Raw genomic sequence first — 56,538 nt, 5'->3', positions numbered from 1 at the left:
GTCTTCACGAGGATGTGACGAGCATGCACCTCGTTGACCGGCGGCGTGTTGGCGATTTCCTGGTCGTAGCGGGCGCGGATCTCGGCGTCGGTGACCTTGTCGACGACACCCTTCTCGACCATCTCGCCATGCAGCGCGCGCTGCTGCAGGAACGCCATGCGGCGCTGGAAGTCGGGATCCTTGTCGAGGCCGTCGGTAACGGCCTTGGCGGCCATGACGCGGATCTCGATGGCCGCCGAAAGGGCGGCGGCACGACGCTGCTCGGGCGGCAACTGCGCGAATTGCTGCGACAGTTCGCCTTCGGCAAGCACCAGATCGGCTTCAGTCAAGGGCTGGCCGTTGACCGTGGCGACCACGGCGTTCGGATCGACGGGCGCTGCCGCCGGTGCCGCAGCAGCATCGGCCGGAGCAGCAGGAGCGGTCTCCTGCGCCATGACAGGCGACAGGCAAAGAGCCGACAGGCCGAAGGCCAGACCAAGGCTGGCGAGCGACGCACGGCGAAACAATAAGGACATGAAAATGACTCCGGGGAAGGATTGTAAGAAGGGGTGGCTTCCAGATCAGCCAGATTGTGGCGGAATTTGGCGCGACCGGCAGGGCCAGCGCGGCGTTGACATCAGTTGAGCCCCCTCTTATCTGTCCAACGACTTTGCGTCCAGAACCGTTTTCCGGGCGCTTTTTGTGTTTGCCCGTATTCAGGCGGTGCGTTCACGCGGATTTGATGGGGCCGGCCGGCGCTCATCTTAAAGATTGAGAATTCTATCGAAAGGACCATTGTATGGTCAGTCTCGGCGGTCTCGCCCGTAAGGTTTTCGGTTCCTCCAACGACCGTCGGGTCAAATCGACCCGGCCCCGTGTCGAGGCGATCAACGCCATGGAAAACGAGATGCGGGCGCTCTCCGACGCCGAACTCGCGGGGCGTACGGAAAAATTCCGCCAGGATATCGCCAACGGCGCCAGCCTTGACGACCTTCTGGTCCCGGCCTTCGCCACCGCCCGTGAGGCGGCGCGCCGCGTGCTCGGCATGCGCCCCTTCGACGTCCAGCTGATCGGCGGCATGGTGCTGCACAATGGCGGCATCGCCGAGATGCGCACCGGCGAGGGCAAGACCCTGGTCGCGACGCTGCCGGTCTACCTCAACGCGCTTGCCGGCAAGGGCGTCCACGTCGTCACCGTCAACGACTACCTCGCCACGCGCGACTCTGAATGGATGGGCCGCGTCTACAAATTCCTCGGCCTGTCGGTCGGCGTCATCGTCCACGGCCTGTCCGACGAGGAACGCAGCACCGCCTACGCCGCCGACGTCACCTACGCCACCAACAACGAGCTCGGCTTCGACTATCTGCGCGACAACATGAAGTATGAGCGCGCCCAGATGGTGCAGCGCGGCCACAATTATGCGATCGTCGACGAAGTCGATTCCATCCTCGTCGACGAGGCGCGCACGCCGCTGATCATTTCCGGTCCGCTTGAGGACCGTTCGGAAATGTACAACACCATCGACACCTTCATCATCCAGTTGCAGCCGCAGGATTATGAGATCGACGAGAAGCAGAAGACCTCGATCTTCACCGAGGAGGGCACCGAGAAGCTGGAGAACCTGCTGCGCGACGCCGACCTGTTGAAGGGCGAGTCGCTCTATGACGTCGAGAACGTCGCCATCGTCCATCACGTCAACAACGCCCTGAAAGCGCACCGGCTGTTCCAGAAGGACAAGGACTATATCGTGCGCAACGGCGAGATCGTCATCATCGACGAGTTCACCGGCCGCATGATGCCCGGCCGCCGCTATTCGGAAGGCCTGCACCAGGCGCTGGAAGCCAAGGAGCATGTGGCGATCCAGCCGGAGAACCAGACGCTCGCCTCCGTCACCTTCCAGAACTACTTCCGCCTCTACAAGAAGCTGTCTGGCATGACCGGCACGGCGCTGACCGAGGCCGAGGAGTTCGGCAACATCTACGGTCTCGAAGTCACCGAGATCCCGACCAATTTGCCGGTCATCCGCAAGGACGAGGACGACGAGGTCTACCGGACGGTCGAGGAGAAATACAAGGCGATCGTCAAGGAGATCCGCGAGGCCAGCGCCAAGGGCCAGCCAACGCTGGTCGGCACGACCTCGATCGAGAAGTCCGAGCAGCTGGCCGAGCGCCTGCGCAAGGAAGGCTTCAAGGATTTCGAGGTGCTGAACGCCCGCCACCACGAGCGCGAGGCGGCTATCGTCGCCCAGGCCGGCAAGCCCGGCGCCATCACCATCGCCACCAACATGGCCGGCCGCGGCACCGACATCAAGCTCGGCGGCAATGCCGAGATGCGCATCGAGGACGAACTGGGCGACATGCCCGCCGGCCCTGAGCGTGAGGCGCGCGAGAAGGAAATCCACGCCGACGTCGAGCGCCTGAAGGAAAAGGCGCTGGCCGCCGGCGGCCTCTACGTGCTCGCCACCGAACGCCACGAATCGCGCCGCATCGACAACCAGTTGCGCGGCCGCTCCGGCCGCCAGGGCGACCCCGGCCGCTCGAAATTCTTCCTGTCGCTGCAGGACGATTTGATGCGCATCTTCGGCTCCGAGCGCATGGACGGCATGCTGCAGAAGCTCGGCCTCAAGGAAGACGAGGCGATCATCCATCCGTGGATCAACAAGGCGCTGGAAAAGGCGCAGAAGAAGGTCGAGGCGCGCAACTTCGACATCCGCAAGAACCTGCTGAAGTATGACGACGTCTCCAACGACCAGCGCAAGGTGGTGTTCGAGCAGCGTATCGAGCTGATGGACGGCGAAGGCCTGTCGGAAACCATTGCCGAGATGCGCGAGGGCGTCATCGACGAGATCGTCGCCAAGGCCATTCCCGAGAACGCCTATGCCGAGCAGTGGGATGTCGCCGGCCTGAAGGCCGAGGTCGCCGAATTCCTCAATCTCGATTTGCCGATCGAGGACTGGGCCAAGGAAGAGGGCATCGCCGAGGACGACATCCGCGAGCGCATCACGCAAGCCGCCGACGTCGCCGCCAAGGAGCGTTCCGAACGCTTCGGCCCCGAGGTGATGACCTATGTCGAGCGCTCGGTGGTGCTGCAGTCACTCGACCATCTGTGGCGCGAGCACATCGTCAATCTCGACCATCTGCGTTCGGTCGTCGGCTTCCGCGGCTACGCCCAGCGCGATCCGCTGCAGGAATACAAAGGCGAGGCGTTCGAGCTGTTCCAGGCGATGCTGGGCAATCTGCGCCAGGCCGTCACCGCGCAGCTGATGCGCGTAGAACTCGTCCGCCAGGCCGCCGAAGCCCCGCCCCCGGAGGCGCCCGACATGTTCGGCACGCATATTGACGGCAGCACCGGCGAGAATGATTTCGAAGGCGGCGAAACCGCCCTCCTGGTGCGCCAGGAGCAAAACGCCATCGTCGCCCCCGAAGACCGCGACCCCAACAACCAGGCCACCTGGGGCAAAGTCGGCCGCAACGAAGCCTGCCCCTGCGGATCGGGGAAGAAGTACAAGCATTGTCATGGGGCGTTTGCGTAAGGGCGCCCTCTTCCTTCTCCCCGTTCACGGGGAGAAGCTACCCATAGGGCGGATGAGGGGCGGCGCTGAGTTCCTCGAAAAGCGGATTCTGAGCTTCGCCGCACACCGGCGGCCTGCCGGCCCTCCGCTTTGGCTCCCTGCCCTTCGGGCGTTCAGCCCCTTCAAAAGGTCCACTGGACCTTTTGATCCGCCCGAAGGCGGACCGGGTCTTCACCGTTCGTCGCTCGAAAAGCCAAATCGTTGGCTTTCGTCCGCCACGCCAACCACCCCTCACCCAACCGTTTCTTAATGTGTCTCCGCTACACCAAAGCCTGAAAAAGAGGCGGAAAATGGAGAGAGATCGGGGTGCGCTTTTCCGCGGCCACGACTGCCGGGCGGTTCTTGCCGCAGCGTTTGGCGCTGCGCGTGAGGCCATTGCTTGGCCGCATCGACGCCGTGCTGTTCACCGCCGATGAACGCGGCGAGGCCGGCCGCATGTCGGTCATCGCCTTCTCCATCCGCATCGTCAGCGCCGTCATCGCCTTCATCAGCCAGGTGCTGATGGCGCGCTGGATGGGCTCGTTCGAATACGGCATCTTCGTGCTTGTCTGGGTGACGATGGTCATCGTCGGGAACCTCGCCTGCCTCGGCTTCCACACCTCGGTCATCCGCTTCATCCCCGAATACCGCGAGCGCGGAATGATGGACGAACTGCGCGGCATCGTCGTGGCCAGCCGCCTGTTCGTGCTGATCGCCTCCACCATCATCGCCGGGCTTGGCGCGCTCGGCGTCTGGCTGGCGGCGCCCTGGATCGAAAACTACTACGTGATACCGTTCATCCTCGGCGTCATTTGCCTGCCGATGATCGCGGTGTCGGATCTGCTGCAAGGCCAGGCCAGGGCGAACAGCTGGGCGCTGTTCGCTTTGTCGCCGACCTATCTGATACGGCCGGTGCTGATCCTGCTGTTCATGGCGCTGATGCTCTATGTCGGCTACGCCGCCGATGCCAGGACGGCGATCTTCGCCTCGATCGCCGCCACCTACGTCACCACGCTCGCTCAGCTGATCGGCATCACGCACCGCATGGAAAGGCAGATTCCGGCTGGACCGATGAAGGTGCATTTCGCGCAATGGTTCATCGTTTCGCTGCCGATCTTCCTAGTCGAAAGCTTCTTCTTCCTGCTCACCAATGCCGACGTGCTGATGGTTGGCGCCTATATGAACCCCAATGACGTCGCCGTCTATTTCGCCACGGTCAAGACGCTGGCGCTGGTGCATTTCGTCTATTTCGCCGTCAAGGCCGGCGTTGCCCAACGCTATGCGCAGTTCACCCATGGCGATCCGGAAAAGCTTGCCGCCTTCGCCCGCGAAACGGTGTCGTGGACCTTCTGGCCGTCACTCGTGATGGCGCTGCTGGTGCTGGCGCTTGGCGAACCGATGCTGGTGCTGTTCGGCCCCGAATTCACCTCAGGCTATCCGCTTCTGTTCCTGCTCGTCTTCGGCGTCGTGGCGCGCGCCGCCGTCGGCCCATGCGAAAGCCTGCTCACCATGAGCGGCAACCAGAACATCTGCGCCGCCGTCTATGCCATGACACTGGCCTTTAACATCGGCCTCAACGTGGTGCTGATCCCGCATTTCGGCCTGTGGGGCGCGGCCATGGCCACCGCCTTTGCCATGATCTTCGAGGCTAGCGCGCTGTCCTTCACGGTGTGGCGCAAGCTCGGCATCGTCATGGTGATCTTCGTGCCTGCCAAAGGAGCCGCCTGATGGCCGCCATCCCGTTGCTCGAGGAAACCAGCGGCGGCACCGCCGGCGCCATGGTGTCGGGCCTTGCCGGCCTGGCGCGCGACGCCGACCCGGCCCATATCGAAATCCTCGCCAACAACCGGCCCGAGCGCAAGCTTGCCATCTATCCGGCATCGGCCGGCTTCGACCTTGTCGAGGAGCTGGATTATCTCTGCGCCCGCACGATCGAGCCGAACGTCTTCTTCAATCCGCGTTTTCTGGCGCCGGCCATGCCCCGGCTGGAGGATCGCGAAGTCCGGCTGGCGGTGATCCGCGACGGCGACGAATACCGCAACCGGCTGCGCCTTCTGGTGCCGATCTCGGTGGAACGGCCCGTGGTGCCGCTCGGCGTTCCGGTGATGCGCACCTGGTCTAGCCCCTTCGGTCCGCTCGGCACGCCGCTGATCGACCGCGACGATCCGATCGGCGTCGTCGAGGATTTCTTCTCGATGCTGTCGCGCCCGCATCTCAAGATGCCGAAAGTCCTCGTGCTGCCCGACATGAGGCTCGACGGCCCGGTGGCGAGCGTGCTTGGCACCGTGGCCGAGACGCGCGGCCTGACGCTGGTCACCACCGGCCAGACGGCGCGCCCCGTGCTGGAGAGCGAGCTCGACGGCGACGACTATCTGAAGGCTTCGCTACGCGCGCACCATTACCGCGAGTTCCGCCGCCTGAAGCGGCGCCTTGCCGACCTCGGCAGTCTGGAGCATGTGGTGGCGCGCGGCCCCGAAGAGATCCGCCACGCCATCGAAAGCTTCCTGACGCTGGAAGCGTCCGGCTGGAAGGGCCGCGAGCGCACCGCCATGGCGATCGACCGCTTCCGCGCCGCCTTCGCCCGCGAGGCCGTGCACCGGCTCGCCGAACAGGACATGTGCCGCATCCATTCGCTGACGCTCGATGGCCGCACCATCGCCTGCCTGATCGTCTTCGTCGAAGCCGGCGTCGCCTACACCTGGAAGACGGCCTATGACGAGACGCTATCCGCCTATTCGCCCGGCACGCTGCTGATGATCGAGGTCACAAGGCAGCATCTCGACGATCCCAACATCATGATGACCGATTCCTGCGCGGTGCCGGACCATCCGGTGATGAGCAGGCTGTGGACCGAGCGCAGGCCGATCGGCACGCTGGTGATCGGGCTGACGCCGGACGCCGATCGCCTCGCGCGCCAGGCAGCCTCGCAGTTGCATCTCTATCGCGAGACCCGCAACATGGCCCGCCTGCTGCGCAACCGCATGAAGAGCCTGCTGAGACGGCGCTAGACCCATGATCTCTACCTTCCGTGGCTGCCGCCTTGCCGAGCCCCCTGCTCCCTACATAAAGGCTGCAACGATCGCGCGGTTCGCGGGCATCGTCGTCGGCCTTTGGTTTCTGTCAGGCCTTGCCTCAGTGGCGCACGCTGCCAACGCGTCGGTTTTCCTCGAGGACCAGACCTGGACCGAACTGCGCGACCGGATCGCCGCCGGGGCCACGACGATCATTGTCCCTATAGGCGGCACCGAACAAAGCGGCCCCGCCATGGCGCTGGGCAAGCACAATGTGCGGGTCAAGTTCCTGGCTGAAAAGATAGCCGGCCAACTCGGCAACGCGTTGGTCGCGCCCGTGATCTCCTATGTTCCGGAAGGGACCATCGATCCGCCGACCGCCCATATGCGGTTTCCCGGCACGATCACCGTCAGCGACAAGACTTTCGAGGAGTTGCTCGAATCCGCGGCCCGCAGCTTCAAGCTGCATGGCTTCAAGACCATCGTGCTGATCGGCGACCACGGCGGCTATCAGGCCGACGAACGCCATGTCGCCGATCGCCTCAATGCCGAATGGCGCAAAACCCCGGTCCGGATCTTTGCGGCGCTCGAATATTATCAGATCACCCAGGGCGCCTATGTCGACAAGCTCCTGTCTGCCGGCGCCACGCAACCGGAGATCGGAACCCACGCCGGATTGGCCGACACATCGCTCATGCTCGCCATCGAACCGTCCATGGTGCGCGAGGATCGCCTTGCGGCGGCGCCGAAACTCGATGCCGGCGACGGTGTCTATGGTGGCGATCCGACACGATCGTCAGCCGCGTTTGGCCAACTCGGCGTAGACTTGATCGTCAACGGAACGACCGAAGCGATCCGTGAATTCGAAAAACAGCAGCCCAAATGATCAAACCATATCCGCAGTCCACGAGCATTCCGGCGCTGCTCGTCTTGTTGCTTGCCCTGTCTTCGGCATCGGCTTCGGCCGGCTCGTGCCCGGAGGATTGCAGCGAGCCGGCGCCTTCGCGGTCGCCGATCAATATCTACGACCTGACAAGCTCCGATCATTTGAGCCCGGCGACGGCAGGCGCGCTGCCCCGTGTCTATGTTCCGAACCGCTCGTCCAACAGCGTATCGGTGATCGACCCCCTGACCCTCAAGGAAGTCGACAGGTTCCCTGTCGGGCGCAAACCGCAGCACGTCGTTCCGTCCTGGGATCTGAAGACGCTCTGGGTCGCCAACAACGCCAGCGGCACCAGCAAGGGCAGCGTGACGCCCATCGACCCCAGGACCGCCAAGCCGGGTCACGAAATTCCGGTCGATGACCCCTACAACATGTATTTCATGCCGGACGGAAGTTCGGCCGTCATCGTCGATGAAGCCTATCAGCGGCTCGACTTTCGCGATCCGGAGACCATGGCGCTGAAGTCGACGCTCCCGACGCCAACCTGCCCCGGCATCAATCACGCCGATTTTTCCGTCGACAGCGCCTACGCCATCTTCACCTGCGAATATGGCGAAGGCGGCCTGTTGAAGGTGGACTTGAAAAACCAGAAGGTGCTCGGCCACCTTGCCCTGTCGAAAATGGGCATGCCGCAGGACGTCAGGCTCTCCCCCGACGGCAAGGTCTTCTATGTTGCCGACATGATGAATGATGGCGTGTTCCTGATCAATGGAGACAGCTTTTCCGAGATCGGCTTCATCGCCACCGGCATCGGCACGCACGGTTTTGTCGTCAGCCGTGACGGGACAAAGCTCTACGTTTCAAATCGCGGCTCGCACAAGATGGAGCAAGGCCGCGCAAAGGGGCCGGGCAGCGTGACCGTCATCGATTTCGCCACCCGCTCGGTCGTCGCGCAATGGCCGATACCGGACGGCGGCAGCCCCGACATGGGCAATGTCAGCGTCGATGGCAAGCAATTGTGGCTGTCCGGACGCTTCGACAGCGAGGTCTACATGATCGACACGACCTCGGGCGCCGTGACGAAAATCCGGGTCGGCGTCGAGCCTCACGGCCTGACGGTCTGGCCGCAGCCCGGCAGATACTCGCAGGGCCACACCGGCAACATGCGCTGAGTGTCGACGGCCCGATAAAATGGAATGGTGCCCCTAGCCGGGATCGAACCAGCACTCCTTGCGGAACTCGATTTTGAGTCGAGCGCGTCTACCAATTCCGCCATAGGGGCTCAGGCCGGGCGGCCTGGATGGGCGCGGACTATACGGTTGGAGGCCTGTTCGTCAACAGGCCAATTCTCGGGATCACCGAGATGCGACCAATCTTCGCCTTTTGATTTCGTGGCGGTGCTGCCATTGTGCAGCGCGGAAAATCTTTCTAGACAGGCGGCGCATGAAGCGTGGCGCGTCTGAAGGGACCGACGCGCAAGCTTGGGCCCTTGTTTTCATCCCTGCCTTTGCCACCGGGGCATCTGCGCACTTTTGGGCGACACGCATTAGGAGAGCCGATGCTTCGCGGACTGTACGACTGGACCCTGTCGCTGGCGGCGCGCAAATCCGCCGAATGGTGGCTGGCCTTCATCGCTTTCGTCGAGAGCTCGGTGTTCTTCATTCCGGCGGACGTACTGTTCCTGCCCATGGCGTTGGCGCGGCCCGAACGCGCCTATCGCTACGCGCTGACCGCAACTGTTGCGTCCGTGCTGGGCGGCATTGCCGGCTGGCTGATCGGCTACTATGCCTACGACACGATAGCCCGGCCGATCCTGGAGCATTTCGGCGGCCTTGCCGCGTTCGAGCAATGGCAGTCGTCCGGCACCGGGCTCATGCTGGTGCTGCTCGTCACGTCCGGCGTTGCGCACCTGCCGCCGATCAAGGTGGTCACTATTCTGGCCGGGGCGCTTCACATCAATCTTGTTGTCTTCATCATCTCGGCCATCTTGGCACGAGGCGCTCGTTTCCTGCTGCTTGCCTGGTTGCTGCGCCGCTACGGTGAGTCGATCAAGGAGTTCATCGAGAAGCGCCTGGGATTGATTGTTGGCGCCGGCGCGGCTGCCCTGATTTTGCTCTATATCCTGATCAAATACGCGTTCTGATCCTTGTCGCCCAAAAGTGCCCTGCGGTTTTGGGACAACGACATGGACAAGAAGCCAAGCGGGCGGCGAACACAACGGACGAAAGACCTCATGACAGCGACCATGAATGCCGATATCGGACGCCAGCGGACGCGGACCGCCCTGTTTCTCGCCGTCGCCATGGCCGCGACCGTCGGCTCGGCGCTCTGCTTCCAGTACATTGGCGGCTATATCCCCTGCCACCTCTGCCTGGAACAACGCACCCCCTACTATGTCGGCGCGCCGCTGATGGTGCTGGCGGTGATTGCCTCGATGCTGCACGCGCCGGCCTGGCTGACGCGCGGCCTGCTGGGCATTGGCGGCCTGCTGATGCTCTACGGCCTCTATCTCGGCGTCTACCATTCCGGCGTCGAGTGGCAGTGGTGGGCCGGCCCGACCGACTGCACGGCGGGCGCCGGCCCGGTCGACACCGGCGGCAAGGGCGTTCTCGACGCGCTCGACAAATTCGTGCCGCCCTCCTGCGACAAGGCCGCACTGCGCATCCTGGGACTGTCGCTGGCCGGCTGGAACGCCATCGCCAGCCTTGTGCTTGCAGCGGTCGCCTTCCGAGGTGCGCTGGCCCGCGATTAACCAGCGCGACGCAGAGTTCGTCCAGAAATTCGGCGGGCTGAGTCGGATGGCGCGGCTTTCGGGGTCGACGCAGTCGACGAGCGGAGCGTACTTAAGTACGTGAGCTCAGTTCTACTGCGCCGCAGCAGACCGGGGAAGCGCGGAAAGCTGCGTCAGGCGGCCAGCATGGCGGATTTCTGCCGAACTCTATGGCTCGAGTTCGACATCCCAGTAGAGATAATCCATCCAGCTTTCGTGCAGATGGTTCGGCGGGAACAAACGGCCGTTGTTGTGCAGATCATGCACCGTCGGCTGGTAGGGCTTCTGCAGCGGAAACATCTTGGCATGGGCCGGCATCATGCCGCCCTTCCTCAAATTGCAGGGCGAGCAGGCGGCAACGACATTTTCCCAGGTCGTGGCGCCGCCGCGATGGCGGGGGATGACATGGTCGAAGGTCAGGTCGTCAGGCGTGCCGCAATACTGGCATTGGAAGCGGTCGCGCAGGAAGACGTTGAAGCGGGTGAAGGCCGGGTGCCTGGACGGCTTCACATAGGCCTTCAGGCTGACCACGCTCGGCAGCTTCATCGAGAAGGTCGGCGAGGACACCGCATGCTCGTATTCGGCGACGATGTTCACCCGGTCGAGGAACACCGCCTTGATGGCGTCCTGCCAGGACCAGAGCGACAAGGGGTAATAGCTGAGCGGACGGTAATCCGCATTCAGCACCAGTGCTGGAAGCCCATCCGGAGATACGGCAACCGTCACGTGTTTACCTCCTTGGTTCTAGACCCGAACGGCGCGGATACTGTAAGCCCGACATGACAGGGATGTGAAGCGGATTGTCGCTCGCCCGAAGCGCCAAAAAAGCATGATTTCTATGCTTTTTTGCGGATTCAGGCCGGGGGTGCTGCGTCCCTGCCCCTGGTTTCGCGATAGTAGGACCAGAAAAGCCGCGATGCGACACCTCGCCACGGGCTCCATGATTCGGCGAGTTGGATCAGTATTTTCTCCGGCGGACGCGGGTCGATGCCGAGCGCATGGCCGACCGCGCTCTGCAGCGCAACGTCGCGCGCAGGGAAGATGTCGGGGTGCCCGGCGGCAAACAGCAGGTACACTTCCGCCGTCCACGGACCGATGCCGGACACCGCCGTCATCGCCGTGATCGCCTCCTCGGCCTCAAGCGAACACAGGTGATTGAGGTCGAGGCCGTCGGCCACCGCCTGGGCAACCGCGATCAGGCCGCGCTGCTTGGGCCGCGACAGGCCGGCCTCGCGAAACATGTCCTCGCCGGCGGCCAGGATCGCCTGCGGCGTCAGCGGATCGACAAGCCTGGTCAGCCGGCCGAAGATGGCGTCGGCGCTCGCCCGGGAGACCTGCTGCGAGACGATGATCGACGCCAGGCTTCTGAAGCCGGGCTCGGAGAGCCTGAGCGGCACCTCGCCGGCCATGCCGCGCACCTTTTCCAGGCGCGGGTCGATGATGCAAAGCGCATCCAGCCCGCGGGCAATGTCGTCCAGTGTCGCGATGCGTTGCATTGTATCCTTGTCCGCCAATGTGCCGCAAAGTAGCAACCGCCAAAACCGCAGCACAACCCGATTGCCGATCGAGACATGACGCTCCTGACATTCCGCTTCGCACCCAGCCCCAACGGCGAATTGCATCTCGGCCATGCCTATTCGGCGCTGCTCAATCAGAAGCTGGCAAGCGCCTCGGGCGGCCGTCTGTTGCTGCGCATCGAGGATATCGACACCACGCGCTGTACGCCGCAATTCGAGGCGGGCGTGCTAGCCGATCTGAAATGGCTGGGGCTTGGCTGGGAAGAGCCGGTGCGCCGCCAGTCCGAGCATTTCGCCGAGTATCAGGCGGTGCTTGACCGGCTGATCCGCGAGGAGCTGGTCTATCCCGCCTTCATGAGCCGTGGCGAAATCCGCGCTTTCATCGCCGACAGCGAAAAGCGCGGGCGTGACTGGCCGCGCGATCCCGACGGCGTGCCACTCTACCCCCCGGCCGACAAGGCGCTGCCCGTGAAAGAACGCCAGCGGCGCATCGCCGAAAATGCGCCCTTCGCCTGGCGGCTGGATGTCGATGCCGCTGTTGCGCGCGTCGGCAAGGACCTCGCATGGGCCGAATTCACGAATGAAACGCTATCCACGACGCATTCGGTCGAAGCTCGACCGCAGGATTGGGGCGACGTGATCGTGGCACGCCGCGACATCCCGACCAGCTACCACCTCGCCGTGATTGTCGACGATGCCCTGCAAGGCGCCAGCCACGTCGTGCGCGGACAAGACCTGTTTTCCGCCACCGGCATGCAGCGCCTGCTGCAGGAATTGCTCGGGCTGCCGCAGCCGGCCTATTTCCACCATCGGATCGTCCTCGGGCCGGACGGGCGAAAGCTGTCGAAGAGCCTTGGCGATACCGGCCTTGCCAAGCTGCGCGATGCCGGCGCATCGCCTGACGATATCAGGCGGATGGTCGGGCTCTGAGCCCGGCAGAACTCTGGCAACGCGTGACGAATTCGCCACCAATTGAATTCCGGTGATGCATGGATCAATCGTTTCGTTTTGCGCGCCGGGTTGAACCGCATTAGAGCATCGCCAGGTCAATTCTCACCAGCGCGGCGGCCTCCGGAAAATGCACAGCATCAAGCGGTTCATCCCCGCCACCTTCGTTGTCCTGTGGGCAACCGGCTTCATCGGAGCGCGCTACGCCATGCCATGGGCGGAGCCGTTCACCTTCCTTGCCGCGCGTTTCGTCATCGCCGCCATCCTGCTGGCCGTCCTGATGCCGGTGCTGGGTTCGAAACGAGCCACCCGCAAGGAAGCGCTGCACGCCACCGGCGCCGGCATCCTGATGCATGGTGTCTATCTCGGCGCCGTCTTCTGGGCCATCCACAGGGGTATGCCGGCCGGGTTTTCGGCGCTGATCGTCGGCCTGCAGCCGCTGATCACCGCGGTGCTTGCCGGCAAGTTCCTCGGCGAGGCTATCCTGCCGCGCCACTGGCTTGGCCTCGGCATCGGCCTGGTCGGCATCGTCATCGTACTGTGGCCAAAGCTCGGCGCGCTCGGCGGCGGCGTAACCGCGGCGACGCTGACCGCCTCGCTGGTCTCGGTGCTCGGCATGAGCGCCGGCACCATCTGGCAGAAGCGCTTTGCGTCCGGCGGCGACCTCGTGGCGGCCACCATGTGGCAATATGTCGGCGGCGCCTCGCTGATGATCCTCGCCGCCCTTGCCTTCGAGACGCACACGGTCGTCATCAATGGCGAACTGATCTTCGCCATGGCCTGGCTGGTGCTGGTGCTGTCGCTCGGCGCCATCTTCCTGTTGATGGTGATGATCCGCGACGGCGAAATGTCGAAAGTCGCCTCGCTGTTCTACCTGGTGCCGGCGGTGACGGCGATCATCGCCTGGGCTCTCTTCAACGAACAGCTCAACGCGCTGCAGATTGTCGGCATGGCGATCACGACGTTCGGCGTCGGCCTGGCGACGGCGCGGCAGACCAAGGGAACTCATCCGACCCGGGCGCGCGCCTCCAGATAGCGGCTGATTGCGGCATTGAGCTCGCCGCCGAGGATGAAGATCGCCGAGACGATGTAGAGGAAAACCACGGCGATCATGATCGAGGCCAAGCCGGCATAGGTCGTCACATAGGACGAGAAATGGTCGAGATAGGTGGCGAACATCGTCGAGCCGATGAGCCATGCGGCCAGTGTGAAGATGATGCCCGGCACCAGCGAGACGAAGCGGCGCTTGCCGGCCGGCAGCCAGTAGTGCACCGAAAACAGCCCGCCGATGATAACGGTTGAGGCAATGACGTAGCGCCACAGCGTGATCGTGCCGGTATAGGGTTTGATCCACTCGAAATGGGCTTCGGCAAGCCGCGCCAGCAAGGGCGCGAAGACCAGCAGCACGCTGATCGCCAGGAACCCGGCCGTCGCGATCAGCACGAAGAACAGGCTCTGCACGCGGCGATGGATGATGCCGCGCGTCTCCGTGACGCGATAGGCGCGGTTGAGCGACGTGCGCAGCGCCTCGATACCGTTCGAGGCAAAATAGGCGGCAAGCAGCACGCCATAGGTCAACAGGTCGGTGCGCCGGACAGTCAGCACGTTCAGCACCTCATGTGCGATCGGCTTGGCGATCTGATCCGGCCAGGTGTCGAAGACCAGGTGCACGGCCGTGTCGGCAAAGGCCTGGGCGCCGAGGAAGCTGCCCAGCGTCGTGGCGAAGATCAGGAACGGAAACAGCGCCATCAGCGAGGTGATCGCCAGATGGCTGGCCATCGCCCAGCCGTCATCGGTGTTGAAATGACCAAGCGCGTCGTAGAGCACGCGGCGCAGGGCGACAATATTCCGCAGCAAGGACGCGCGCTCCCTTCGATTGTCTCGACGCCGCGAATATGGGAAGTGAATGCGGCAAATGGCAACCCTGAGTCAAACCACGAATTCTCCAGCGACCGCGTTGCGCACCATCATCATCACCGGTGCGTCCTCAGGCATAGGCGCCTATTGCGCGCGAGCGCTGAAGGCGGAAGGCTGGCTGGTGTTCGCCACGGCGCGCAAGCCGGAAGACATCGCCGCACTGGAAACAGACGGCATCGAGGCGTTCTACCTCGACTACAGCGACCCGGACTCGATCGCCGCTCTGGTGACTTCAGTGCTCGAGCGCACGGGCGGAAGGCTCGACGCGCTCTTCAACAACGGCGCCTACGCCCAGGCCGGCGCGGTCGAAGACCTGTCGGTGGCAGCGCTGAAAGAGCAGTTCGAGGTCAATTTCTTCGGTTGGCATGATTTGACCAGCCGTCTCGTGCCGGTCATGCGCCGCCAGGGCCATGGCCGCCTCGTCCATTGCTCATCGATCCTTGGCCTCGTGCCGGTGCGCTTTCGCGGTGCCTATTCGGCGTCCAAACATGCACTCGAGGCGCTGATGCTCTGTCAGCGCCAGGAACTGGAAGGCAGCGGCGTCCATGTTTCGCTGATCGAACCAGGGCCGGTGAAATCGAAGATCGCCAGCAACGGCTTGCCCTGGTTCCTGAAAAACATCGACATCGAGAATTCCGTGCACAGCGCCGACTATGCCGCGCAACTGCAGCGGCTGCGGGCCGGCGGCAGCCAGTCGGCGCTGAAACCTGGACCCGAAGTGGTCCATAAGGTTCTGCGTCATGCACTTCTGTCGCGGCGCCCGCGCCCGCACTATGTGGTAACGGTGCCGGCCAGGATCGGCGCTGCGCTCAAACGCATTCTGCCGGCATCGATACTCTACCGCCTGATGGCCAAACGTGCCTGAACGCGAAAACAACTGGAAACGCAACAATGGCAACCGTCTTCAACATCCTCGCCATTCTGGTCATGGCCGCCGTGGTGATCGTGCTGATCCGAGGCCTCATCAACATGATGCGTGGCGGCTCCGGCGTCACCTCGAACAAGCTGATGCAGGCACGTGTCATGCTGCAGGCCGTGGCGCTGGTGCTGATTCTGCTCGCGGTGTATTTCACCCGCAAGTGAGGATAGCGACCGTTCGGGAGGCGACGTGGTCAAGCTCAACAAGATCTACACCCGCACCGGCGACGATGGCACCACGGGTCTCGGCACCGGCGAGCGGCGGCTGAAATCCGACCTGCGCGTGGACGCCTACGGCACGGTCGACGAGGCCAATGCCTGTATCGGCATCGCCCGCGTCCATACGGCAACCAGCCATCCGGCGATCGATGCCATGCTTTCCCGTATCCAGAACGATCTCTTCGACCTCGGCGCCGATCTTGCGGTGCCCGACGACGGCAAGCCGCTTGGCTATGAACCGCTGCGCATCATCGCCACGCAGACCGACCGTGTGGAAAAGGACATCGATCTTCTCAACAAGGATCTCCAGCCGCTCAAATCCTTCGTGCTCAACGGCGGCACGCCGGCTGCGGCGGCCTTGCATCTCGCCCGCACGGTGGCGCGGCGGGCCGAACGGCTGATGGTGGCGCTGGCTCAAGACCCAAGCGAGCACGTCAACCGCGACGGGCTGAAATACATCAACCGCGTCTCGGATTTCCTGTTTGTCGCCGCCCGGGCGGTCAATGACAATGGAAATGCCGACGTGCTATGGGTTCCCGGCAAGAACCGATGAACGAACCGAAAGCGGGAGGGGGCCAGGGACGATGTTCATCCCGCTTTACGACACCAACAGGCTGCGCCACATCCGCCTGCAATATGTGACAATCGGCCTGATCGTGGCCAACGCACTCGTCTATTGCGCCACGGCACTCGGCGGAGAGAATTTCACCAATGCTGCCGTACTCGGTCTCGGCTTCATCCCCTCCGTCGTTCACAACACAGCCGAGCTCGACCCTCGCTTTGTCATCATCCCTGAAAGCCTGAGCTACGTCACCTACTCCTTCCTGCATGCCGACATCTTCCACCTCGGCGGTAACATGCTGTTCCTTTGGGTGTTCGGCGACAATGTCGAAGACGCGCTCGGCCACATCCGCTACCTGATCTTCTATCTGCTGTGCGCCATCGCCGGCGCCGCCTTCCAGGGCCTCGTCGCCTGGAATTCGCAGGCGCCGCTAATCGGCGCCTCCGGCGCCATCGCCGGCGTGGTCGTCGCCTATTTGATCCTCTACCCCCGGGTGAAGGTCTGGGTTCTGGCCTTCGCCCGCATCCCGCTGCGCATTCCGGCCTTTATCCCGCTCATCCTCTGGGTGCTGTTCCAGATCGTCATGTTCGCCGCCGGTGGCGAGGACCAGATTTCCTGGGCCTGCCACATCGGCGGCATCATCGCCGGCGCCGTGCTGGTGTTGGTCCTGCGCAGCCGCGGCGTGCCACTTTTTGCCGGCGCTGACGAGGATACCGTGGTTCCCACATCAGACCCGTCGCCGGTTGCCGCTGAACCAGCGGCGCCTGAACCGACGGCCACCACGACGCGCTGGGGCCGGGGAACCCCCTCGGGCTCAAACTGAACCGATTTGAGCCGCTTTCAGCGTATTGACGTCAAGGGTTGCCCCAACTACGGAAACGTCTCCGTCTAAGCCCAAGGCGGGCAAAGACCAGAATTTCCATCCGGCCAGAATTCCGTCTGGCCGGAATTCAGTCAGGAATGTCGGCTTTCGACAACTCAGAAGGGGCGCAGGCTGCTATAGCGCGCCCAACTAGCGTGAAGAGGTGACAGGCAAATGAAGATCCTTGTGCCCGTGAAGCGGGTTGTGGATGCGAACGTCAAGGTTCGCGTGAAGGCTGATGGTTCGGCGGTGGAACTCGCCAACGTCAAGATGGCGATGAACCCGTTCGACGAGATCGCGGTGGAAGAGGCGATCCGGCTCAAGGAAGCCGGCAAGGCCGAAGAGATCATCGTCGTGTCGATCGGCCCGCAGCAGGCGCAGGAAACCTTGCGCACCGCGCTCGCCATGGGCGCCGACCGCGCCATCCTGGTCAAGACCGACGAGCAGACCGAGCCGCTCGGCGTCGCCAAGGTGCTGAAGGGCGTCGTCGACGCCGAACAGCCCGGCCTCGTCATCCTCGGCAAGCAGGCGATCGACGACGACTCGAACCAGACCGGCCAGATGCTGGCGGCCCTGCTCGGCTGGGCGCAAGGCACCTTCGCCTCAAAGGTCGTGCTCGACGGCGACAAGGCCAAGGTGACGCGCGAAGTCGACGGCGGCCTGCAGACGGTGGAACTGAAGATGCCGGCGATCATCACCGCCGACCTTCGCCTCAACCAGCCGCGCTACGCCTCGCTGCCCAACATCATGAAGGCCAAGAAGAAGCAGCTCGACGAAAAGAGCCCGGCCGACTACGGCGCCGACGTCAAGCCGCGCCTCAAGGTCATCAAGACCGAAGAGCCAAGCGGCCGCAAGGCGGGCGTCAAGGTCAAGAGCGTCGCCGAACTGGTCGACAAGCTGAAGAACGAAGCCGGCGTGCTCTGAGATCGGAAGGAACAGATAAAATGGCAATTCTCCTCATCGCGGAACACGACAACGCCACCCTTTCCGACCAGACCGCCAAGGCGCTTTCGGCGGCCCTGCAGATCGGCTCGGACGTGCATGTGCTGGTCGCCGGCAAGGGCGCCAAGGGCGCGGCCGACGCCGCCGCCAAGCTGAAGGGCGTCAGCAAGGTGCTGCTGGCCGAAGCCGACGAGCTCGCCGAGCGTCTCGCCGAACCGACGGCGGCACTCGTCGTGTCGCTCGCCGGCGCCTACGACACCATCATCGCGCCCGCCACCTCGTCGGGCAAGAACGTCGCGCCGCGCGTGGCGGCCCTGCTTGATGTCGCACAGGTGTCCGAGATCATCGAAGTGATCTCGCCGGACACCTTCAAGCGGCCGATCTATGCCGGCAACGCCATCCAGACCGTGCAGTCGACCGACGCCAAGAAGGTCATCACGGTGCGCACCGCCTCCTTCCAGGCAGCCCCCGAGGGCGGCTCGGCCGCGGTCGAGACCGTCAAGGCGGCGGCCAATCCCGGCCTCTCCACCTTCGTCGAGAACAAGCTGTCGGACACCGACCGTCCGGAACTGACCTCGGCCAAGATCATCATTTCGGGCGGCCGTGCTCTCGGCTCCTCGGAAAAGTTCCAGGAAGTCATCCTGCCGGTTGCCGACAAGCTCGGTGCGGCGGTCGGCGCTTCGCGCGCCGCTGTCGATGCCGGCTATGCGCCCAACGACTGGCAGGTCGGCCAGACCGGCAAGGTCGTCGCCCCCGATCTCTACATCGCGGTCGGCATCTCCGGCGCCATCCAGCACCTCGCCGGCATGAAGGATTCGAAGGTCATCGTCGCCATCAACAAGGACGAAGAGGCGCCGATCTTCCAGGTTGCCGACTACGGCCTCGTCGGCGATCTCTTCGTCATCCTGCCGGAGTTGCAGAAGGCGCTTTGACGCTCTCTGACAAAGCGTATTAAATACCTGGGGTGGGGTAGACGAAGTCTCCCCGCCCTTTTAGTTTGCACTGCACAAAAACCAGGCCGCAAAGGCCAAAAGCAATTTCAGCAAAAGTGCGCAGCGGTTTTGCTGAAATTGCGGAAAACAAAAAGGTGGAGCGCTTTCGCAATTCATGCGGAAGGGCTCAGGACGGGATCGGTGTAATGAGCAAGATCGAGACGATCGGCATCATCGGCGCGGGCCAGATGGGTGGGGGTATCGCCCATGTCTCCGCCCTATCGGGCTACAAGGTGCTGATCTACGATATATCGCCTGATCGCATCGAGAAGGGCATCGCCACCATCAGCGGCAACATGGCCCGCCAGGTGGGCTCCGGCAAGCTTGACGAGAAGCTGCGCAACCAGGCGATGGCGCGCATCGGCTCGGCGCCGACGATGGCCGATCTGGCAGGCGCCGATCTGGTGATCGAGGCAGCGACCGAGGATGAGACGGTCAAGCGTAAGATCTACGCCCAGCTCTGTCCGCAGCTCAACCCCGAAGCCATCTTGGCGACCAACACCTCGTCGATCTCGATCACGCGGCTCGCCGCGCAGACAGACCGGCCGGAGCGCTTCATCGGCATACATTTCATGAACCCGGTGCCGCTGATGAAGCTGGTCGAGCTGGTGCGCGGCATCGCCACCGAGGACCAGACCTTCGAGGCGGCCAAGACCTATGTGAAGCAGCTCGACAAGACGATCACGGTCTCGGAGGATTTCCCGGCCTTCATCGTCAACCGCATCCTGCTGCCGATGATCAATGAGGCGATCTACACGCTTTATGAGGGCGTCGGCTCGGTCGATGCCATCGACACCGCCATGCGGCTTGGCGCCAACCATCCGATGGGGCCGCTGCAGCTTGCCGATTTCATCGGTCTCGACACTTGCCTGTCGATCATGCAGGTGCTGCATGACGGGCTGTCGGATTCGAAATACCGCCCCTGCCCGCTGCTGGTCAAATATGTCGAGGCCGGCTGGCTTGGCCGCAAGACCGGGCGCGGCTTCTACGACTATCGCGGTGAGCACCCCGTCCCGACGCGCTAGAGCAATTCCAGGGAAAGTGTGAGGCGGTTTCCCCGGGAAAAGCGCAGAGCGCTTTCCCTTGGGAATTGCGTCAAAAAAATAACTCCGCCTATGACGCTGCGGCAAACGGCGCGGGCGGTTCTGACCTGCCGTCTGTGATCCTGTCATCCGGCGCCACGAAAACGCATCCACGGCCGGCGGCCTTGGCCGCATAGCAGGCGGCGTCGGCCTTTGCGATGATCTCATCGACTTCACCGCAATTGGCGCAGATCGCCGCCAGCCCGATGCTGGCACCGATCGCGTGCGGCCGGCCGTCCCAGGTGAAGTTGAGGCCGGCTATCGCATCGATGATGGAGCGCGCCGCGATCCTGGCGCCGGCGGTCGAACCCGATTTCAGGATGACCGCGAATTCGTCGCCACCCAGGCGCGCGACAATGTCCTCGGGCCCAAGCACGCCGCGCACGGCCTCGGCGACCCGCTTGAGCAAGGCGTCGCCCGCGGCGTGACCACCGGTGTCATTGACCAGTTTGAAATGGTCGAGGTCGATGAACATGAACTGATGGCCGCTCCCGATCGTCGTGCCGTCCTTGCGCGCCTGATCGACCAATCCCTCCATGGTGCGGATGAAACTCGAGCGATTGGCAAGGCCGGTCAGCGCATCATGCGCGGCGGCGTGAGCCAGCTGGCGCTGCAGGGCACGCGCATCGGTGAAGTCCTGGAAGACGATGACCAGCCCGCAGAATTCGTTGCGCTCGTTCATGATCGGCGACACGACCTGACGGATGCTGCAGCGTGTGTCGTCGCGGCGGATCAACACGGCGCGGCTGTTCTGGTCGGAGGGCGCCTCCGCGCCGATCGCCGGCCGTGTCACGCCGATCCTGTGCCCCGTCTCCTCGTCGACCGCCCAATAGACATGGCCGAGCGTCTTGCCGAGGGCCGCCTCGCCGGAAACGCCGGTCAACTTCTCGGCAACCGGGTTCATGAAGGTGACGCGGTTCGCCGCATCGGTACAGATAACGGCATCGCCGATCGACTGCAGCGTCACCCGGAGCCGCTCCTTCTCGTCGGCCAGCATTGCCGCCGACACCATCAGGCGCTCTTCGACTTCCTTGCGCCGGGTGATGTCGGTCAGGCTGCCGATGGCCCTGATCAGACGCCCGTCCCCGTCGCGCTCGATGGCCTTGCCACGGTCGAGGATCCAGACCCAGTGGCCGTGCTTGTGACGCATCCTGAACTCGGCCTCGAAAAACTCCGTCTGGCCGTCAAGGTGGGCACGGTCCGCTTCGGCGACGGTCTCGCGGTCGTCGGGGTGGATCATGGTCAGCCAGCGGTCCGGATCGCCGTCGAGTTCGCCATCCGCGTAACCCAGCATCTTGACCCAGGTCGAGGAGTAGGTCGTGCCACCTTTGCGGATGTCGAAATCCCAGACGCCCTGACCCGCGCCGGCCAGAGCGAAATTCCAGCGTGTTTCGGCCTCGGTGATGCGCGCTTCGGCCTGCTTGCGCGCGTCGATGTCCTCGATCTGTGAGACAAGATAGAGCGGGCGCCCGTCTTTCTCGTCGCGAATGACGGAGCCGGCTAGATGACCCCAGACAGGTGTGCCGTCCTTCTTGAGGTACCGCTTTTCGAGTTGGAAGGCGTTGACTGTACCCGCTTTGATGCCGTCCATGGTTTCCCGCCCGACATGCAGGTCGTCAGGGTGCGTAATCTGGAAAAAGGTCAGTGCCTCGATCTCCTCGCGGCTGTAGCCAAGCATCGAGGCGAAGGCCGGATTGGTTTCGAGAATGCGCCCGTCCAGCCCGACGATGGCGATGCCGATCGCCGAATCCTGCATGGCCCGGCGGAAGCGCTGCTCGCCCTGTGCGATCTGCCGATGGTCGTCGGAAATACGAACGACAAACAGGCCGGCAAGGAAAAGCGCGCCGGCCGCAACGGCGACCGACACCTGAAGACAAAATCTGAGTGTCTCGGCGCCAAGGTCCAGCCTCGACAGCACGACCGAGGCCGCCACTGCGGCGGGACCGGCCACGAGCAACGCCGGCGTAACATGTCTGTGGAGCCTGATGAGTCCCGGTAATCTCACGATCCGTGCCACCCCCGTGGGCAATCGCTTTTTCCCGTTAAAACCCTGAAGGATCGATTTTAAGGAAAGGTTGCGTGAGGGGTACTGGCGACAGCGGTAACCGGCAAACAATTGCCGGCATGATTAAGGATCGGTTTGCACGGGGTGTGGTCGCAGGTATCCTGCTACCAGCGCACGAAAAACCGCCCCCCGAGCGCGCCAAGCAAGGCAAGCGCCGCAATCGCGATCGTGTACCAGGTGGCAACGAAAAGCGGCGAATCGTCGAAACAATGCGCGGCATAGAAGGTCGCCGCCAGCCCACCGGCGAGCAGGCCCGCGACCGCGCCGGCCAGCACCGGCCGTGTCGGTGCGCCGTAGCGCAGCATCCACAGGAAGATGGCCAGCGGGCCGATGCCGATCAGCGGGATGAAGCCCATGCAGATCATCATGTTGGAGCCGACCATGCGCGTGCCCCACAACGCCTCCGGCACCATGAAGAGCTCCAGAACCACGGCCACGGCCACCAGCAACGGCGCGGCAAGCATTCCCGCCATCGCCAGACCAGTCGGGGAGCCTGGCGTCGACAAGGCGCGGATAAGGGCGAAGGCGCTGATGGCCAGCACGATGGTGAAGACGAATTTCGACAGGAAGCGCATCGTATGCGCGGCCACCATGAAGTCGGGGCGCGGGCCGATCGTCAGCAGGAAAACGACTGCCGCGATGACAATGGCCGCACCAGCAGCCAGCCACCAGGCCGAGCGCAATGGCATCGCCTTGCTGCTTGCGTCGGCGTCGAGCGCCTTGATGAGATCCTCGGTCCTCATGTCATTCCCGCCCGAATCGCCCCTGCCCAAATCGCTTGGCTATGGCAGCAAGTCCGCGATGCAGCGACACACGCACCGCCGTCTCGCTGATGCCGAACTTCGCCGCTGTCTCGCCGATCGAGCGGCCTTCCACGGATACCGCCGAAACCACGGAACGCTGTGCCGGTGGCAGCCCGTCCAGGGCCCGGTTGATGTCGCGCTCGCTGACGGTTTCGGTTTCCGGTTCTGCGAAGGTCTCGGCGATATCGTCGACATCGATCTCGATACGCCGTCCGCGCCGCCGGAACGCATCGATCAGCTTGAAGCGGGCGATCGCATAGATCCAGGGCAGAACCGGCGCGTCCTGGCGCCAGGTATGCCGTTTCACATGAATGGCCAGCAAGGTTTCCTGCACGACATCCTCGGGATCGACCCCGCCCTGCACGATCTTGCGCCGGACAAAGCCGCGCACCAGCGCGGCAATCCGGTGCAGAAAGTCGGCATAGGCCTTTTCATCTCCCGCGATCGCGGCCCGCAACAGCCGGGAAAGCTCGGCCTCGTCCTTGCCGCTCACAAGAGTTCACTCCCCGATTTTCGCGCCTCGGCACCGATTTGTTACGTGGCCGGCGAAATAATGTCCAAGCCAAACTACGGGCAAATCACGAAAGTTTGCGGGCCTTGAAGGCACAGCCGCATACCGGGTCACCTTACAGGTCTTGCGACTACGTCTGGCGAGAGACCTCGATCCATATCGCCATCACATGGAATTGTCCGCTTTGCGTCGACCTTTGCGCCTCAGCGACCGATTGAAGCAGTCGTCAATGTTGACTATGCCTGTCAGGTATCGATAGGTGCAGCGTGCAAAGACCAAAGACATCGAGGATGACGCTATGAAATTCACCCTTTCCGCCCTTGCTGGTGCCGCCGCACTTGCAATCAGCCTGGCCGCCGGTCCGGCAATGGCCGAGGATGCCGGCATCATCGTCTACAACGCCCAGCATGAAAGCCTGGCCAAGGAATGGGCCGAGGGGTTCACCAAGGAAACCGGTATCAAGGTCACGCTGCGCAATGGCGGCGACAGCGACTTCTCCAACCAGATCGTCGCCGAAGGGGCCTCTTCGCCGGCCGACGTGTTCCTGACCGAGAACTCACCCGCCATGGTGCTGGTCGAGAATGCCGGCCTGTTCGCGCCGGTCGACGCCGACACGCTGGCTCAGGTGCCGCAGGACTATCAGGCCGCCAGCGGCAAATGGGTGGGTGTGGCCGCGCGCAGCACCGTCTTTGCCTACAACACGACCAAGCTCAAGGCCGACCAGTTGCCCAAGTCGCTGCTTGATCTTGCCGGCCCGAGCTGGAGGGGCCGTTGGGCCGCTTCGCCCTCGGGCGCCGATTTCCAGGCCATCGTCAGCGCATTGCTGCAGCTCAAGGGCGAGGCCGCCACGGCGGACTGGCTGAAGGCGATGAAGGAGAACTTCACCGCCTACAAGGGCAACAGCACGGTGATGAAGGCGGTCAACGCCGGCGAGATCGAAGGCGGGGTGATCTACCACTATTACTACTTCGGCGATCAGGCCAAGACCGGCGAGAACAGCAAGAACGTCGCGCTGCATTATTTCAAGAACCAGGATCCGGGCGCTTTTGTCTCGGTCTCCGGTGGCGGTGTGCTCGCCTCGAGCAAGCATCCGAAGGAAGCCCAGGCCTTCCTGAAATGGGTGACCGGCAAGGGCGGCCAGGACGTGCTGAAGAACGGAACCTCCTTCGAATACGCGGTCGGCAAGGGTGCCGAGTCCAATCCGAAGCTGGTGCCGCTGGTTGATCTCCAGGCGCCGAAGGTCGACGCCACAACACTGAACTCCAAGAAGGTCACCGACCTGATGACGGCAGCCGGCTTGCTTTAGTTGCCGTTCGTCCTGATAAGGACGTCAGACCGTGCTCCCGCGGGACCTTGCCTTCCGCGGGAGCGTTTTATTTTCGAGATGGCCTTCGTCGATGACGACACGCTGCGTTCCTGACCGCCGACCGTGGTCCCTTGATTGCCGGCACCCCGCCGCAACCGTGGGGCGTCCGAGCTGATGCAGCCCACGCTCGATCTCGCGCGCTCGTACCTGCCGATGAAGATGCGTCGAAGGCCGCAGCGGCGGGCCGCACGCTGGCTTGTCACTGCCGCTGTTCTCGTCTCGCTGCTCGCCCTCGTGCCGCTCGCCTTCATCATCTGGATCGCGGTGCAGACCGGCTGGGACACCGTTGCGGCGCTGGTCTTCCGGCCGCGCGTCGGCGAATTGCTGGTCAACACCACGCTGCTGGAGTTGCTGGCCGTGCCGATCGCCATCGTGCTGTCGGTCGCGCTGGCCTGGCTGACCGAGCGCAGCGACCTGCCCGGCGCCAGGCTGTGGGCCTGGCTGTGCGTGGCGCCGCTCGCCATTCCCGCTTTCGTCCACTCCTATGCCTGGATCACCATGGTGCCCGGGCTGCACGGCCTGTGGGCCGGCGTGCTGGTGTCGGTGATCGCCTATTTCCCCTTCCTCTATCTGCCCATATCGGCGGCGCTGCGTCGCCTTGATCCCGCGCTGGAGGACGCGGCAGCAGCCCTTGGCCTTGGGCCCTGGCGCGTCTTCTGGCGTGTCGTGGTGCCGCAGCTCAGGCTCGCCATCTGCGGCGGCTCGCTGCTGGTCGGACTGCATCTGCTGGCCGAATACGGCCTCTACGTCTTCATCCGCTTCGACACCTTCACCACGGCGATCGTCGACCAGTTCCAGTCGACCTTCAACGGACCGGCCGCCAATATGCTGGCCGGCGTCCTGGTGACCTGCTGCTTCGTGCTTCTGGGCCTCGAAGTGCTGGTGCGCGGCGAGGAGCGTTATGCCCGTGTCGGCTCCGGCGCGGCGCGGTATCAGCAGCGGACAAACCTCGGCCGCGCCACCATACCGAGCCTGCTCTTGCTTGTCGTCACCACGCTGCTGGCGCTTGGCGTGCCGTTCATCACCATTGGCCGCTGGCTCGTCGCCGGCGGCGCCGATGTCTGGCGTCTCGACGAGATTGGCCTGGCGCTCGGCCAGACGCTGTTCCTGGCGCTTGCCGGCGCCTTGCTCGCCACTATCGCCGCCATGCCGATGGCCTGGATCTCGATCCGCGCGCCCGGGCCGTTGCAGCGCCTGCTGGAGGGTTGCAACTACATCGTCGGCTCGCTACCGGGTGTCGTCATCGCGCTGGCGCTGGTCACCATCACCGTGCGCATCGCCCTGCCGCTCTATCAGACGCTGTTCACCATCCTGGTCGCCTATGCACTCATGTTCCTGCCGCGAGCCCTGGTCAGCCTGCGCGCTTCGATCGCCCAGGCCCCGGTCGAGCTCGAGCGCGCCGCGTCCAGCCTTGGCCGGCGTCCGCTCAACGCGCTGTGGTCGACGACCATCCGCCTGTCGGCTCCAGGTGCGGCGGCCGGCATGGCGCTGGTGGCGCTCGGCATCATGAACGAGCTCACCGCGACACAGATGCTGGCGCCGAACGGCACCCGCACGCTGGCGATGGCATTCTGGTCCTACAGCGGCGAGATCGACTACGCCTCGGCCGCCCCTTACGCCTTCATCATGGTGGCGATGTCGCTACCGCTCACCTGGCTGCTCTATGTCCAGTCGAAACGGATGGCCGGACGATGAGCTTTCTCGAAATCAGCGGCCTGCACAAGCATTACGGCCCGGTCGCAGCCCTTGCCGGGGTCGACCTCAATGTCGCCAGCGGCAGCCGGACCGCAATCGTCGGTCCCTCCGGCTGCGGCAAGACGACCTTGCTGCGGCTGATCGCCGGCTTCGAGGCACCGGACCAGGGCCGCATCGTGCTCGACGGCGAGGTACTGGCCAATGGCGCCGCCGCTGTCCCGGCACATCGTCGCGGCATCGGCGTGGTGGCGCAGGACGGCGCCCTGTTCCCGCATCTGACCATATCGGAGAATATCGGTTTCGGAATGGGCCGGGGCGAGGACAAGCGCGCCGAGCGCATCGTCGAACTCGCCTATATCGTCGGCCTGGACAAGGCGATCCTCAGGCGCCGCCCGCACGAACTCTCCGGCGGCCAGCAGCAGCGCGTGGCGCTCGCCCGCGCCATGGCGATGAAGCCAAGGCTGATGCTGCTCGACGAGCCGTTCTCGGCCTTGGATACCGGCCTGCGCGCCTCGATGCGCAAGGCGGTGGCCGAACTTCTGGAGGCGGCCGGCATCACCACCATCCTGGTGACGCATGACCAGGCCGAGGCGCTGTCCTTCGCTGCCCAGGTGGCGGTGATGCGCGACGGCAAATTCTCGCAGGTCGGCACGCCGCGCGATCTCTACCTCAAGCCCAAGGACAGGATGATCGCCGAGTTTCTCGGCGACGCCATCATCCTGCCGGCGAAGATCGCGGGTGGCTTCGCCAACTCACCGCTCGGCCGCATCGCCGTCGACACCAATGACAGCCGCGATATCGCCCGCATCATGCTGCGGCCGGAGCAGATTGCGCTGAAGAGAACATCGCGCGAAGGCATGTCGGGCACCGCTGACATGTTGTTCGGCGAGGTGACGGAATCGGAATTCGCCGGCTCGACATGCACGATCGCGGTGCGGCTCCTGAACAATGCCGATCCGCCGGATGCCGCTGCGATCGGCAACACGCCGCTGATCCTGCGCAAATCCGGCATGGACGCGCCGGCGGTCGGCGAGATCGTGCGGCTCACCGTGTCGGGAAAGGCGCATGTGTTCCCCTGAACGGCCGACAGCTCTGCGCGCGGTGGCGAGATCACGCTATGATGCGTTTTCCGAATTTGGCCGAGTAGATCGGCCACTGTTCAACGCGGTCTGAAAATCAGAGCGCCGGCTCGGGCGCGGACGCCCTGAAGACATCGAGGCGGCTTCCCGTCTCCGACGAGAAGAAATGCATGTCCTCCGGCGAGATCTTCAGGCCGACCGTACTGCCGGGCTCGGGGTGGATGGCCTCCGACGTCATCACCGAAAACGGCGCGCCGTCGAGATCGACATAGATGACTCGCCCCGCACCCAGTTCCTCGACCAGGTCGACGGTGGCGTCGAGCGCGCCAGCCGTGCCGGGCGCCACCAGCCTCACGGCTTCCGGCCGGATGCCCATCGCAACCTTCGAGCCGACCGGCAGGCCAGCGCGTGTCATCGCCAGACGCCGGCTGCCGCCGAGCAGCGACAGCCCGTCGAGATCGACCATGCCTTCGAGAATGTTCATCGCCGGTGCGCCGACGAAGGTGGCGACGAAGCGGCTGGCCGGGCGGGTGTAGATTTCACCTGGCGTGCCGACCTGCTCGACCTTTCCGCCGTTCATGATCACCAGCCGGTCGGCCAGCGTCATAGCCTCGACCTGATCGTGGGTGACGAAGACGGAGGTGGCGTTCAGCCGGCGATGCAGCTTGCGGATTTCCGAGCGCATCTGCACGCGCAGCTTGGCGTCGAGATTGGACAGCGGCTCGTCGAACAGGAACACTTTCGGCTCGCGGATCATGGCGCGGCCCATGGCTACACGCTGCCTCTGGCCGCCGGAAAGCGCCATCGGCTTGCGGTCGAGCAGATGTTCGAGCTCCAACGTACGCGCCACCGCCTGGATACGCTGCGTGCGCTCAGCCGAGGGAACGCCGGCCACCTTGAGCGAATAGCCGATGTTTTGCGCCACGCTCATATGCGGATAGAGCGCGTAGTTCTGGAACACCATGGCACAGCCGCGCTCGCGTGGTTCCAGTTTGTTGACGACAGTGCCGTCGATCGTGATCGTGCCGCCGGAAATGTCTTCCAGCCCGGCGATCATGCGCAGCAGCGTGGACTTGCCGCAGCCGGACGGTCCCAGGATGACGACGAATTCGCCCGAGGCGAAGTCGAGGTCGACGCCGTGCACGACCTGCGTCTTGGCGTAATTCTTCTTGACGCCGCGAATGGTGATGGAGGCCATTTTTTGTCTCCTGTTATTTCTCGGTGGCGATCAGGCCACGCACGATCCAGCGTTGCATGAGCACCACGACGGCCAGCGGCGGCAGCATGACGATCAGCGTGCCGGCCATGGCAATGTGCCATTCCGGAGTGCCGCCGACATTAGGGATCAGCTGTTTGAGCTCGGTCACCGCCATCGCGTGCGACTGGTCGGTGGTGATGAGCAGCGGCCACAGATACTGGTTCCAGGCCCACAGGAACATGATGGTGCCGAGCGCGGCCATGTTGTTGCGCGACAGTGGCAAAAGCACATCGATGAAGAAACGCAGTGGCCCTGCACCATCCATACGCGCCGCCTCGGTGAGCTCATCAGGCACGGTCAGGAAGAACTGCCGGTACAGGAACGTCCCGGTCGCGGTAGCGACCAACGGCAGGATCAGTCCGGGGTAGGAATTGAGCAGCCCGAGGTTGAGCGAGACCTGCACGCCCGACACCTTCTCGATCAGCCAGCTCAAGCCTGTCACGTCGAGGATGGCCTGATAGGGCGACAGCACATTGGCGACGACCGCGTAGGTCGGCACGATGCGCACTTCCAGCGGCAGCATCAGGGTGACGAAGATCAGCCAGAAGATGAACATCCGGCCGGGAAAGCGGAAATAGACGATCGAGAAGGCGGTGAGCGCCGAAATGATCACTTTGCCCGCCGCCACGCCGCCGGCGACGACGAAGCTGTTGAGCAGCTTGGGGCCGAGATCGGCCGTCACCCAAGCCGTCTTGATGTTGACCCAGAAGTCGCTGCCCGGCAGCAGCGACATCGGCACATCGTTGACATCCCGCAGGTTGTGCGACGCGGCGATGACGACGACCACGAACGGCGCGACGCAGAAGACGAAACCGAGGAACAGGATCAGATGCGTGAAGAAATTGAGGAATGGGGTGCGCTCTACCATGTCATCTCACCCGTAGTGCACGCGCCGCTCGATGAAGCGGAACTGGAAGATGGTGAGCACGATGATGAGCAGCATCAGGATGATGCTCTGCGCGGCGGCGCCCGAATAATCCAAACCCTTGAAGCCGTCGGAATAGATTTTGTAGACCATCAGATTGGTCGCATTCGCCGGGCCGCCTGATGTCATGATGTCGACGATGCCGAAGGAATCCTGGAAGCTTTCGGTGATGTTGATGACCAAAAGGAAGAAGATCGTCGGCGTGATCAGCGGGAACTGGATGTCCCAGAAACGCCTGATGACGCCCGAACCGTCCATTGCGGCGGCCTCGATCAGCGAACGGGGTATGGCCTGGAACGCGGCCAGGAAGAAAATGAAGTTGTAGCCGACATATTTCCACGAAAAAGCGACGATGATCGACGCCATGGCATCCGCGCCATCGAGACCCGGATCCCAGATCCCCGGCCACATCCGGTTGATGGCGGAAAGGAACCCCGCCTCCGGCGCCAGGATGAAGCGGAACGCCAGCGCCAGCGCCGGTGCGGCGATGCCGTAGGGCCAGATCAGCACCACGCGATAGAGGCGCGAGCCGGCGAGCTGCCGATCGGTCAAGGCGGCGAGCACGAGCGCGATGAACATCGCAATCCCGGTGCTGATGCCGGCAAAGACAAGGCTGGCGGTAATCGAGTTCCAGTAGTCGGCGTTGGCCAGGATCGAGCGGAAATTGTCGAGCCCGACCCAGATGTTGCCGCCGCCCCAGGGCTGTTGCAGCGTCAGCGACCAGTAAACCGCCTGGCCGGCCGGCCAGTAGAAGAACGTGAAGATCAGGAGCAGCTGCGGCACCGCGAAAAGGATGCCGATCGTCCAGCTGCTGAAAGTGACGCGTTTTTCCATCGGTCCGCCGATGCCGCCGAGCGGCCAGTCACGTTTGCATTAAATACGCGAAACAACCGCCCGTCGACTCGAAGCACAGGGCTCGACGGGCGGCCTGAAAATTTCCAGCGATCAGGGCAGGGTCTTGCCCGGATAGGTCTGCTGGAAGCGGTCGAGGATCGCGTCGCCATTCTTGACCAGCGTGTCGAGGCCTTCCTGGACGCTGACCTTGTTGGCGAAGATCGCCTGCATCTGGGTGCCGAACTCGGCGCGGATCTGGGTGAAGTTGCCCAGCCGGATGCCGCGGGTGATTTCGGTCGGCTCGGACGCGGTCAGGCTGGCGATGGCGACTTCGCGACCCTTGTAGGGGGCTTTGTCATAGAAGCCCTGGCCTTTCAGGTAATCGAAGCCCGACTTCGTCACCGGAATGTAGCCGGTGTTGGTCGACCAGAACAAGGCGGTCTTGGGATCGTGGATGAAGTTCAAGAAGGCGGCCGCGCCCTTGTATTCGGCATCCGACTTGCCGGAAAGCACCCACAGCGAAGCGCCGCCGACCAGCGAATTCTTGCGCTCAGTGCCGGCATAGACCGGCAGTTCGGCGACATCCCAGTTCATGCCTTCCTTCTGCGTCCTGCCCACCGTGCCGTGGTCGCCGACCGAGGTCAGAATGACCTGGCAGGTGCCCGAAGCGAAGGCTTGGACCATATCCTGGCCGAGATCCTTGGACTTGATCTTGATCAGGCCGGCGTCATACCACTTCTTGAGGTCGGTGACGTACTGGACGAACTTGGTCTTGTTGACTTCGAGACGTGCGTCGAGACCGTCATAACCATTGTTCTTGGTCGCGATCGGCTGGTTGTGGAGCGCCGAGAACTGCTCCATCAGCTGCCAGCTTTCGTTGGCCGAGATGTTGATGGCCATCGGGCATTCATAGCCGGCATCCTTCATCGCCTTGAGGTCGGCGCCGACATCTTCCCAGGTCTTCGGCGCCTCGGTCTTGCCGATCTTGGCGAAGGCGTCCTTGTTCCAGTACATCAGCGGGGTCGAGGAGTTGAACGGGAAGGACAGCATCTCGCCCTTCGACGTCGCGTAATAGCGCGCGATGCCGGGGAAATAGTCGGCGTAGTCGATCTTGTAGCCGTTTTCTTCCATCAGCTTGTCGGCGGGCTTGTAGGCGCCCGACAGCATCATGGTGGCGGTGCCGACATCATAGACCTGGACGACGGCCGGCTGCTTGCCGGCACGGAAGGCCGCGATGGTGTTCTGCAGCGTGGCGTCATAGTTGCCCTGACTGGTGCAGACCACTTCATAGTCCGCCTGCGAGGCATTGAAGTTCTTGCACATCGTATCGACGACACGGGCGAGATCGCCCGAAAGGCCGAACCAGAAATCGAATTTAACCGGTTCCGCAAAGGCAGGCATCGCCAGCGCGGTGCTGAGCGCACCAGCGGCAAGGGCAGCAAAGCCCCGCTTGATCATAGTCATGGTTTTTCCCTCTTGAGTGGCTGGTGACAAGGGTTTTGCGCAAGTCCTTGCCGGCTCTCTTAGAGAAGGTATGTGACAGTTCTGTTGTGGCTCTCCGGCCTTTGCACAGCTGCTCGCTCCTCTCCCTCGGCGGCTTGGCCGGCATCAAACGGCACACCGGCGTCAGAGGTAGCTAGGGCGACTGTCACGGACGTAAAGATCATGTCGGCCGCCATGATTATCCGGCTAAAAGGGACATGAAGCATCGAGACGGCAACAGGAGTAAATGCGCCGGGAAAACACGCTCTGGTTGCAGGCGACTTTATCGATCCTTCAACAGCCAAGCCTTAATCAGTCATATTTCGTTTTTTATTTCCAAAGGGCTTGGGGATATAAGATGTTGACGGTCTACAATTGTATCGTGAACCAGCACGATTTGAGACTGGTCGCACTCGCCGCGCTGATCTGCGGAATTTCTTGTTTCTCCGCTGTCAGCCTGCTTCATCACATCAGCCGCTCGACAGACCGGAACCGGCTTGCCTGGCTGATGATCGCGGCCACTTCGACCGGCTTCGGCATCTGGGCAACGCATTTCATCGCCATGCTTGCGTTCACACCGGGCATACCCAGTGCCTACGATCCGCGGCTCTCCGTGCTCTCGCTCGCCGCCTCGGTCACGCTGACGGCGGCCGGCATGTGGATCGCCACCTTGCGGGACGAGTTCGACTATCATCTCGTCGGCGGCGCCGTTCTGGGCGGCGGCATCGCGGCCATGCACTACATCGGCATGGCGGCATTCGAGGTCCAGGGCCGCATCGAATGGAACCTGTTGATGGTCGCCGTTTCCCTGCTGGCCGGCGTGACACTCGGGGCGCTGGCGCTGCGTGTCGTGCTGCGCCGTCCCTCCACGACGGCGACGTCCGCCGGCGCGGTGCTTTTGACGCTGGCGATCTGCACCTTGCATTTCATCGGCATGGGTGCCGTCTCGATCTTTCCCGATTCCTCGATCGTCATATCCGAGTACACGATCGAGCCGACCTCGCAGGCTTTCGCGGCCGCGGCCGCCACGCTGGTGATCCTGGTGCTGTCGGCATCGGCGCTGTGGATCGATTTGCGCTTCCGCCGCCAGAAGCTCGAGGTTGATCGCATGCACGGCCTGGCCAATGCCGCCGTGGAGGGCCTGATCGTCTGCGACGGCAACCGCATCGTCAGCGCCAATGACAGCATGGGCAAGCTGACCGGCACGCTGGCCGCGACGCTGACAGGCATGGAACTGGGCGAGCTCTTCGACGAACACACCGCAACCGACGCGGCCAGCCTGGAAGGCCAGCCGCGGGAGGCGGAGTTGAGGAATCGCGACGGAACGCGAATTCCCGTCGAGCTGATCGCCCGAAGCATCGACTATTGCGGCAAGCCCCACAACGTCATAGCCGTCCGCGACATCCGTGAACGCAAGAAGGCGGAGCAGGAGATCCTGCGCCTCGCCCATTTCGACCCGCTGACAGGACTTGCCAACCGCCGCTCCTTTTCCGGCCGTCTCGACATGGAAATTGCATCCATGAAACGGACCGCCAATGTAGACAACGGCGTCAAAGGCCGGCACCTTGCGCTTCTGTTGTTCGACCTCGACCGCTTCAAGGAGGTGAACGACCTTTACGGACATGGCGCCGGCGATGCGATGCTGCAGAAAGTGGCAAGCTGCGCAGCCGGCGTTCTGCGCCATGGACAGATGCTGGCGCGCCTCGGCGGCGACGAATTCGCTATCATCGCCCCCAACCTGCCCGACCCGCAGGCGGCGGGCCGCATCGCAGGCTCGCTGCTCGCCGCCATGCGCGAGGAAAACCGGGCCGCAGTCGGCGGCGGCCTGGTCTCGGCCAGCATCGGCATCGCGATCTATCCGCTTGATGCCGAAGACCAGACCAGCCTGATCAGCCATGCCGACACCGCACTCTACCGCGCCAAGACCGAAGGCAGGGACACTTTTCGCTATTTCGAGGCGTCGATGGGCGCCGAGGCTCGTGACAAGCGCGTGATGGAACACGAATTGCGCCAGGCCGTCGTGCGTGGCGAATTCTACCTTGTCTACCAGCCGCAGAAGGAGATCAGCAGCGGCAAAATGCTTGGCTTCGAAGCCCTGATCCGCTGGCGCCATCCCGAACGCGGGGACGTTTCCCCCGCAATATTCATCCCGGTGGCCGAAGACAGCGGCGCCATTGGGCAGATCGGCGACTGGGTGCTCGACGCGGCCTGCGCGGAAGCCGCCCGCTGGGAAAATCCGCTAACGATCGCCGTCAACGTCTCTGCGGTCCAGCTTCACAATCCCAATTTCAGCCGCAAGGTGCACGAGACCCTGTTGAGGACAGGTCTGGCCCCGACAAGGTTGGAACTCGAGATCACCGAAACCGCGCTGGTGAAGGACATGCCGCGTGCGCTGGCAAGCCTGCGGCAGGTCAAGGCGCTGGGCGTGCGCGTCGCCATGGACGATTTCGGAACCGGCTATTCCTCTCTCTCGAACCTGCGCGCCTTCCCTTTCGACAAGATCAAGATCGACTCCTCCTTCATCAAGGCGGTCGACACCAACGGCCAGGTCGCGGCGATCGTGCGCGCCGTGCTGGGGCTGGGGCGCGGCCTTGGCCTGCCGGTTCTTGCCGAAGGCGTCGAGACGCTTGGCGAGCTGAAGTTCCTGGATGCGGAAGCCTGTGAGATCGGCCAGGGCTACTATCTCGGCAAACCGGCGCCGATCGAGGCATTCGACGACCTGACCAGCCTCGGCAAGCGCGTCCCGGTGCGCGCCGCCAAACACGGGGAAAGTGGCCTCGTATTGCTCAAGCCAATCGTGCGCTCGGCCTAGAGAAATTCCAGGAAAAGTGTGAACGGTTTTCCCGGGAAAAGCGCCTAGCGCTTTCCCTAGGGAATTGCATCAAAACAAAGAGTCACGATCCGAGTGCCGTCTCGACCAGCCGCCTGGCGTCGGGGCTCGACCATTCGGCCGGGCCGTTCATATGGGCAATCAAGCAGCCTTCGCCGTCGATCAGCATGGTGACGGGAAGGCCGAGCGCCGGGCCGCGCACCTTGAGGTCGTTGAACAGCGCTACCGTCGAATCCCGGTAGTAGCCGAGCGTCTCGACGCCGGTATCCCTGAGGAACTTCTTCGGCTTCACATCGTCGCCGGTATCGACATTGACGGCGACGACCTGAAAGGCGGCGCTGCCTTTCTCCTTCTGCAACGCATCGAGCGCCGGCATTTCGGCGCGGCACGGCGCGCACCATGTCGCCCAGAGGTTGAGCAGCACCGTCTTGCCGGCATGGTCGGCGATCGTCATCGGCTTGCCGTCCGGGCCATTAAAGGCAAGGCTCTTCATGGATTGCGGCGGGTCGGCGGGCAACAGGGCGGCGACCTCGCCGGTCGCAGCGGCGGCGACCTTCTTGGCGCGGTCGCTCTTGGCGGCGCAGGCGACGTCGTCCTTGCTGTCGCCGACGGCCACTTGCGCCGGTGCATTGTTGCCAGACCGGCTCTCGCTGACATATACCGCGACCGCGCCGGCCAGCGCTCCCGCCACCAGGGCGGCGAGGATCAGGCGCGGGGCCGGGAAAAATCTGTTTCCGTCTGCCATGTTCTCAAAACTGCTCCGAAGCACGGGTTTTATAGCGATGAGCGACAAGAAGACCAGCAACCAGATGTGGGGCGGACGATTTGCCTCGGGTCCGGCCGCGATCATGGAAGCGATCAACGCGTCGATATCGTTCGACCGCAAACTCTACGCGCAGGACATCCGCGGCTCGATCGCCCATAGCGAGATGCTGGCGCAAACGGGCATTATTTCGGCGGCCGATCAAGAAAAAATCGCTCACGGCCTGAACACGATCCTGAAAGAGATCGAGGCCGGCACATTCGAGTTTTCGACCAAGCTGGAAGACATCCACATGAATGTCGAATCCCGCCTCGCCGAGCTGATCGGCCCGGCCGCCGGCCGCCTGCACACCGCGCGTTCGCGCAACGACCAGGTGGCGGTCGACCTCAGGCTATGGGTCAAGGACGAATGCTTTCGCGTCGCCGAAGCGCTGAAGGGGCTGATCATTGCGCTGCTGGAGCGGGCCGAGGAGCATGCCGCGACCGTGATGCCGGGCTTTACCCATATGCAGGCGGCGCAGCCGGTGACCTTCGGCCATCACTGCATGGCCTATGTCGAGATGTTTTCGCGCGACCTGTCGCGCGTGCGCGACGCGATCGAAAGGATGGACGAGAGCCCGCTAGGAGCGGCGGCCCTTGCCGGCACCAGCTTCCCGATCGACCGCCACCAAACCGCAAAAGCGCTCGGCTTCCGCGAGCCGATGCGCAATTCGCTGGACAGCGTCTCCGACCGCGATTTCGCGCTGGAGTTCCTTAGCATGGCCGCGATCTGCGCCACGCATCTGTCGCGGCTGGCGGAAGAGATCATCATCTGGTCGACGCCGCAGTTCGGCTTCATCAGGCTGTCGGACTCGTTTTCCACCGGCTCCTCGATCATGCCGCAGAAGAAGAACCCCGACGCCGCAGAACTGGTGCGCGGCAAGACCGGCCGCGTCACCGGCCATCTGGTCGGCTTGCTGACGGTGATGAAGGGCATGCCTTTGACCTACGGCAAGGACATGCAGGAAGACAAGGAATCGGTGTTCGATGCCGCCGAGACACTCGACCTGATGCTCGCGGCGATGACCGGCATGGTCTCGGACATGACCGTCAACGCAGCCGCGATGAAGAAGGCCGCCGGCTCCGGCCACGCGACCGCGACCGACCTCGCCGACTGGCTGGTACGCACGCTCGGCCTGCCGTTCCGCGAGGCGCATCATGTCACCGGCCGCGCCGTGGCGCTGGCCGAGGAGAAAAAGGTGAGCCTGGAGAAGCTTTCGCTAGAGGATCTGCAGTCGATCAACCCCGGCATCACACCAGATATCTTCTCGGTGCTGGCGGTGCAGAACTCGGTCAAGAGCCGCACCAGTTTCGGCGGCACCGCGCCGTCGGAGGTGAGGAAGCAGATTCGCTATTGGAAAAAGCGACTGGCGAAAGGCTGATGCCCCGATATTGCGACAGCAATATCCTGGATATTGCAGCGGGCAATATCCCGGGGTGCAATACGCCGAGAACTCGGCTAAAAGCGGCGGCTGACAAAAACGTTTCGGACGGATGGATCGATGACCGGAAGCAGGATTTTGGTGACGCTGACGCTGCTGGTGGCGATGGCCGCCGTGACCGCCTGCGGCCGCAAGGCCGGTCTCGACACACCCTATGAAGCCGCCGAACAGGCCCGCAAGGATGCCGAGAAGGCCAAGCAGCCGCTGCCGCCGGAGCCGGAAAAACCGGTCAAGGACAAGAAGTTCTTCCTCGACCCGCTGATCTAGAACCGATCAGACCGGGTTGGTCTTCCAAACCCGATCTCATCGTGCTCCAACTTCCGGAACCACTCTCGTGAACCATTTCGACTACCGCGACGGCGTGCTCCATGCCGAAGACGTGGCAATCCCCGATATCGCCGCACAGGTCGGCACGCCATTCTACTGCTACTCCACCGCCACCTTGACCAGGCACTACCGGGTGTTCGCCCAGGCCTTTGCCGGGCTGGACGCGCTGGTCTGCTACGCCATGAAGGCCAATTCCAACCAGGCAGTGCTGCGGACCCTGGCCAAGCTCGGCGCCGGCGCCGACGTGGTCTCGGAAGGCGAGTTGCGCCGGGCGCTGGCCGCCGGCGTCCCGCCCAGCAAGATCCTGTTCTCGGGCGTCGGCAAGACCGCGCGCGAAATGGACTTTGCGCTGGAGGCCGGCATCCTTTGCTTCAACGTTGAGTCGGAGCCGGAACTCGAGCTGCTGTCGGCCCGTGCCACGGCCCTCGGCAAGGTGGCGCCGATCTCGCTGCGCATCAATCCCGATGTCGACGCCAAGACCCACAAGAAGATCTCCACGGGCAAGGCCGAGAACAAGTTCGGCATTGCCTGGCAGCGGGCGCGGCAGGTCTATGCCAGGGCGGCAACGCTCCCGGGCATCAAGGTCACTGGCATCGATACCCATATCGGCAGCCAGATCACGGAGCTGCAGCCCTTCGACGACGCTTTCGCCCTCCTGGTCGATCTGGTCGGCGCGCTGCGCGCCGATGGCCATGCCATTGATCATGTCGATCTCGGCGGCGGCCTCGGCATTCCCTATCGCGTCGACAACAACCCGCCACCTTTGCCCGACGCCTATGCCCAGGTCGTCAGGAAGCATGTCACCAAGCTCGGGCTGAAGGTGATGTTCGAGCCGGGCCGGCTGATCGTCGGCAATGCCGGCATCCTCGTCTCGGAAGTGATCTTCGTGAAGGAAGGCGACGCCAAGAATTTTCTGGTCGTCGACGCCGCCATGAACGACTTGATCCGGCCGACGCTCTACGATGCCTTCCACGACATCAAGCCGGTCGTGCAGCCGCCAGCCGACACGCCGCGCATGATGGTCGACGTGGTCGGCCAGGTCTGCGAGACCGGCGATTATCTCGGCCTCGACCGCGATCTGCCCAGGCTGAAGGCCGGCGATCTCGTCGCTGTTTCCACGGCCGGTGCCTATGGCGCCGTTCAGGCCGGCACCTACAACACCCGTCTGCTGGTGCCCGAGGTGCTGGTCGACGGCGATCGCTTCCACGTCGTGCGCCCGCGCCTGACCTATGACGATCTGATCGGGCTGGATTCGGTGCCTGACTGGCTGGCTTAGGGCGGGATTTTATACGAGGAACAAATCATGTCGCAGGGCAACACCGTCACACGCGAACGCATTGCCGCGATGGAACCGCGCATCCGCCCCTATATCAGACACACGCCGGTGCTGCGCGTCGACATGGCCGACTTCGACCGGCCGCCGCTGGCGGTCGACCTCAAGCTCGAATGCCTGCAGCATTCCGGCTCGTTCAAGGCGCGCGGCGCTTTCACCAATCTGCTGCAGCGGCCGGTCCCCAAGGCCGGCGTCGTCGCCGCATCTGGCGGCAACCATGGCGCCGCCGTCGCCTACGCCGCCATGCGGCTCGGCCACAAGGCGACCATTTTCGTCCCCGAAGTGAGCCCGCAGGCCAAGCTGGACCGTATTCGTGGCTACGGCGCCGACCTCGTCGTCGGCGGCGCCCGCTATGCCGAGGCGCTGGCCGCCAGCGAACGTTTCGCCGAGGAAACCGGCGCCTTGCAGATCCACGCCTTCAACCAGGAGGAAACGCTGATCGGCCAGGGCACGCTCGGGCTCGAGATCGAGAACGATCTGCCTGAGATCGACACGCTGCTGGTTGCCGTCGGCGGTGGCGGCCTGATCGGCGGCATCGCCGCCTGGTATGCCGGCCGCATCCGCATCATCGCCATCGAGCCCGAGGGCGCGCCGACGCTTCATCGCGCCTTCGAGGCCGGCCATCCGGTCGACGCGCCGGCGGAAGGCATCGCCGCCGATTCGCTGGCGCCAAAGCGCGTCGGCGAAATGATGTTCCCGATCGCCGAGGCCTTCGTCGAACGCTCCATCCTGGTCAGCGACGACGACATCATCGCCGCCCAGAAGGCGCTGTGGAACCGGGTGCGCATCATTTCCGAGCCGGGCGGTGCCGCTGCCTTCGCCGCGATCCTGTCCGGCCGCTACGCGCCGGCACCGGGTGAACGCGTTGCCGTGCTGGTCTGCGGGGCGAACGCCAACCCCGCGACCTTCTGACTGCGACCATGGAACCATGATCGCAGACTTCACGTTTTTTGAAAGCGCCTCGCCTTTGCCGTGTTTGCTGGTATTCTTCGAGTCGTAAGGAACGGGCTATCCTGTCCGATTCCAGGAAGGGCCGATGACGCAACGACCCACCTTCAGCAACGATCGCGGCCTGGCAGGGCGCCTTGCCTTGAGTCGGCTGGCGACGCGGGTCTCGATGCTGGTCGAGCGCGGCTGGCCGCTGCTGCTGCCGCTGATCATTGTCGCCAGCCTGTTCATAAGCATCTCCTGGTTCGGCGTTTTCTCCCGGCTGCCGGATGTTGTGCGCATCGGCCTTGTCGCCGCGTTCGGGCTGGCAGGGGTGGCAGCGCTCTATCCGTTGCGCTTCTTCCGCCTGCCTGGTGCCGCCGAAGTCGATCGCCGCATCGAGGCCGCCAACGAACTGCTGCACAGCCCCGTGCTGGTGCAGGCCGACCGCCCAAGCGGCCGGGACAGCAGCTTCTCGCAGGCACTGTGGCGCGAACACCAGAAGCGTATGGCCGCCAAGCTCGACAGCCTGGGCGCCGACTTGCCGCGCACACGCGTGCCGGAGCGCGACCCCTGGGGGCTGCGCGCGGTGGCCGCGCTACTTCTTGTCACCGCCTTTGCCTTCTCCTTCGGGCCAACCGGTGGCAGGATAGCGGACGGTTTCAGCGCCCACGGCGCGCATGATGCCGTGCCGCCACGCATCGATGCCTGGGTGACACCGCCGGCCTATACCGGCAAGCCGCCGATCTTCCTGACCGCCGACGCCAACCAGGCGACGCCAACGTTTCATGTGCCCGAAGGCAGCGATGTCTCGCTGCGCGTGACCGGGGGCTCGGGCGAGGAAACGCTCGCCTATGCCGACAAGGACGGAAACGCCCGTGTCATCGACCCGGCCGGGCCTCAGGCCGCCACGACAGCCAAACCGGCAGCTAGCCCAGCAACGCCCTCCAAGGTACGCCAGTTCACCGGCAAGCTGACCGGCGACGGCACGCTGACGTTGAAATCGGGCGAGGACCAGCTTGGCCGCTGGGCCTTCGCCGTGATCGCGGACAAACCGCCGCAGATCCGCTTCGTCGGCGAGCCCAAGCGCGCCGCCAACGGCGCCTTCGAACTCAACTACCAGATCGACGACGACTATGGCGCCGCCACCGCCAAGGCGGTCTTCGCGCTGGCCGACCCGCAGGCGCCGGACGCGCACCCGCTCTACGGCCCGCCCGAGATGCCGCTGGCGCTGCCGCGCCGCGGCGGCAAGTCGAATACCGCCAAGACCACCAAGGACCTGACCGAGCATGTCTGGGCCGGCAGCAGCATCAAGCTGACGCTGGTCGCCACCGACGACGCCGGACACACCGCCTCGAGCGAGACCAAAACGCTGGTGATGCCCGAGCGGCCGTTCGCCAACCCGCTGGCGCGGGCGGTGATCGAACAACGCCGCCTGCTGGCGCTCGACGCAAATGCCAAGCCGCGCGTCTTCGACCTGATCGACGCCATCACGCTGCGGCCCGAAGACACGTTCGACAACATGTCCCACTATCTCGCCATCATGAGCGCGCGTAGCCGGCTGAAGCTCGCCGGGAACGACGATCAGCTGCGCAGCGAGGTCGCCTATCTCTGGGAAATCGCGCTCGGTATCGAAGAGGGCAACCTCTCGGCCGCCGAAAAGCGGCTGCGCCAGGCGCAGCAGGCGCTGCAGGACGCCATCAAGAACGGCGCCAGCGACCAGGAAATCGAAAAGGCGATGAAGGAACTGCGCGAGGCGATGAACCAGTTCCTGCAGGAATTCGCCGAACGCGCCAAGCAGAACCCGAACGCGCCGCAGATGCAGCAGAACGGCCAGGAACTGCGCCAGAGCGACATCGACCGCATGATGGACCAGATCGAGAACCTGGCGAAGTCGGGCGATCGCGACAAGGCGCAGCAATTGCTGTCGCAGCTGCAGGACATGATGAACAACCTCCAGGCCGGCCGGCAGCAGCAGGGCGGCGAGCAGGACAGCCAGATGCGCCAGCAGATGGACAAGCTCGGCGAGATCCTGCGGCGCCAGCAGGAGATGATGAACGACACCTTCCGCATGGACCAGATGCAGCGCGGCAAGAATCCCAACGATCAGTCTGGCGGCGGCCAGGACCAGGACCTGCCGGGCGTTGGCCAGGACCGCGATCCGCTCGCCAGGCCGAAACAGCAGATGACGCCGCAGGAGTTTGCCAACGCGCTGAAGCAGCTGCAGGAAGGCCAGGGCCAGCTGAAAAGCGACCTGGAGCAGTTGAAGAAAGGCCTCGAAGGCATGGGCATGGAGCCCAATGAAGGATTTGGCGAGGCCGGCAAGTCGATGGGCAATGCCGAACAGGCGCTTGGCGAGGGCCAGGGCGACGAGGCCGTCGGCCACCAGGGCCGGGCGCTCGAGGCGCTGCGCAAGGGCGCCAAGGACATGATGAAGCAGATGCAGGCCATGCAGGGCGACCAGGGCGGCAGCCAGGAAGGCGGTCGCCAGCAGAATGCCGACCGTGACCCGCTCGGCCGGCCGCGCGCCAGCCAGGGTCCCGATTTCGGCGATTCGGTGAAAGTGCCCGACGAGATCGACGTCCAGCGCGCCCGCCAGATCCTGGAAGCGATCCGCAAGCGGCTCGGCAATGCGCTCAGCCCCGACATCGAACGCAGCTATCTGGAACGGCTGCTTGAGCTGAAATAGAGCAATTCCAGGAAAAGTGTGAAACGGTTTTCCGTCCGGAATTGCGTCAAAACAAAGAGGTAGAGCAAACGTCGAGAACAACCGGCCGCATTTCCACGCAGCCGTCGGCTGTTCTATCGGTTGACGAACGCCTCGCGGATAGCCTCCTGCATGCCGTCGATCGCCTCGCCTGACGCATTCGGGTTGCGGTGCATCACCACATTGGAGGAGTCGATGTCGCCGAACCCGTCGGCGGACGTCAGTTCACGGCAGCCGTCCGGAATGTTGCTGCGCGAAATCGGCGCGATCGCCAGTCCCGAGGTAACCGCAAGCTTCAGTCCGCCGGTGGTATCGCTGGTATAGGCGACACGATAGCCAAGCCCGCGCTGCTCCAGCGATTTGATGGCAAAGTCCTTGCACCAGCCGGCCCGGTTGTAGAGCGCGATCGGCACCGGACGTTCCTCATGCATGTGATGCAGGGTCGACGTCACCCAGACGGTCGGATCGTGCATCAGCACTTCGCCGCCGGCCAGATCCTGCCATTCGAACACCACGCACAGATCAAGCTCGCCGGCGGCGAGCGCCGCCAGCTGTGCTCCCGAATGCGCGTAGCGCACCGTGACCTCGACCTTGGTGTGACGCTTCGAGAATGCGCCGAGCGCGCGCGACAGGATGGCGTGGCCATATTCCTCCGGAATGCCGATCCGCACTGGCCCACCCAGTGGTGCTGCCGCCATCGACGCCGCCGTTTCGTCGAGCAGCGAGACGATGCGGCGGGCGTTGACGATGAGTTCGCCGCCACGCCGGGTCAGCGCGACGCCGCGCGAGCCGCGCTCGAACAGGCTGTCGCCAACCAGTTCTTCCAGCTTCTTCATCTGCATCGACACCGCCGACTGGGTACGGCCGGCCTGCTCGGCCGCCCGGGTGAAATTGCCGGCCTCGGCAATGGCCACGAAGGTGCGCAGGAGATCGCTGTCGAGGGTCGGACGCATGATATCCATCATAAGCAAATTTGATTGCTGGTATCATTCCAATTCGTTTGCAACATGTCAAACGCCAGGTGATAGTTGCCTCACCCATTGGATATGCGGCTGCGAAATCAGCTGCGGACCAATAAAGTGTCCTCACTCGTGCCCGCTGCCCGAAACGGTGGCGGGTTCTTTTTAGCCCGTAGGCGACAGCTTCGGATCATATGCGCAGGAGCCGGAACGCAGATGCAGAATAGGATGGTGCGCGGCATCCTGAGCCTGTGCCTGGGCGTGTTGGTCTTCTCGCTGCAGGACCCGCTCGTCAAAGCCGTGTCGAGCGGCTACCCAGTGACCGAGGTGATGGCGATCCGCTCGATCGTCGCCTTGCCGATCCTGATCGCCCTCGTCCATGCCGATGTCGGGCTGCGGGCAATCCTGTCGAAGCGGTTCGGCCTGCTGACGATACGCGCCTTCATCCAGTTCACCTCCTACACCGTCTACTATCTGGCCATCGCCGCGCTGCCGCTGGCCGACGCCGTGGCGCTCTATTTCATGGCGCCGCTGTTCATCATGGCGCTGGCTGGGCCGTATCTTGGCGAACGCGTCTCCTGGCGGACGCTGGCGACGGTGCTGATCGGGCTGCTGGGCGTCATCGTGATGGTGCGTCCCGGCGCCGGCCTGTTCGACTGGGCGGCATTGCTGTCACTGGGCTCTGCGGCGCTCTACGGTTTTTCGCAGTTGATGGCGCGCAAGATCGGCGATACCGAATCGTCCACCGTGATGGCCTTCTATCAGAACGGCGCCTATCTCATCGGCGCCGCCGTGGTTGCCGGCACCTTCCACCTGGCCGGCATAACCCACGCCATCCACCCCAGCGTCGAGTTCCTGGTGCGGCCGTGGATATGGCCGACGCTGCCTGACTTTCTCAAGATGGCCGCCTGCGGTTTCGTCGCCTCCGCCGGCATGATCCTTCTGTCGCAGGGCTACAGGCTGGCGCCGGCCAACCGCGTCGCCACCTTCGAGTACACCGGCATCCTGTGGTCGCCGCTGTGGGGGTTTCTGTTCTTCGCCGAGGTGCCCAGGTCGACGACCGTCGTCGGCGCGGCGCTCATTATCGGCGCCGGCCTGCTGGCGCTCAACACCGAGCGCCGCAAGAGTGCCGCGCCGGTGCTTGCCACTACCGGAGACACGGCATGAAGCTGGATATCAGCCGGACAGAATTTCGATGAAGCGTTGGACGATTGGCCGGGTCGGCGAGTTGGTCTTGTCCAGTTCCAGAAACTTCTTGTAGGCGGCGATCGCTTCGGGCTTGCGGTCGATGTCGCGATAACTGTCGCCAAGCGCGCTGTAGATCTCGGCCTTGTCGGGCGCCAGCTTGACCGCCGTTTCCAGTGCCTCCAACGCCTCTTTCTGCTGACCGAGCGCCTGCAGGCAGCGGGCATATTCCAGCCAGTAGCCGGCATTGCCAGGCTCGATGGTCTTGGCGCGATCATAACGCTGCGCCGCGGTATCCCATTTGTGCAGCAAAGCCAGCAAATTGGCATCCTGCGCCTGCGCTTCGGCATTTTGCGGCGAATAGTCGGCGGCGTCGCGAAACACCTTCTCCGCCTCTTCGTAATTGCCGTCGCCGATATACATCGACGCCAGATAGGCGAAGGCCACGATGTAACCGGGATCGAGTTCGAGCGAACGGCGCAATAGACCGACGCCTTGCTGCTTGCGCCCGCGATCGAGCTCGATCTTGCCGGCCTTCGCATAGTAGCGCGGATTCTCCGGATCGAGATCGGCCGCCTCGACCAGGAATTTGATCGCCTCGTCAGGCTGCTTACGCGCCATCGCTATGTCGGAGAAACCCTCGACGGCAAGCGCGTTGGTCGCATCGCGGCCATGCACTTCGCTGAACTCGGCCTGGCCCCCGTCGAGATCGCCGGAGACGCGCAGCACATTTCCCAGATTGAGGCGCGCCGGCAGAAAACCGGCATCTAGCGAAATCGCAGCCCGGAAGTCCTCGATGGCCGCCGGCAGGTCATTGGCGTTGTAGCGGATAAGGCCGACGAGATTGTAGGCCCATTTGGCATCCTTGTGGTGCGAGCGGATCAGCCGCCGCGCCAGTGTCGTCGCCCGCAGCGGTTCCTTCTCGGCATCGGCGGCGATGGCGATAAACGGATCAAGGCTCCCCATGATGCTGGAGGCCGCATCGGCGAAATAGTCCCGCTCGGGGCGGTCGCCGATCGGTGGCAGATCGATGATCTCGACCGTGTCGCGCACGACCCTGAGCCGCAAGCGCAACCCCGAGCGGCCGCATGCCTCGTCGGAACAGACGAATTCCCCTGAAATGCGCGTCTCGTATGCGTTGAACAGCCGGCGCACATGGAAGATCAGCGATTCGATCGAGAAGCCGGAGTCGGGAAAGGAAAACTCGACACGGCGCGATTGCGGAATGGCGCTGATGCTTGCCTTGCTGGTCTTGGCCTTGGCGGTCACGTCTTGAAGACCGTCCCAGACGCGGCTTGCCGCAACATCGGCGGTCAGGCCTTCCTTGCTCAGCGCCTCGGGCACGGCGATCGGCTCGATGATCACCTCGTCACGGCGGAACTGGCTGACCAGCACCGGGAAAACAATGATGACGGCAACCAGGAAAAGCGCGTTCAGGAAGATGCTGCGAACCGTAGTCGACCATGTGTCGAACCCGGCAAGCGAAAACTTGTCACGCAGACGCCGTGGCCGCTCCGGCGGCGACGCCGGAGTTTCCACGCTTGCGGGCTGTTCTTCCGCCGTCGATTCAAGTTTGCGACGCTGACGCGCCATTCTCCCCACCCCAAGCTGCCAGCAAGCATATTAGGGGATGCGAAGATAGATTGCCACGTTGGATATCTAATGCATGTCGCCCAAAAGTGACCTCGGTTTTGGGAGAACGACATGCATAAAAAACAAAGACCTAAAGCGCGTCGCATGAATCCGTTTCAACGCGACGCGCTTTAGGCGAAGCAGATCAGCGCCCGTTCGACGCGTGAGCGGATTTCGGCCAGCGTGAAGGGCTTCTGTACGACGTCGAGGATGATGCCGTTCAACTCCTCGGCGCGCTCGCGCTGGTCGGCATAGCCGGTCATCAGCATGATCTTCATCGCCGGGAAAAGTGCTGCCGCCGCGATCGCCATCTCGATGCCGTCCATCTCCGGCATGCGGATATCGGAAACGACGAGATCGTAGCCGCCATGCGCGGCGCGTATCAGCGCCAGGCCTTGGGCGCCGTCGGCGGCGATATCGATTGCGTGGCCGGCGCGTTCAAGCGCGCGGGCTGCGAGGGTGCGGACGGACTCATCGTCCTCGACGATCAAAAGCTTTGCCATGGCCGGCAATTTGGCCGCGAAAAGTTGACTTTTTCTGAAAGCACCCTGCGTCCGGCCAGGCTAATTTTTCCGGAACCGTTAAGGGCTTTTTCAGAACTTGCCGGTGCGAGGCTATCGCCTCACGCATCGCCTTTCACAACACCCACGAACGGCAATTCGCGAAAGGCGTGCGCCACATCCATGCCATAGCCGACGACGAAATAATCGGGGCAGTCGAAACCGACATAGTCGGCGACGAGCGCGGTCTGGCGGCGCATGCGCTTGTCGAGCAGCACGGCGATGGAACAGCTTTTGGCACCGCGCGACAGCATCAGGTCGCGGGTGAAGGTCAGCGTCTTGCCGGATTCGAGAATGTCGTCGATCAGAAGCACGTCGCGGCCGGAAACCTCGTTGTCGATGTCGCGCAGCACCCTCACCTCGCCGCTGGTGGTGCCGGCGCCATAGCTGGAAATGAAGATGAACTCGACCTCGGGCGACAGGCCGACATCATGCATGGCGCGGATCAGGTCGGCGGCGAAGATGAACGAGCCCTTCAGCACCGAAATCACCAGCAGATCGTGATAGTCGTGCCCGGCGATCTCCTTGGCGAGTTCGAGATTGCGGCGCGCGATCGCCGACGCCGAAAACAGGACTTCGATGTCCTTGTCGCGTACGATTGGCATTGCTGGTCTTCCCCGGTGATCGCCTACTCAGCGAAAGTAACCAAAACGGTCCTCACGCCGTTCTTAGGCACGTCGAGCCGGCTGGCAAAGCCGAATCTTTCGCCCGATGCCAGCGAATGGCCGGATGTCCCCAACGTATAGCGGGTTGTGCATCCATCATTGCCCGTTACCCGGATTTCGAGCGGCGGCAGGGTCGCCGGACCCGTCCCGTCATTGGCGGCCTCACCATCGACAAACAGCACCGGATTGGCGCCGGAGGCGTCGACATGTGAGGTGACGCCTGAAATGGTCAGCGCCGACGCTTGCGCGCCGGTCAGGAACGGCGCCTGGCGCACCAGCACATGACCGCCGGAGACCCAGAAGGCGGCGAGCGCGGCGCCGATGCCGGCGATCCAGAAGATCGGCCCGCCGCGCGCGGCGGGCGGCCGCTCCGCCGGTGGTTCCGGCTTGCGCAGCATGTCCATGCCCTCGATGGACGGGGTAACGATTGGACGCGGCAGCGGCGAATCGCTTTCGACAGAAGGGGCCGGCGGCGGCAACACGACATAGTCTGCATCGATGATATCGGCGGCCGGGCCGCGCACGATCCGGTCCGCCACGGCAATTGCCGGCGGATCGGTCATGATTTCGCCGGAAACCGGGCGCGCGGTTCGTTCGTCAGCCATATGGCCCCGTTATTGCGCGTGTTCGCTTTTCGTTTCTTTTGCGTAAACAAAAATGGTTAACGCTTCCCCACCGGAGCCCTCGTGACGCGCCGAAACAACCCAGGAATTAACCGCCGGTTAACCATGCCGGCCGATGGTCTTTTCGTAGAACAGGCAGGCTCAGTGCTGCCAGGAATTTCAGGTCGTCGAAATTGATTCGCTTCGAAAATGTCGGCCTCCGCTATGGCATGGGTCCGGAAATCCTCCGCGACATCTCCCTGCACATACCGGAGCGCTCGTTTCAATTCCTGAGCGGGCCTTCGGGCGCCGGCAAGACGACGTTGCTGCGCCTTCTGTTCATGTCGCTGAAGCCGACGCGCGGGCTGATCACCATCTTCGGCAAGGACCGCTCGCGTATCTCGCGCACCGAACTGCCGCATCTGCGCCGCCGCATCGGCGTGGTGTTCCAGGATTTTCGCCTGCTCGACCACATGACCACCTATGAGAACGTCGCGCTGCCGCTGCGCGTGCGCGGGCGCGAGGAAGCGAGCTACCGCACCGACGTCACCGAGCTGTTGAAATGGGTGGGGCTGGGCGAGCGCATGCATGTTTTGCCGCCGGTCCTGTCGGGCGGCGAAAAGCAGCGTGCAGCTATCGCCCGCGCCCTGATCGAGCAGCCGGAGATCCTGCTGGCCGACGAGCCGACCGGCAATGTCGATCCGCCGCTGGCGCGACGGCTGCTGCGGCTGTTCATCGAGCTCAATCGGTTGGGCACCGCCGTGGTGATCGCCACCCACGATCTCGGCCTGATGGAACAAGTCGACGCGCGCCGCATGATCCTGGCCGGCGGAAGGCTGGACATCTATGACTGACCTGTCCGCCGAACATCTCGAAGAGCATGAGCATGAGCAGGAAGCCGAGGCGGCCGAGGCAAAGCCGCGCGCCCAGCGCCGGATGGCGCCGATCGTGCCGGCGCAGAACATCGCCGGCCGCGCCCTGGTCCTGGTCATCGCCATCATGACCTTCCTGTCCTGCCTGACCTTCGGCGCGGTGACGCTGGTGCGCGACACCGCCTCGGTCTGGGAGAACCAGATCTCGCGCGAGGCGACGATCCAGGTGAAGCCGGCCGACGGCCTCGACATGGAGGCAGCGCTTGCCCAGGCCTCGCAGATCGCCGCCGAGTTCCCCGGCGTGAAATCGACAAGGATCATCGACCGCGAGGCGACCGCCGGGCTCTTGGAGCCATGGCTGGGCTCCGGTCTCAACATCGATGAGCTGCCGGTGCCGCGTCTGATCATCGTCACCATCGATGAGAACAGCCCGCCCGACTTCGCCGCCATGCGCGCTGCCATCACGCCGAAACTGCCGAGCGCGTCGCTCGATGACCACCGCACCTGGGTCGACCGGCTGGTGGCCATGGCCCGCACCACGGTGACCATCGGCATCGCCGTGCTGGCGCTGATGCTGTCGGCGACGGTGCTGACCGTTGTGTTCGCGACCCGCGGCGCCATGGCCGGCAACGGACACATCATCGAGGTGCTGCATTTCGTCGGCGCCGAGGCGGCCTTCATCGCACGCGAATTCCGCCGGCATTTCCTGGTCACCGGCATGAAGGGCGCGGCCGCCGGCGGCGCGGCGGCGGTGCTGGTCTTCATCGTCTTTTCCTGGTGGTCGTCGCGCAACATGGCGACGCCGCAGGCCGATCAGGCGACTGCGCTGTTCGGCAATTTTGCCATCGGCTCGGCAGGCTATCTCGGCGTCGTCCTCATGGTGCTGGTGATCGGCGCACTGACGGCGGCAACCTCGCATGCCACCGTCGTCGCCTATCTCAGCGACATCGACGTTCGCCAACCAGACGCGTGAAAGGGAGCATGTTCTGGCGGGGGATGGAAGCAGGCTGATCACGAATGGAGAAGCGGCGTAACGCAAAGTGCGTCTTTTACCTACCAAAGGCCGCATTTCAGGATTAACCATATGGCTATGGACGTGCGGGATTCGACCGGGACGGCTGTGCAGATGCCAGTGGTGGTTGCTCGTTTGCGCGACCACGGCGGGATTAGCCGTTTAAAAACCGCACTGCGTATATCCGCGCTCTCCCTCCTCGTTCTCGCAACCTTGTTTGCCGGCGGCTTCGGCTGGTTCGCCAGCAAGGTCGCCCATCTGACCACGCCCGCCAATCCGGCGAAGGCCGATGCCATCATCGTGCTGACCGGCGGCCAGTCACGCCTCGACGCCGCGATGGATCTGCTGGCGTCCGGCAAGGGCGAGCGGCTGTTGATCAGCGGCGTGCATCCTTCAGCCAGCCGCCGCCAGCTCCAGGTCGCGACCGGCGGCGACAAGAAGCTGTTTTCCTGCTGCGTCGACATCGACCGCGCTGCGCTCGACACGATCGGCAATGCCGAGGAAAGTGCCAAATGGATCGAAAGCCATGCCTATGGCACGGTGATCCTCGTCACCAACAACTACCACATGCCACGCAGCCTGCTGGAAATGGGCCGGCTGCTGCATGGCGCCAAGCTGGAGCCCTATCCAGTGGTCAATTCCAATCTCGACAATGGCGGTTGGCTGACCAAGCCGCGGGCGTTGCGTGTGCTGTTCACCGAATACACCAAATACCTGCTGGCGCTGGCGCGCGGCATCGTGCCGGTGAAGCCGACCCCGGACGGCATCGCGCTGGCTGAGACCGCGGCCGGCGGCTGAGCCCTCGGCCCTCTATCATCATTCCTTGTCTGTCGCCTTCGACGCCGCCTTCAGGCGCATGACCTCCTGCTCGAGGTGTTGAATACGCCTGTCCCGCTCGCCAAGTGCTGCCGCCACGTCAGCCGCCTCGAAGCGCTGCGGAATGTGTTGCGGGCAGTTGGAATCCCAGGCCGAGACCGTAAACAGGATGACCTGTTCGGGCCGCGCCTTGTAATCCCCAGGCATCAGTCTCGCCATCAGTTCGGCATCGTTTTCGACGACGCGCGCCGTGCCCCAGATCTTGATGCGTTGGCGCAGCATGTAGTCGATCAAAAACAGGAAGGCGCGTGGATTGTCGGCCAGATTGCCCTGCGTGATGAACTGCCTGTTGCCGGAGAAATCCGCAAAGCCGATCGTCTTTTCGTCGAGCACCTTGAGAAAGCCAGCCGGGCCGCCGCGATGCTGGATGTAGGGCTGGCCGTCCCCATTGGCCGTCGACAGGAAGACGCTGGTCTGCATCTCGATGAACGCGGCAAGGTCCGGCGTGATGACAGCCTGCCAGCCACCACGCTCCTCGACGCGGGCGTAAGACTGCCGCGAGCCCTTGCGCGCCTGAATCGCCTTGACGGTCGGCGTGAAGGCGACGTCGCTGGTGAAAGCATGCGCGTTCATCGAAACCTCCTAGACCAGAGCGGGGTTTAAAGCCCGAGCTCCGACAATGTTGGGTGGTCGTCCGGGCGGCGCCCGAGCGGCCAATGGTACTTGCGGTCGACCTCCGCGATCGGCAGGTCGTTGATGCTAGCGATGCGCAGGCGCATCAGCCCGTGCTCATCGAACTCCCAGTTCTCATTGCCGTAGCTGCGGAACCAAGAGCCCGAATCGTCGTGCCATTCATAGGCGAAGCGCACGGCGATGCGGTTGCCGTGAAAGGCCCAGACTTCCTTGATCAGCCGGTAGTCGAGCTCACGGCTCCATTTGCGCGTCAGGAAAGCCTGGATGGCATCGCGGCCTTGCAGGACTTCGGCGCGGTTGCGCCAGCGGCTGTCCGTCGTATAGGCGAGCGCGACCCGTGCCGGATCACGCGAATTCCACGCATCCTCGGCCATACGCGCCTTCTGCGCTGCTGTCTCGGCAGTGAAGGGCGGAAGCGGCGGGCGGCTTTCAGACATAGGAACTCCTTTGCTCGGCCATGCTGCAGACACGACCGAATGCGATATATAAAGCCTTCCATTCCTGAAATGCAGATGACATATTTGCAATCAGTCCTTCCATTTTCTGGAAGAAGTGATGGATCGTCTCGAAGCCATGTCGCTCTTTGTCGCCGCGGTGGAGGCCGGCAGCCTTTCCGCCGCGGCCCGCCGCTTCGGCATTCCGCTGGCGACCGTCAGCCGCAAGGTTTCCGATTTGGAACGTCATCTCAACACAAGGCTGCTGAACCGTTCGACGCGCCGGCTGACGCCGACCGATGCGGGCGAGGCTTATCTTGCGGCCTGCCGCCGCATCCTCGATGAGGTTGGCGAGGCCGAACGCGCGGCGGCGGGCGAATACAGCGCTCCGACCGGTGAGCTGGCCATCACCGCGCCAGTGGTGTTCGGCCGCCTTCATGTGCTGCCGGTCGTTACCGGCTTTCTCTCGGCCTATCCCGACGTGGACATCCGCCTGACCCTGGCGGACCGCATCACCCAGCTGGTCGAAGACCATTTCGACCTCGCGCTGCGCATCGGCCAGTTGCCCGATTCGCGCCTTGTCGCCATTGGCGTCGGCTCGATCCGCCGTGTGGTCTGCGCCAGCCCGGCCTATCTGGCCGAACACGGCATACCCACGACCCCGGAAGACCTGAGCACCCACAATTGCATCACTTTCGAGGGACTGTCCTCCGCCGCCCCATGGGGCTTCACCAGAGGCAAGACCGAAGTCACGGTTCAGGTCCGCTCGCGGCTTCAGGTCAACACCGCCGAGGCGGCGATCGATGCAGCGATTGCCGGCGTCGGGCTAACGAAAGTGCTTTCCTATCAGGTCGATGCCGCGGTGCGGTCAGGCATGCTGCGCATCCTGCTGCAGGAATTCGAGCCGGAACCGTGGCCGGTGAGCCTGGTGCATGCGGGCCACGGCCTGCTCCCGGTCAAGCTACGTGCCTTCCTCGATTTTGCGGCACCGCGCCTGAAGGAACGGCTGGCGCGATTGGGCTAGCGTGGCCGGAGGTCAGCCCCGAAACGAACCATGCCTCGGCATCGGCCGGGTCACACTTCGGCCATTTCCTTTTTCCCCGCGCTTGGTGTAACCAACGCACACTTCCTCACCGGACCTCCCCCATGCTCTATGTCAGATCGCTGGCGTTCAATTTCGTCTTCTACGTCAATCTGATCGTCCAGATGATCCTCTGGACCCCCTATTATTTCCTGTCGCCTCGTCACCGCGCCTGGTTCGTGCCGAAATTCTGGTCGCGAAGCTGCATGTGGCTCTACGACAAGATCGCCGGCACCAAGAGCGACATCACCGGGCAGGAAAACCTGCCCGAAGGCTCCTTCATCCTGGCGCCCAAGCACCAGTCGTTCTGGGACGCGATCGCCTTCTTCCCTTTCCTCCAGGATCCGCTCTACATCCTCAAGCGCGAGCTGACATGGATCCCGTTCTTCGGCTGGTACATCATGAAGATGCGCATGATCCCGGTTCATCGCGGCAGCCGCTCCAAGGCCTTGAAGGCGGTGGTCGCGGCGACCAAGGAAGAGATGGCGCGCAACCCACGCCAGCTGATCATCTATCCCGAAGGGACGCGCCGGGCGCCGGGCGACGAACCAGCCTACAAATACGGCATCGTCGAAATCTACGCACAGCTTGGCGTTCCGGTGGTGCCGGTCGCCCATGTCGCCGGCCTCTATTGGCCGCGCCGCAAGTTCCTGCGCTATCCCGGCACCATCAAGGCGCGTTTCCTGCCGCCGATTCCGCCGGGCCTCGGCAAGGACGAGTTCATGGCGCGGCTGATCGGCGAGACGGAAGCGGCCTGCGACCAGATGCTCGTCGAGGCGTCCCGCGCACCCAACCCGCCGGCCTTCCCGCCGACCGCGGTGAAGCGGCTGCGGGAACTCGGCGCGAAGGCCTGAAGGCCCTCCGGCTGGGCAATCAGCCGTAGACAGCCAGCACCGTGGTCAGCACCAATGTCGCGGCAAAGACCAGATTGACGACCCGGGAAGTGACAGGCCGGCGCAGGAAGCGCGCGAAGGCTGAACCCGCAAGAAGCCACACGGCGTGGATGACAACGATCATCACGGCCAGAACCGTGAGTTTCGTCGATAGGCCAAGCTCGGCACCGCCTTGGTTCGATGAAGCGCCGGCAAACACGGCGGCGATCGCCAGATAGGCTTTGGGATTGGCGACTGCCAGCAGAAACCCGGCCAGCCAGGTCGGACTTGAAGCCTCGGCCGCGCGTGCCGTCAGCGGCGGCGCCGTCGCGATCTTGAAGGCGAGATAGAGGATATAGGCGGCGGACGCGACAACCAGCAACGGCGCCAGCTTCGGCATCGACCCAAGCACCGCCATGATCCCGGTCGCCACGACCAGCAGGACAGCGACCGTGCCAAGGATGATCCCCAAGGTATAGCGCAGCGAGTGGCGCAGGCCGAAGGCGGCACCAACGGCGGTGACGCTTATCGTTGCCGGACCTGGACTGCCCATGACCACCGTGGCGGCAAGCACAAGTGCGAGCAGCGGCCGCCAAAGCTCCGGCTGCGAAAGAAGCGGTTCAGTCATTCCACCCTCTGTCTTGCCTCGAGCGCAGGACGCTATGGCAAGACAGGGGGTGGTCTTGGACGTTCGTGCGTATCGCGATGGCCGAACCTTCAGCCACTCGCCTTGTCGAGCTCCGCCATGTCGTCGGCGGTCAATTTCAGCGACGCGGCCTTGATCAGACTGTCCATCTGCTCCGGCTTGGTGGCGCTGGCGATCGGCGCGGTGACGCCTGGCCGCGCAATGACCCAGGCAAGCGCGACTTCCGCCTGTTTGGCCGAATGCCTCGCCGACACCGCGTCGAGTGCCGCAAGGATGCGCATGCCGCGCGCGTTGAGATAGTCCTTCACCCCGCCGCCACGCGGGCTTTGGCCAAGATCGGCTTCGCTGCGGTATTTGCCGCTTAGGAAACCCTTGGCCAAGCTGAAATAGGTGATGACGCCGATATCCTCGGCCACACACAGATCATGCAACGGCCCATCGAAGGAGGAGCGGTCGTAGAGATTGTATTCCGGCTGCAGCACCTCGTAGCGCGGCAGGCTGCGCAGGCTCGCCACGTCGAGCGCCGCGCGCAGCTGGCCGGCGTCGAGGTTCGAGCAGCCGACATGGCGGACCTTGCCCTTGGCGAGCAGCTTTTCATAGGCGCCGAGCGTTTCCTCATAGGGCGTGGTCGGATCCGGCCAGTGCGACAGATAGAGGTCGATGGCGTCAATCTGCAGCCGCTTCAGCGACGCGTCGACGGCCTTTTCGATATAGGCGGCGGACAGGTCCTTGTGGCCCTGCCCCATATCGGAGCCGACCTTGGTGATCACCACGACCTTGTCGCGGTTGCCGCGGTTCTTCATCCAGCTGCCAATGATGGCTTCGGATTCGCCGCCCTTGTGGCCGGGGACCCAGCGCGAATAGGCGTCCGCTGTGTCCACCGCGTTGAGGCCAGCCCCGACGAAGCGGTCGAGCAGGTCGAAAGATGTCTTCTCGTCGGCGGTCCAGCCGAAGACGTTGCCGCCCAGAACCAGCGGCGCGATGGAAAGGTCGGTGCGACCGAGACGGCGTTTCTGCAAGACGGATCTCCGTGAGGAATTGGGACCGGGCGGATGCCGCCTGTTGGCCGGGGTTCGAAGCCTAACCTAGGTCTCGCCGCACCAAGGTCAAAGGCCTGGCTGCCTTTTCCGCAGAGCCAGCCTTCACAAAGGCGCTATCCCCCGTGCCACTTCCTCCAGCCAATGGTCGCGGATACCAAGCGCTTCCAGATGCTTCAGCGTGCTGAGAACATAATCCTCATTGTCGCCGGATTGGCCGACGGCGCCGCGCACCACCGCAGCCGCATGCGCAGCATCAAGCGACCCGGCATATTGCTCATGCTTGCGGTCGACGATGTAGGCTACGGCTTCGACCATGCCGCCGCCATCAAGGCGAATCTTGAGCGTGCGCTCGAGATAGACTGATGTGACGAGCTCGCGCTCGCGCAGATAGGCAATAACCTCGTCGCGCAATTCCCCGGGCACGCGGAAAGCCAGGCCGACGCAGGAGCCGCCATGGTCGAGGCCGAGCACCAATCCGGGCCGCTGGCGCGTGCCGCGATGCACGAAGGAATAGACACAGAGCGAGCGGCGGTAGCCATGCAGCCGGGCGCGGCGTGTCTCGACATGCGCGAAACCCGGCCGCCAGATCAGCGAGCCGTAGCCAAACACCCAAAAATCGCCCATATCGCCGCGCCTGATTGCAAAAGATTGCCGACACCGCATCCGAAGCGGTGTTTTTTCCGTCCGTGTCTGTCTACCTATTGTTGTCGGAATCGAAGCTCCGTCCACCAATACCCATGCGTTAATGAGAGCCAAAGCATGACGTCAAGTGACGAACGCCGACCAAAGCCCCGCCGCGGCCTGTTCTGGCTCGTGGCGTTCATCGTTGTGCTGTTTGCCATCTACAGCGGCGGCTGGTTCTACCTGGCCAACAGGGTCAGGGCTGAAGCTGAGAAAGCGGTTGCCACGCTCAACAAGAGCGGCATCGAGGC

53 protein-coding genes, 1 tRNA gene and 1 pseudogene (2 of these 55 cut by a window edge) are annotated in these 56,538 nt (G+C 63.7%); 32 read left to right on the top strand and 23 right to left on the bottom strand.

The features are described from left to right. Positions 1-515, bottom strand: partial view of a peptidylprolyl isomerase gene (locus tag AC56QX_RS10170; RefSeq protein WP_497115675.1) — the 5' portion only. The gene continues 409 nt to the left of window position 1, outside the view; 515 of the gene's 924 nt are visible here — the first part of the coding sequence; its start codon is at positions 513-515; its stop codon lies off the left edge, out of view. Positions 516-778: 263 nt separating this feature from the next. Between AC56QX_RS10170 and secA the strand changes: the two genes are divergently transcribed. The 5 genes from secA to AC56QX_RS10145 all read left to right on the top strand — a co-directional run bounded on the left by secA (position 779) and on the right by AC56QX_RS10145 (position 8,595). Continuing rightward, entirely contained in the window at positions 779-3,511 is a 2,733-nt protein-coding gene (gene secA, locus AC56QX_RS10165) for a preprotein translocase subunit SecA (RefSeq protein ID WP_497115673.1), read from the top strand. Between the two features lie 345 nt (positions 3,512-3,856). After that, the gene (locus AC56QX_RS10160; RefSeq protein ID WP_497115671.1) at positions 3,857-5,257 is read left to right on the top strand and encodes an oligosaccharide flippase family protein; all 1,401 of its coding nucleotides are present in this window, start codon (positions 3,857-3,859) and stop codon (positions 5,255-5,257) included. Beyond that, positions 5,257-6,537: a GNAT family N-acetyltransferase gene (locus AC56QX_RS10155; RefSeq protein WP_497115669.1), complete on the top strand. Its 1,281-nt coding sequence runs from the start codon at positions 5,257-5,259 to the stop codon at positions 6,535-6,537. Before AC56QX_RS10160 ends, AC56QX_RS10155 begins: the two co-directional genes overlap by 1 nt. A gap of 4 nt (positions 6,538-6,541) precedes the next feature. Further along, complete coding sequence (locus AC56QX_RS10150) at positions 6,542-7,426, top strand: creatininase family protein (protein ID WP_497115667.1); 885 nt, start codon at positions 6,542-6,544, stop codon at positions 7,424-7,426. After that, on the top strand, positions 7,423-8,595 hold the full coding sequence (locus AC56QX_RS10145; protein WP_497115666.1) for a YVTN family beta-propeller repeat protein: 1,173 nt from the start codon (positions 7,423-7,425) through the stop codon (positions 8,593-8,595). The genes AC56QX_RS10150 and AC56QX_RS10145 overlap by 4 nt, the downstream gene beginning before the upstream one ends. 25 nt (positions 8,596-8,620) lie before the next feature. Here AC56QX_RS10145 and AC56QX_RS10140 read toward each other — a convergent pair. Then, a tRNA-Leu gene (locus tag AC56QX_RS10140) sits at positions 8,621-8,705 on the bottom strand. Positions 8,706-8,981: 276 nt separating this feature from the next. On the opposite strand from AC56QX_RS10140, the gene AC56QX_RS10135 reads away from it, so the two are divergent. Together AC56QX_RS10135 and AC56QX_RS10130 are read left to right on the top strand one after the other, a co-directional pair. After that, on the top strand, positions 8,982-9,566 hold the full coding sequence (locus AC56QX_RS10135; protein WP_497115665.1) for a YqaA family protein: 585 nt from the start codon (positions 8,982-8,984) through the stop codon (positions 9,564-9,566). Positions 9,567-9,656: 90 nt separating this feature from the next. After that, entirely contained in the window at positions 9,657-10,175 is a 519-nt protein-coding gene (locus AC56QX_RS10130) for a disulfide bond formation protein B (protein WP_497115663.1), read from the top strand. A gap of 186 nt (positions 10,176-10,361) precedes the next feature. On the opposite strand, the gene AC56QX_RS10125 is transcribed toward AC56QX_RS10130, so the two are convergent. Both AC56QX_RS10125 and AC56QX_RS10120 read right to left on the bottom strand, forming a co-directional pair. Further along, on the bottom strand, positions 10,362-10,919 hold the full coding sequence (locus AC56QX_RS10125; RefSeq protein WP_027041701.1) for an HNH endonuclease: 558 nt from the start codon (positions 10,917-10,919) through the stop codon (positions 10,362-10,364). 128 nt (positions 10,920-11,047) lie between these two features. Beyond that, positions 11,048-11,689: a DNA-3-methyladenine glycosylase family protein gene (locus AC56QX_RS10120; protein ID WP_464613828.1), complete on the bottom strand. Its 642-nt coding sequence runs from the start codon at positions 11,687-11,689 to the stop codon at positions 11,048-11,050. Between the two features lie 75 nt (positions 11,690-11,764). Here AC56QX_RS10120 and gluQRS point away from each other — a divergent pair, with 75 nt between their 5' ends. Together gluQRS and AC56QX_RS10110 are read left to right on the top strand one after the other, a co-directional pair. Further along, a complete protein-coding gene (gluQRS, locus tag AC56QX_RS10115) occupies positions 11,765-12,640 on the top strand; it encodes a tRNA glutamyl-Q(34) synthetase GluQRS (protein WP_497115660.1) in 876 nt (291 codons plus the stop codon). A gap of 148 nt (positions 12,641-12,788) precedes the next feature. Next, positions 12,789-13,694, top strand: a complete 906-nt coding sequence (locus AC56QX_RS10110) for a DMT family transporter (RefSeq protein ID WP_497115659.1) — start codon at positions 12,789-12,791, stop codon at positions 13,692-13,694. Here the strand turns inward: AC56QX_RS10110 and AC56QX_RS10105 are convergent. Further along, positions 13,664-14,515: a YihY/virulence factor BrkB family protein gene (locus tag AC56QX_RS10105; RefSeq protein WP_027061768.1), complete on the bottom strand. Its 852-nt coding sequence runs from the start codon at positions 14,513-14,515 to the stop codon at positions 13,664-13,666. The genes AC56QX_RS10110 and AC56QX_RS10105 overlap by 31 nt on opposite strands. Positions 14,516-14,573: 58 nt before the next feature. On the opposite strand from AC56QX_RS10105, the gene AC56QX_RS10100 reads away from it, so the two are divergent. The 7 genes from AC56QX_RS10100 to AC56QX_RS10070 all read left to right on the top strand — a co-directional run bounded on the left by AC56QX_RS10100 (position 14,574) and on the right by AC56QX_RS10070 (position 20,095). After that, positions 14,574-15,440, top strand: a complete 867-nt coding sequence (locus AC56QX_RS10100) for an SDR family oxidoreductase (protein WP_497115657.1) — start codon at positions 14,574-14,576, stop codon at positions 15,438-15,440. Between the two features lie 26 nt (positions 15,441-15,466). Next, positions 15,467-15,658 carry a twin transmembrane helix small protein gene (locus AC56QX_RS10095; protein WP_027031242.1) on the top strand — a complete coding sequence of 64 codons (192 nt, stop codon included), beginning with the start codon at positions 15,467-15,469 and terminating at the stop codon, positions 15,656-15,658. Between the two features lie 25 nt (positions 15,659-15,683). After that, positions 15,684-16,265, top strand: a complete 582-nt coding sequence (locus tag AC56QX_RS10090) for a cob(I)yrinic acid a,c-diamide adenosyltransferase (RefSeq protein ID WP_497115656.1) — start codon at positions 15,684-15,686, stop codon at positions 16,263-16,265. Positions 16,266-16,296: 31 nt separating this feature from the next. Then, positions 16,297-17,097, top strand: a complete 801-nt coding sequence (locus AC56QX_RS10085; protein WP_497115654.1) for a rhomboid family intramembrane serine protease — start codon at positions 16,297-16,299, stop codon at positions 17,095-17,097. Positions 17,098-17,310: 213 nt separating this feature from the next. Continuing rightward, positions 17,311-18,060: an electron transfer flavoprotein subunit beta/FixA family protein gene (locus AC56QX_RS10080; RefSeq protein WP_258589156.1), complete on the top strand. Its 750-nt coding sequence runs from the start codon at positions 17,311-17,313 to the stop codon at positions 18,058-18,060. Between the two features lie 20 nt (positions 18,061-18,080). Beyond that, a complete protein-coding gene (locus AC56QX_RS10075) occupies positions 18,081-19,010 on the top strand; it encodes an electron transfer flavoprotein subunit alpha/FixB family protein (RefSeq protein WP_497115652.1) in 930 nt (309 codons plus the stop codon). Between the two features lie 206 nt (positions 19,011-19,216). Next, positions 19,217-20,095, top strand: a complete 879-nt coding sequence (locus AC56QX_RS10070) for a 3-hydroxybutyryl-CoA dehydrogenase (RefSeq protein ID WP_497115650.1) — start codon at positions 19,217-19,219, stop codon at positions 20,093-20,095. Positions 20,096-20,183: 88 nt separating this feature from the next. On the opposite strand, the gene AC56QX_RS10065 is transcribed toward AC56QX_RS10070, so the two are convergent. The 3 genes from AC56QX_RS10065 to AC56QX_RS10055 all read right to left on the bottom strand — a co-directional run bounded on the left by AC56QX_RS10065 (position 20,184) and on the right by AC56QX_RS10055 (position 23,513). Then, positions 20,184-22,103, bottom strand: a complete 1,920-nt coding sequence (locus AC56QX_RS10065; RefSeq protein ID WP_497115648.1) for a PAS domain S-box protein — start codon at positions 22,101-22,103, stop codon at positions 20,184-20,186. 218 nt (positions 22,104-22,321) lie between these two features. Next, positions 22,322-22,960: an NrsF family protein gene (locus AC56QX_RS10060; RefSeq protein WP_497115646.1), complete on the bottom strand. Its 639-nt coding sequence runs from the start codon at positions 22,958-22,960 to the stop codon at positions 22,322-22,324. A gap of 1 nt (position 22,961) precedes the next feature. Then, complete coding sequence (locus AC56QX_RS10055) at positions 22,962-23,513, bottom strand: sigma-70 family RNA polymerase sigma factor (RefSeq protein WP_019861390.1); 552 nt, start codon at positions 23,511-23,513, stop codon at positions 22,962-22,964. A gap of 316 nt (positions 23,514-23,829) precedes the next feature. Between AC56QX_RS10055 and AC56QX_RS10050 the strand changes: the two genes are divergently transcribed. From AC56QX_RS10050 to AC56QX_RS10040, 3 genes are all read left to right on the top strand, one after another. Beyond that, entirely contained in the window at positions 23,830-24,837 is a 1,008-nt protein-coding gene (locus tag AC56QX_RS10050) for an iron ABC transporter substrate-binding protein (RefSeq protein ID WP_497115645.1), read from the top strand. Positions 24,838-25,011: 174 nt separating this feature from the next. Then, complete coding sequence (locus AC56QX_RS10045; RefSeq protein ID WP_497115644.1) at positions 25,012-26,592, top strand: ABC transporter permease; 1,581 nt, start codon at positions 25,012-25,014, stop codon at positions 26,590-26,592. Then, positions 26,589-27,671 carry an ABC transporter ATP-binding protein gene (locus AC56QX_RS10040; RefSeq protein ID WP_497115642.1) on the top strand — a complete coding sequence of 361 codons (1,083 nt, stop codon included), beginning with the start codon at positions 26,589-26,591 and terminating at the stop codon, positions 27,669-27,671. Before AC56QX_RS10045 ends, AC56QX_RS10040 begins: the two co-directional genes overlap by 4 nt. 97 nt (positions 27,672-27,768) lie before the next feature. Here AC56QX_RS10040 and AC56QX_RS10035 read toward each other — a convergent pair whose 3' ends face one another. The 4 genes from AC56QX_RS10035 to AC56QX_RS10020 all read right to left on the bottom strand — a co-directional run bounded on the left by AC56QX_RS10035 (position 27,769) and on the right by AC56QX_RS10020 (position 32,152). After that, positions 27,769-28,869: a sn-glycerol-3-phosphate import ATP-binding protein UgpC gene (locus tag AC56QX_RS10035; RefSeq protein ID WP_497115640.1), complete on the bottom strand. Its 1,101-nt coding sequence runs from the start codon at positions 28,867-28,869 to the stop codon at positions 27,769-27,771. 13 nt (positions 28,870-28,882) lie between these two features. Then, the gene (locus AC56QX_RS10030) at positions 28,883-29,797 is read right to left on the bottom strand and encodes an ABC transporter permease subunit (protein ID WP_497115638.1); all 915 of its coding nucleotides are present in this window, start codon (positions 29,795-29,797) and stop codon (positions 28,883-28,885) included. Positions 29,798-29,803: 6 nt separating this feature from the next. Then, positions 29,804-30,688 (bottom strand): carbohydrate ABC transporter permease, encoded by an 885-nt coding sequence (locus AC56QX_RS10025; protein ID WP_497115636.1) that lies wholly within the window; start codon positions 30,686-30,688, stop codon positions 29,804-29,806. A gap of 111 nt (positions 30,689-30,799) precedes the next feature. After that, the gene (locus AC56QX_RS10020) at positions 30,800-32,152 is read right to left on the bottom strand and encodes an extracellular solute-binding protein (protein WP_497115635.1); all 1,353 of its coding nucleotides are present in this window, start codon (positions 32,150-32,152) and stop codon (positions 30,800-30,802) included. Positions 32,153-32,528: 376 nt separating this feature from the next. Here AC56QX_RS10020 and AC56QX_RS10015 point away from each other — a divergent pair, with 376 nt between their 5' ends. Then, positions 32,529-34,982, top strand: coding sequence for a putative bifunctional diguanylate cyclase/phosphodiesterase (locus AC56QX_RS10015; RefSeq protein ID WP_497115634.1), 2,454 nt, complete (start codon positions 32,529-32,531; stop codon positions 34,980-34,982). Positions 34,983-35,064: 82 nt separating this feature from the next. Here AC56QX_RS10015 and tlpA read toward each other — a convergent pair whose 3' ends face one another. Further along, entirely contained in the window at positions 35,065-35,745 is a 681-nt protein-coding gene (tlpA, locus tag AC56QX_RS10010) for a thiol:disulfide interchange protein TlpA (RefSeq protein ID WP_497115632.1), read from the bottom strand. A 37-nt stretch (positions 35,746-35,782) separates the two neighbouring features. On the opposite strand from tlpA, the gene argH reads away from it, so the two are divergent. The 5 genes from argH to AC56QX_RS09985 all read left to right on the top strand — a co-directional run bounded on the left by argH (position 35,783) and on the right by AC56QX_RS09985 (position 42,519). Beyond that, a complete protein-coding gene (gene argH, locus AC56QX_RS10005) occupies positions 35,783-37,183 on the top strand; it encodes an argininosuccinate lyase (RefSeq protein WP_497115631.1) in 1,401 nt (466 codons plus the stop codon). A gap of 120 nt (positions 37,184-37,303) precedes the next feature. Next, positions 37,304-37,510 (top strand): hypothetical protein, encoded by a 207-nt coding sequence (locus tag AC56QX_RS10000; protein WP_477440740.1) that lies wholly within the window; start codon positions 37,304-37,306, stop codon positions 37,508-37,510. Between the two features lie 67 nt (positions 37,511-37,577). Then, positions 37,578-38,846 (top strand): diaminopimelate decarboxylase, encoded by a 1,269-nt coding sequence (gene lysA, locus AC56QX_RS09995; RefSeq protein WP_475456868.1) that lies wholly within the window; start codon positions 37,578-37,580, stop codon positions 38,844-38,846. Between the two features lie 27 nt (positions 38,847-38,873). Beyond that, a complete protein-coding gene (locus AC56QX_RS09990; protein ID WP_497115629.1) occupies positions 38,874-39,815 on the top strand; it encodes a threonine/serine dehydratase in 942 nt (313 codons plus the stop codon). Positions 39,816-39,939: 124 nt separating this feature from the next. Next, positions 39,940-42,519 carry a TIGR02302 family protein gene (locus AC56QX_RS09985; RefSeq protein WP_497115627.1) on the top strand — a complete coding sequence of 860 codons (2,580 nt, stop codon included), beginning with the start codon at positions 39,940-39,942 and terminating at the stop codon, positions 42,517-42,519. 113 nt (positions 42,520-42,632) lie between these two features. Here AC56QX_RS09985 and AC56QX_RS09980 read toward each other — a convergent pair whose 3' ends face one another. After that, positions 42,633-43,490 (bottom strand): LysR family transcriptional regulator, encoded by an 858-nt coding sequence (locus AC56QX_RS09980; RefSeq protein ID WP_497115626.1) that lies wholly within the window; start codon positions 43,488-43,490, stop codon positions 42,633-42,635. A gap of 222 nt (positions 43,491-43,712) precedes the next feature. On the opposite strand from AC56QX_RS09980, the gene AC56QX_RS09975 reads away from it, so the two are divergent. Further along, positions 43,713-44,663 (top strand): DMT family transporter, encoded by a 951-nt coding sequence (locus AC56QX_RS09975; RefSeq protein ID WP_497115624.1) that lies wholly within the window; start codon positions 43,713-43,715, stop codon positions 44,661-44,663. Between the two features lie 9 nt (positions 44,664-44,672). Here AC56QX_RS09975 and AC56QX_RS09970 read toward each other — a convergent pair whose 3' ends face one another. The 4 genes from AC56QX_RS09970 to AC56QX_RS09955 form a co-directional block, all read right to left on the bottom strand. Then, the gene (locus AC56QX_RS09970; RefSeq protein WP_497115622.1) at positions 44,673-46,274 is read right to left on the bottom strand and encodes a tetratricopeptide repeat protein; all 1,602 of its coding nucleotides are present in this window, start codon (positions 46,272-46,274) and stop codon (positions 44,673-44,675) included. A 170-nt stretch (positions 46,275-46,444) separates the two neighbouring features. Beyond that, a complete protein-coding gene (locus AC56QX_RS09965; RefSeq protein WP_010911735.1) occupies positions 46,445-46,816 on the bottom strand; it encodes a response regulator in 372 nt (123 codons plus the stop codon). Positions 46,817-46,935: 119 nt separating this feature from the next. Continuing rightward, positions 46,936-47,478: a hypoxanthine phosphoribosyltransferase gene (gene hpt, locus AC56QX_RS09960; RefSeq protein WP_497115620.1), complete on the bottom strand. Its 543-nt coding sequence runs from the start codon at positions 47,476-47,478 to the stop codon at positions 46,936-46,938. Positions 47,479-47,501: 23 nt separating this feature from the next. Further along, positions 47,502-48,143, bottom strand: a complete 642-nt coding sequence (locus AC56QX_RS09955; protein ID WP_497115618.1) for a hypothetical protein — start codon at positions 48,141-48,143, stop codon at positions 47,502-47,504. A gap of 191 nt (positions 48,144-48,334) precedes the next feature. Between AC56QX_RS09955 and ftsE the strand changes: the two genes are divergently transcribed. The 3 genes from ftsE (at position 48,335) to AC56QX_RS09940 (ending at position 50,822) form a co-directional block, all read left to right on the top strand. Beyond that, positions 48,335-48,994 carry a cell division ATP-binding protein FtsE gene (gene ftsE / locus AC56QX_RS09950; protein WP_010911739.1) on the top strand — a complete coding sequence of 220 codons (660 nt, stop codon included), beginning with the start codon at positions 48,335-48,337 and terminating at the stop codon, positions 48,992-48,994. Continuing rightward, positions 48,987-49,985, top strand: coding sequence for a cell division protein FtsX (locus AC56QX_RS09945; protein ID WP_497115615.1), 999 nt, complete (start codon positions 48,987-48,989; stop codon positions 49,983-49,985). The genes ftsE and AC56QX_RS09945 overlap by 8 nt, the downstream gene beginning before the upstream one ends. Before the next feature lie 111 nt (positions 49,986-50,096). After that, positions 50,097-50,822, top strand: a complete 726-nt coding sequence (locus AC56QX_RS09940) for a YdcF family protein (RefSeq protein ID WP_497115613.1) — start codon at positions 50,097-50,099, stop codon at positions 50,820-50,822. Positions 50,823-50,840: 18 nt separating this feature from the next. On the opposite strand, the gene AC56QX_RS09935 is transcribed toward AC56QX_RS09940, so the two are convergent. After that, the gene (locus tag AC56QX_RS09935; RefSeq protein WP_497115611.1) at positions 50,841-51,473 is read right to left on the bottom strand and encodes a pyridoxamine 5'-phosphate oxidase family protein; all 633 of its coding nucleotides are present in this window, start codon (positions 51,471-51,473) and stop codon (positions 50,841-50,843) included. A gap of 26 nt (positions 51,474-51,499) precedes the next feature. Then, positions 51,500-51,970, bottom strand: a complete 471-nt coding sequence (locus tag AC56QX_RS09930; RefSeq protein ID WP_497115609.1) for a nuclear transport factor 2 family protein — start codon at positions 51,968-51,970, stop codon at positions 51,500-51,502. A 118-nt stretch (positions 51,971-52,088) separates the two neighbouring features. On the opposite strand from AC56QX_RS09930, the gene AC56QX_RS09925 reads away from it, so the two are divergent. Next, positions 52,089-52,991 (top strand): LysR family transcriptional regulator, encoded by a 903-nt coding sequence (locus AC56QX_RS09925; RefSeq protein WP_497115607.1) that lies wholly within the window; start codon positions 52,089-52,091, stop codon positions 52,989-52,991. Between the two features lie 122 nt (positions 52,992-53,113). Further along, entirely contained in the window at positions 53,114-53,902 is a 789-nt protein-coding gene (locus AC56QX_RS09920) for a lysophospholipid acyltransferase family protein (protein WP_497115606.1), read from the top strand. A gap of 19 nt (positions 53,903-53,921) precedes the next feature. Here AC56QX_RS09920 and AC56QX_RS09915 read toward each other — a convergent pair whose 3' ends face one another. The 3 genes from AC56QX_RS09915 to AC56QX_RS09905 form a co-directional block, all read right to left on the bottom strand. Further along, a complete protein-coding gene (locus AC56QX_RS09915; protein WP_497115604.1) occupies positions 53,922-54,548 on the bottom strand; it encodes a LysE family translocator in 627 nt (208 codons plus the stop codon). Between the two features lie 89 nt (positions 54,549-54,637). Then, on the bottom strand, positions 54,638-55,585 hold the full coding sequence (locus tag AC56QX_RS09910; RefSeq protein WP_497115602.1) for an aldo/keto reductase: 948 nt from the start codon (positions 55,583-55,585) through the stop codon (positions 54,638-54,640). A 123-nt stretch (positions 55,586-55,708) separates the two neighbouring features. Next, positions 55,709-56,230 carry a gamma-glutamylcyclotransferase gene (locus AC56QX_RS09905; RefSeq protein WP_497115601.1) on the bottom strand — a complete coding sequence of 174 codons (522 nt, stop codon included), beginning with the start codon at positions 56,228-56,230 and terminating at the stop codon, positions 55,709-55,711. On the opposite strand from AC56QX_RS09905, the pseudogene AC56QX_RS09900 reads away from it, so the two are divergent. Next, positions 56,144-56,538, top strand: a pseudogene (locus AC56QX_RS09900) (DUF2125 domain-containing protein); its annotated part runs 358 nt beyond the window's last position; the annotation flags it as partial. The gene AC56QX_RS09905 and the pseudogene AC56QX_RS09900 sit on opposite strands and share 87 nt — an antisense overlap.

The organism is Mesorhizobium sp. RCAM 06353 (genome assembly GCF_059683585.1).
The sequence above is the reverse complement of the archived record's forward strand: the minus strand, read 5'-3'. Positions and strand labels throughout refer to the sequence as shown.

Excerpts from the sequence above, each read along its gene's own strand:
- AC56QX_RS10035 (WP_497115640.1), bottom strand. The coding sequence starts at position 28,869 with ATGGCCTCCATCACCATTCGCGGCGTCAAGAAGAATTACGCCAAGACG.
- secA (WP_497115673.1), top strand. The coding sequence starts at position 779 with ATGGTCAGTCTCGGCGGTCTCGCCCGTAAGGTTTTCGGTTCCTCCAAC.
- AC56QX_RS10030 (WP_497115638.1), bottom strand. The coding sequence starts at position 29,797 with ATGGTAGAGCGCACCCCATTCCTCAATTTCTTCACGCATCTGATCCTG.
- AC56QX_RS10130 (WP_497115663.1), top strand. The coding sequence starts at position 9,657 with ATGACAGCGACCATGAATGCCGATATCGGACGCCAGCGGACGCGGACC.
- AC56QX_RS10080 (WP_258589156.1), top strand. The coding sequence starts at position 17,311 with ATGAAGATCCTTGTGCCCGTGAAGCGGGTTGTGGATGCGAACGTCAAG.
- AC56QX_RS10150 (WP_497115667.1), top strand. The coding sequence starts at position 6,542 with ATGATCTCTACCTTCCGTGGCTGCCGCCTTGCCGAGCCCCCTGCTCCC.
- AC56QX_RS10155 (WP_497115669.1), top strand. The coding sequence starts at position 5,257 with ATGGCCGCCATCCCGTTGCTCGAGGAAACCAGCGGCGGCACCGCCGGC.
- gluQRS (WP_497115660.1), top strand. The coding sequence starts at position 11,765 with ATGACGCTCCTGACATTCCGCTTCGCACCCAGCCCCAACGGCGAATTG.
- AC56QX_RS09905 (WP_497115601.1), bottom strand. The coding sequence starts at position 56,230 with ATGGGCGATTTTTGGGTGTTTGGCTACGGCTCGCTGATCTGGCGGCCG.
- AC56QX_RS10075 (WP_497115652.1), top strand. The coding sequence starts at position 18,081 with ATGGCAATTCTCCTCATCGCGGAACACGACAACGCCACCCTTTCCGAC.
- argH (WP_497115631.1), top strand. The coding sequence starts at position 35,783 with ATGAGCGACAAGAAGACCAGCAACCAGATGTGGGGCGGACGATTTGCC.
- AC56QX_RS10070 (WP_497115650.1), top strand. The coding sequence starts at position 19,217 with ATGAGCAAGATCGAGACGATCGGCATCATCGGCGCGGGCCAGATGGGT.
- AC56QX_RS10020 (WP_497115635.1), bottom strand. The coding sequence starts at position 32,152 with ATGACTATGATCAAGCGGGGCTTTGCTGCCCTTGCCGCTGGTGCGCTC.
- tlpA (WP_497115632.1), bottom strand. The coding sequence starts at position 35,745 with ATGGCAGACGGAAACAGATTTTTCCCGGCCCCGCGCCTGATCCTCGCC.
- AC56QX_RS09920 (WP_497115606.1), top strand. The coding sequence starts at position 53,114 with ATGCTCTATGTCAGATCGCTGGCGTTCAATTTCGTCTTCTACGTCAAT.
- AC56QX_RS10085 (WP_497115654.1), top strand. The coding sequence starts at position 16,297 with ATGTTCATCCCGCTTTACGACACCAACAGGCTGCGCCACATCCGCCTG.
- AC56QX_RS09940 (WP_497115613.1), top strand. The coding sequence starts at position 50,097 with ATGGCTATGGACGTGCGGGATTCGACCGGGACGGCTGTGCAGATGCCA.
- AC56QX_RS09970 (WP_497115622.1), bottom strand. The coding sequence starts at position 46,274 with ATGGCGCGTCAGCGTCGCAAACTTGAATCGACGGCGGAAGAACAGCCC.
- AC56QX_RS10095 (WP_027031242.1), top strand. The coding sequence starts at position 15,467 with ATGGCAACCGTCTTCAACATCCTCGCCATTCTGGTCATGGCCGCCGTG.
- AC56QX_RS10100 (WP_497115657.1), top strand. The coding sequence starts at position 14,574 with ATGGCAACCCTGAGTCAAACCACGAATTCTCCAGCGACCGCGTTGCGC.
- AC56QX_RS09980 (WP_497115626.1), bottom strand. The coding sequence starts at position 43,490 with ATGCGTCCGACCCTCGACAGCGATCTCCTGCGCACCTTCGTGGCCATT.
- AC56QX_RS09945 (WP_497115615.1), top strand. The coding sequence starts at position 48,987 with ATGACTGACCTGTCCGCCGAACATCTCGAAGAGCATGAGCATGAGCAG.
- AC56QX_RS09955 (WP_497115618.1), bottom strand. The coding sequence starts at position 48,143 with ATGGCTGACGAACGAACCGCGCGCCCGGTTTCCGGCGAAATCATGACC.
- AC56QX_RS09985 (WP_497115627.1), top strand. The coding sequence starts at position 39,940 with ATGACGCAACGACCCACCTTCAGCAACGATCGCGGCCTGGCAGGGCGC.
- AC56QX_RS10120 (WP_464613828.1), bottom strand. The coding sequence starts at position 11,689 with ATGCAACGCATCGCGACACTGGACGACATTGCCCGCGGGCTGGATGCG.
- AC56QX_RS10110 (WP_497115659.1), top strand. The coding sequence starts at position 12,789 with ATGCACAGCATCAAGCGGTTCATCCCCGCCACCTTCGTTGTCCTGTGG.
- AC56QX_RS09965 (WP_010911735.1), bottom strand. The coding sequence starts at position 46,816 with ATGGCAAAGCTTTTGATCGTCGAGGACGATGAGTCCGTCCGCACCCTC.
- AC56QX_RS09975 (WP_497115624.1), top strand. The coding sequence starts at position 43,713 with ATGCAGAATAGGATGGTGCGCGGCATCCTGAGCCTGTGCCTGGGCGTG.
- AC56QX_RS10000 (WP_477440740.1), top strand. The coding sequence starts at position 37,304 with ATGACCGGAAGCAGGATTTTGGTGACGCTGACGCTGCTGGTGGCGATG.
- AC56QX_RS09930 (WP_497115609.1), bottom strand. The coding sequence starts at position 51,970 with ATGTCTGAAAGCCGCCCGCCGCTTCCGCCCTTCACTGCCGAGACAGCA.
- hpt (WP_497115620.1), bottom strand. The coding sequence starts at position 47,478 with ATGCCAATCGTACGCGACAAGGACATCGAAGTCCTGTTTTCGGCGTCG.
- AC56QX_RS10145 (WP_497115666.1), top strand. The coding sequence starts at position 7,423 with ATGATCAAACCATATCCGCAGTCCACGAGCATTCCGGCGCTGCTCGTC.
- AC56QX_RS09990 (WP_497115629.1), top strand. The coding sequence starts at position 38,874 with ATGTCGCAGGGCAACACCGTCACACGCGAACGCATTGCCGCGATGGAA.
- AC56QX_RS10050 (WP_497115645.1), top strand. The coding sequence starts at position 23,830 with ATGAAATTCACCCTTTCCGCCCTTGCTGGTGCCGCCGCACTTGCAATC.
- AC56QX_RS09935 (WP_497115611.1), bottom strand. The coding sequence starts at position 51,473 with ATGAACGCGCATGCTTTCACCAGCGACGTCGCCTTCACGCCGACCGTC.
- AC56QX_RS10135 (WP_497115665.1), top strand. The coding sequence starts at position 8,982 with ATGCTTCGCGGACTGTACGACTGGACCCTGTCGCTGGCGGCGCGCAAA.
- AC56QX_RS10025 (WP_497115636.1), bottom strand. The coding sequence starts at position 30,688 with ATGGAAAAACGCGTCACTTTCAGCAGCTGGACGATCGGCATCCTTTTC.
- AC56QX_RS09925 (WP_497115607.1), top strand. The coding sequence starts at position 52,089 with ATGGATCGTCTCGAAGCCATGTCGCTCTTTGTCGCCGCGGTGGAGGCC.
- AC56QX_RS10060 (WP_497115646.1), bottom strand. The coding sequence starts at position 22,960 with ATGAGGACCGAGGATCTCATCAAGGCGCTCGACGCCGACGCAAGCAGC.
- AC56QX_RS10015 (WP_497115634.1), top strand. The coding sequence starts at position 32,529 with ATGTTGACGGTCTACAATTGTATCGTGAACCAGCACGATTTGAGACTG.
- AC56QX_RS10040 (WP_497115642.1), top strand. The coding sequence starts at position 26,589 with ATGAGCTTTCTCGAAATCAGCGGCCTGCACAAGCATTACGGCCCGGTC.
- AC56QX_RS10045 (WP_497115644.1), top strand. The coding sequence starts at position 25,012 with ATGCAGCCCACGCTCGATCTCGCGCGCTCGTACCTGCCGATGAAGATG.
- AC56QX_RS09915 (WP_497115604.1), bottom strand. The coding sequence starts at position 54,548 with ATGACTGAACCGCTTCTTTCGCAGCCGGAGCTTTGGCGGCCGCTGCTC.